Source organism: Pseudoxanthomonas yeongjuensis (genome assembly GCF_010093345.1).
GTDB classification, from domain to species: Bacteria; Pseudomonadota; Gammaproteobacteria; order Xanthomonadales; family Xanthomonadaceae; genus Pseudoxanthomonas_A; species Pseudoxanthomonas_A yeongjuensis.
Genome location: NZ_PDWT01000002.1, coordinates 228,992 through 286,662 on the forward strand (window position 1 = coordinate 228,992; position 57,671 = coordinate 286,662).

A 57,671-nucleotide genomic window follows, 5' to 3' on the forward strand; every position below is an offset into this window, starting at 1 on the left:
GTGTTGCATCGTCGAATATCTCTTCTATTGGATACGACGAAAGTTCACAGACACTCGAAGTAGAGTTTTACTCTGGGACGGTATATCAATACTTTAATGTGGGAGCGGACCTTTACATGCAGCTAATGCAGTCCTCATCAAAGGGGCAGTTCCTGAATATCTATATCAAGAATGCATATCCCTTCTCTCGGGTAGGGTAAACCCTGTTGCTACCCGCGCAGGATCCGTAGGATGAGCCGAGCCCAGCCTACAATGCATTCACGCATTTTTAGATAACGGGGAGTTGTATGAGACCTATAACGCAGAAAAGCGGTGTCTGGAAAAGCGGTGTCAGAGTCACTTACGCAGCAGGTCACCTTGACACTGTTTTTCGTTTGAGTCTTATGTGTGGATATGTATGCCGAAGAGCATGTCTCGCCTACTTTGATTCGTCCTCTTCATCTCCGTGATTAGTCTCCAAGAGTTTTTGACCATTATCTTCTTTGCTCGGCGTCGGGTTCTCTAAAGCCAGCTGGTTTAGTGGCCTTGCCTCTGACAATGTCTCGCCGTTAATTTTCAAATCCATCTCGCTGCCGTCGCCAAAAGATTCAGAGTAGCGTTGCGACGTTTTTCGAATAGCGTCCCTCACATTCGCTACAACAATTGGATCGTCTATACCAAGATCCCTCATCATGGTGTATGTCTCCATTGTTTGAATCAGGTTCCCTTGTTTTGACCAAAGGAGATAGGGCGTACGTACTAAATCTTTAAGCATTGCCAGCAAGAGACCAATGGTCTTAGCGCTTCCCCTGAAGACAATCTTTATTGGCGAACCTGATTCGATGCTAGAAATCCAAATGCCTGAATCCGATAGGGAAGAAACCTCAGTTCTCGCTGCAGTGATAGTCTCTGCTATATCGACTAGTTTAGAGAGCATCGTCATGAAGTCCGAGAAGGCACGAAGCTGACTGAGTCCATCAAGTTCTATTGATGCACTTGTCTCGGCGGCCGCTGCATATTCATCCGCATCGGGGTAGAGCTTCTTCAGCGCTCCGTAATGCGCGTAGGCAACCTCTAAAGCGATTGCGGGCCGGATTAAGGGCACGAGAGTTGGATTCTTCTTATTTTTCTGTAGGGCGACGTCATACGCACCCGTGAGCTCAGAAAGTGCCTCACGTCCAGGTCGAAGTAAACGCTGCAGTTCGGGGGATAAACCTTGGGCGGTGTCGAAACGTTTGGCCAAGTCCGACAGCTCATTAATTGCAGCATAAGGGCTTATACTTTCAACCCACACAAGTATGGGCTTCAACAATTCTTGGAATTGTGCATTCGCTTCTCTCATCTTCGCGTCATTATTTGATGCCAACGCGCTAAGAACTACCTCGATACCGACTAAAGGGGACGGAGGCAGTTAAACGGCCTTGACCCTAGGCCGACCACCTGGCCGGTAGAGAGCCGGTTGGTTCAATGTCTTCTCCACCATTTCCTGAAACCTGTCATCGCCCAGTGCCCGTTGCTGGGCAATGTAGCGCCTGATGGCGTCCAGTTCTTCCTCACTTACGCCGGCCTGCAGCCAGTGCCTGTATGCCAGTGCTCGGACCTCCCTGGTTGACCCTAGGGCGAGGTACAGGGGATGCGGCGTGATCAGGGGATCGCGTGCCGTGCCCAAGTGGGTATGCACGCTGGACCAACGGTAGTCCTCCGGCCTTTCGACCATCGCAGCGCGAACGGGATTGAGCTCGATGTATCGGCAGACCGTGAGCAGGTAGCGGTCCGAATCCACCAGGCAGGAGTTGAAGCGACCCTGCCACAAGGTGCCGGTGCGTCCGTGCCGCGCGTTGAACGCTTGCACGTAGCATTGTCCACTGACCCGCATCGCAAGGGCCAGGGAGTCGGTGGTCTCGGGTGTGAGCAGCAGGTGCACGTGATTGTCCATCAGCACGAAGGCGTGAACGGCCACTTGGTGCGCGCTGCACGCCAGCCGCAAAAGCCGCTGGTAGTTGTGCCGGTCTTCGTCGTCCAGGAAGATCGCAGCGCGGTTGACCCCGCGCTGGGTCACATGCAGAGGCTGGTTGGGAAGTACAAGGCGTGCGCGGCGAGGCATGGTGAGCTCCGGACGAGAGCACTGACTGTGCATGCACGGCCCAGCGGCGGCGATCAGTGATTGCTCAACCTTTTTGTAGGAATAGCCCGCTTAACTGCCTCCGTCCCCGATCTTCCCACGGCGACGGCGGGGACGTCACACCGGATTGGTTGCTGCGCTCGCTTTAGCCGACGACGCTCATAAGATCTGTTCTAGCGCTTTGGCTACTCGCGTCCCTAGCAGCACCAGTTTTTCAGCTTTGAGAGCACCATCCGCTACGAAGCTCACCTTCTTCCAAAGACTGCCGTATTTCTTTACTACCGGAGAATCTTTGTTCTCTTCGAGCGCGTCGCTTTCAACCACTATCTCGCCAAGAGCATTGCTTACGGCCTGTTTAAGTGCAGATGCGCCTAAAATCGTGTAATTAGCCATTGCCTCTCTAATGACCGCTATATGTCGCTCAATTAGTTTAGTCAACGACTTTGGAATTGTATCGGTTGCGAGCAACTGTTCCAGCTCATTGATTAATTCGGATATGCCAGCGAAGTCCCCTTCAGATATTTCTGTTTCTTCATTGGGCAAAATTTGGCTGCAATAGCCTAGAGAGGTAAAAACATCCTCAGTGAGGTATTGGCTAACATTCACCCACTTCGCATGGAGAATCTGAGGCGATATCGCGGATTCAAGTTTTCGGAATGTCGGCGTAAATATTTCTTCGTTGAAGTTTGATTCTTTTAGATGTTCGCGAATGCTCTGCAATTCTTCATAAACAAGACCAAGCTTGTTTGCGACAGATATATAGTTGTAATTCTGATCGGGTCCGTTGACAGAGAACAGTTTGCACCAAGACGAGAAAGCGCCCTTGTCAGCCTGATATCCGCGCGTGTTGTTAAGTAGTATCCAAACACGAGATGCAGCATTAATATTGTTGGGCACTTTTCACTCCGCCTTTGTCACTTTAGATCGAGCTGACGTCAATACTTTATTGGTAATCGGAAACATAGAATGGGTCGAGCATAGTGACTTTTCATTCTCGTACAGCGCTTCCACCACCACCCGGAGTACCTCTCTCCATTCTCTTGCGCCGCCATACTTGTCCAACACCCAGCATAAGCGCGAACGAGTAAGCAATCAGGTTGAAAAGCGTGAGCGGTATTGTGATCAGGTGAACTCGCGTGATTGGGCCGGCTCCATTTAGGAAAGCCCAAAGCACCATCGCGGAGAAGGCAATCACCAATAGGCCGAATAATCCCTGCCAGTATCTCTTGGCTACGCTTATAGCTTTATCGACAGGTGCGAACTTTCCGCCGTTTCGTGTAATCCGTACCGCGAGCATCGTAGCTATGACAGTACCGATCACCGTCCCCACGAGATTAATAGCAGCCGATCCAATCGTATCGGCAATGTTGGCTGCAAGCATCATTATTTCTCCCTTCCCAAGCCAAGCTTAAATCTTAATTGGGGTGAGTCGATAGGTCCGCACGAAATAGGGGTCAGAGTACCTTTTCGATTCCCTCTCATCTTCCTTTGTACGACTCGCAACCAACTCCATCATTATCCCGATCCAGATGTGGCCCATACCCCGGTTCGCCCCGACGCACTGGCGCAGGCCCTGCGGCCCGCGCTTCAGAATAGTTAACTAAAGGAGACGGAGGCAATTAAGCTGTTTATCTCCTCTGGGCTACCCCTGATCCCATTTTCCCCCCAACTGTAAATTTTTCACATTCGAGCCTTGCACGCCGATGATCCCCGCCGGGGTGTTCCGCAGATCTTTAGATCCCCTAACCTTGGAATCAGGGCATACTTCGCTGGGGATTGTCTTGTAGGGGTGTAAGACGAGTGAAAGCAAAAGACGTCTTAATTGGTGCTTTTTCAACACTGGTCGTCACAGTGATAGGAGGCGTTTGCGTCTACTACGCCACAAAAGAGCCAGAACTTAAATCGCGCGAGCTTTTGACCTACTCCACTCGGAGTAGCGGTGACTTTGCCGGTGATAAGGAACGCGTTGCTTTTACTTCCATATCGATATCAAATCGCGGCGGACGCGCAGCAAACAACGTTGCCGCGAGCATCGAGTTTAAGACCAACGTCATAAAGGACCTGTCCACGGACATAGCGTCCGGAACGGAAGAGTCCCGCAATGTAACTCCGGAGAAAGCAACATTGAAGTACCCCAAGTTGCTGCCGGGAGAAGTTATTACAGTAGATCTTTTACTTTCGGCACCATCGACGCCAAGTGTTTCTATCCGAAGTGATGAGAGCCTAGCTGTTAGCGAAATAGCTTTGGACGAAAGAGCAGAGAAGCGATCTGAAATCAACAAGGCGTCTTCATTCATTGTTCCCCTTTCCGCGTTCTTATTTTCCCTTTTAATTCCAATATTTTACTGGAGAGCCAAGAAGTCAGGAATGACGGAAGTTCTTGTATCTGACAAGAATAATGCAGCTTTCTTATTGCTGCACAACGGCCTGATAAATGAGGCGGACGAAATTCTCAGCGAGTCCGTAAAATCAGGACGATATGATGCTTATACATTGTCCAATTTGGCGTTATGTAAGGCCCTGAAGAAGGAACATGACAAAGCGCAAGCGTTTATGAAAGCTGCGAAGCACAAGAAGCGCTCCGGGCATGCCGCAGCTGTCATTGCTTTTAACGACTGCATTATGAGTTTTCTGGCCGATAAACGTCCTGATGCTATTAGCAGCATTAGAGCCGCGATGCGGCTTTCACCGAAAGAGATCAAGAAGTACTGCGAACTTTCCGTTCACCTGGACGGTTGCCGATCGGACGCGGATTTCGTAGCGATCTTGTCAGGCTCTTAACTAATGGGAAGGGTTTCACCTGAGCTAAAGGGGACGGAGGCAATTAAGCTGTTTATTTCCTCCGTCCCCTTTCTGGTCGTGGAGTAAGCAGCAGGTGCGCGTGGTTGGTCATCAGCACGTAGGCGTGCAGGGCACATCCGTGCTTCAGCGCGGCCTCGCCCAGCTCCTGACGGTAGTGCAGATTGTCCGCGTCGTCGGCAAAGCAAGCCTGGCGGTCGTTGCCACGTTGGATGATATGTTGGGCAATGCCGGGCAGATCGAGTCGAGGCAATCGGGCCATCCGTGGCCTCCATGGGGCTGAGGCCATAGCGTCCTGCTTGACCGGCGCAGCCACCATCGGCATAAGGCTCGCCGGTGGGTAGGAAATGGACCTGACCCCATTTCTGTTTATCACCGAGCTGATGGAGCCCGGGCACCAATAGGTTGCGTCAATTTTCAAATTGCTGTAAATGGTCGGCGAACCTTGGGGGTACACATGACTGCCGAAGTGGCAATTCTTAACTGCTCTGGTGTTGCACTTGCAGCGGACAGTGCCGTTACAGTCGGCTCACAGAAAATCTATAACTCTGCGATAAAGCTTTTTGCCCTATCTAAGGTCGCGCCCGTGGCGATCATGGTGTATGGAAATGCAACGCTCTCTCGAGTTCCCTGGGAAATCGTAATTAAGGAGTATCGGCGCAACATAAAGTCGAGAACCTTCTCGCGGCTCAACGACTATGCGGATGATTTCATTCGATACATCTCAAGCAATAAGCTGTTGTTTGACTCTGCGACAGAGCGTCTTTGGCTCGCAGAGAGAGTAAATGGATTCCTCATGGGAGCGTATAAGACAGCTACGGGAAAGTGTGAGCAAGAAATTGAATCGAGTAAGGGCGCCGGCCTAACAGCAGAAAGGGTCACGGAGATATTCATAGAAACTGCTGCTGATCAGTTGGTTGCTGCGAAGTCTTGGCCGAACCTGAAGCCACCTAAAGAAGTTCTGGCGAGAATGCGCGTCCTTTGTAAGGAGTTAACTAAGGAGTACGGACCAAAGCTATTTGGAGATATCTTTCCTAGGATTGAGAATGATCTAGCCAATGCTGCAATCGAAGCTTTCCGCCGCGCTTTTTTTCCGGGACCTTCATCCGGTATTGTTATTGCTGGATACGGGGAGAAGGAGATCTTCCCTTCTGTTAGAACGCTAGAGTTTGACGGCGCCGTATCTGGATTTGCGCGCTTCAAGATTGATGAGTCCAGGACTCAAGTTATTAACGCTGGCGAAAACTCTGCGTCGATTGTTGCGTACGCGCAGGAAGATATGGTGGCAACTTTCATGGAGGGTATAAATCCGGCTGTTAAGAGATTCATGGAAGCTGGATTGAAGTCTGTCTTTGATTCTTTCCCTGCTTCAATTCTGAATGCAATTGGCTCAAACGATGCCGCACTAGGTGAATCGCTCCATCGGGCATGTGAAAAGGTAAGGAGTGATTTCTCAGAAACAGCGTATAAGTACCGATTTCACGAGCACGTAATGCCCATACTTAATATGGTTACCGCGCTGCCCAAGGACGAGCTGGCGGCGATGGCTGAGGCTTTGGTCAATTTGACAGCTTTCAAGAGGCGTGTGACTGGAGCACTTGAAACGGTGGGCGGTCCAATTGACGTATGCGTTATTTCAAAAGGTGACGGCTTGGTTTGGGTAAAACGAAAGCATTACTTTCCGCAGGATATAAATCACCTGTTCTACAACAATTACCTTAGAGGTGTTTATGGTGAATAGGGCCCCTACAAAGAGTGCCAAAAAAAAACCAGTGAAAGGAGATAAGACGAGATACTTTTCACTCAGCGAGATAACGCGTGATTTCAACCTGGCAAAAACAGAGCTTGAAGTCGAACTGGTTTCGGCTGAGAGGCTAAGTGAAAGAGCTAAGGAAATTGTGGTTGATGCGTTTAGGTCGATTTGATGCTGTGTAGGCGAGGCGCGGAAAGTGGGTGTGGGTCCGCCTTCTCCATTTCGATTTAGCTGCCGCGTTTGCACAGTCAATCCAGCACCTTTGCCCTGATGCCAGGTGCCGCGGAATCGATGACACCAACTCTGCCTGCGGGATCGGATCAAGGGATGGGCAGACGTAAACCGAAAATCACGGATTCAATGTCCGTTGCCGACCGCACGAGTTTGGCCAACAGGTCAGTCATATCTACTGAAAGCGAGGCAGCGGAAAACGGGGTCAGAGTACGTTTTCTAAGTGGGAAAGATACTCTGACCCTGTTTCCATCGAACGGAGATCAGCGTCGTACTTCGCGTCTCCGAACTGAAAAAATATACGTCTTGACCTCGCCGCCGATCCATAGCAGACTCGGGCTCAAGGAGCCTAGAAACTCCTCAGAGAGCGGTACCCACCTCCGACAAAACGGTGGGTTTTTTGTGCCCAATCCTCGGGCGCAAGCCGACGCGATGCCTGCGTCGGGAGGGCGGCTAATACAACACCCGCAAGGGGAATACGCCCGCCGGCTCTCTGCGGTTTCTAGCCTCCCGACTTCCCGTCCGCCGTCTTCCGGTGGGGGGGTACTTCATGGAACGAGGAGGCCATCATGTCGAACTCTGCATTCAACGATCTGCATACCCGGGGCTATTTCCTGCCGGAGGACAGCCAGTCCCGGCTGAAGAAGCTGCGCGACCACATGCAGTTCCTGTCGGGGCTGGCGCAACCCCGCACGTGGAAGGAAGAGCAGGAACGCGCACCGGAGGTGCCCGCGGGCCACCTTGCGATCTGCCTGGAGTTGCTGGCGGAGCAAGCGGACCTCGTGCTGCAGGAAGTGTCGTGGCCGGCGCGGCGGGAAGCGGCAGACGCATCCGACCGTGACGTTACAACTGCGGCCTGGCCGGAGAATTCCGACACGGCCGTCGAACGCTTTGCTTTAAGCGTCACCGGGGAGCAGGTCGACCTGCTCGACCGGCTGGTCGCAATGATCTCGGCCCATGGCGATGTCACGGCCGCCGATCCTGCCGCCGAACTGGCCGACCACACCGTGCCCCCGCTTGCGCAGGCGATCCATGACGGTGCGAAGGCCGTGCGCGACATCCTCGACCAGGTAGAAGCGCAGCGGCCCGGGCGCATGCCGCGTCGGCCCACCGGCGTGGGCGAAGAGCGGGCCGTATACGGCACCGGACGCGCCTGTCCGTCCGCGCCAGCGTTGTCCACGTCCGATGCAAGTCCATCGCGCAATGTGCGTCTGCATTGATCGAAGGGCTGTAGGCTTGGATTGGCTTCACCAACCCAGCACTTTTGACCTGGTCCGTGATGCTGGGTTGATGGAGCCAACCCCGCCTGCACCGGACACTTTGATCCGATCTTCTACCCGGCAAGGATACTGGCATGCGTACTTATTCCCGATGCGCTGGCGCCTGATCAAATCCCGGTTTTTCCGCAGCTTGTCCTTGGGAGAGCGGGGATCTACGCGCTGGACTGGGCGACGCCGGTTGATATCGGACCCAATCAATCCGAATGAGACGCTGGGTTGGTGAAGCTAACCCAGCCTGCGCACTCTGGCCTCTTTGTTCGGGGCTGGAACCGCGCGATCGGCGATCCCGGCAGGTCGATTCGATCGGTCCGCGGTAACGGCGGCTCGCCTTTCTAGTCCGCCTGGCTGTCGCCGGGCGCGCAGACGATACGGTTCCTGCCGCTCTGCTTGGCCTGCAACAGGGCTTCGTCGGCCGATGCGCGGCAGAGGCCAGCGACTCAGTGGGCCGTACCGGTGCTAGACCGATGCTGATGGTCACCGGCACGGTGAAGCTGTGCGCCTGGGTCCTTGGCTCGACTCCGGTCTCGATTGAATGCCTCTGACACCATTTCAATAACCTGATTAACTGCCTCTGGAGTTACCAGGATTCAATGGACACCCGATCGACGCAGCGGGCGCTCACCGAACGTCCAACCGGTCCAATGGGCTGACCGTCTTGCGGATCGCCTGCTCGACGTGGGTGTAGATCATCGTGGTCTTCGAGTTTCGGTGGCCTAGTGGCAATTGGATCGTCCGGATACCCGTGCCCATCGCCAAGAAGAGGGGGCCTGAAGGTCGCCTCTAGCTAATCGGCCCCCGCGAACGGCTCGCGCATGTCAACTTCTCTGACCGAGGTAGGCTTTTCTACAGTAGCCACGTCTAGGTAAAAATGTGCTGGTTCCGGATTCGCATGCCTCGCCGGGCGGAGTTGAGGCCAAGCAGCGTCTTCCAGCTGGGGCCGCTTGCGGACGCTGAAAATTGGGTTGACTATTCGTGAGTAGACCTCAGGTGCAAAGCCCGATATGGCGAATGGCCACGACAACGTGCTCAGCGTGACGTTGCAGGACGATCAGCCGCACGTCGAAGCCGGAGGCTTCGACGGCTTCCTGCGCGACGAGTATCGCGGCCTGGTGCAATTCCTGCGCCGACGCACGGCTACAGAGCAGGATGCCGAAGATGCGGCGCAGGAAAGCCTGACCCGGCTGCTGCGCTACAAGGAGTCCGAGCCGGCCTCGGCATGGAAACCGCTGCTGTACCGCATCGCGACCAACGTCGCCCACGACCAGTCGCGCGTAGTGGTAACGCACCGGGCAGACAAGCACGTATCGCTGGAGAACCAAGAGGTCGCCGCCGAGGCACCCACGCCGGAGCAGCAGGCGGTGCGCGATCAAGAGATCGCCCAGCTCACCCGGGCCATCCTGCAACTACCGCCCAAGTGTCAGAGGGTCTACCTGCTCAAGCGGGTGCATGATCTCAGTCGGGCGCAGATCGCTGAGCGCTGTGGAATTTCTGTGAAGATGGTCGAAAAACACCTTGCCACGGCGCTCGTTCAATTGCGGCGTGGGGTAGGCGGTGAAGTCTCGGGCGCGTTCTAGATGAGCATGAACAGGAATGTGGGTACCGAGGCCGGCAATGGCTCTAATGGCGAGGCTGAAAGCTGGTTCGTACGGTTGCTGGAACCCGATTGCCCGGCCGAGGAGCGTGCCGCTTTCGAAAGCTGGCGCGCCGCGGATCCAGGGCATGCCGCTGCTTATGATCAAGTAGCGCGTCTCTGGAACCTAAGCGAACAAGCCGTCAAGGACCCCGCCGTCATGGCGGCGGCAATGCGGGCGCGGCGGCATGCCGAGTCGGAGCACGGCGCATTTCGACGCTGGTTTCTGCCGACGGCAGCCATGGCCGCAATGGCTGTGATCGCTGTTGTGATCGTGCCCCGCTGGATTCCGGACGCTGGCCCGCCGGTCGGCACCCGCTACGCCACGGTCGCTGGCGAACAGCGCAACCTCATGCTGGAAGATGGGTCATCTGTGGTGCTCGATACCGCCACCGTGCTGGTGGAGCGCTATAGCGACGGTGAGCGACGCGTAGATCTGCAGAAGGGGCAGGCGCAGTTCCAAGTACGGGGCAATCCCAACAGACCGTTTGTCGTGCATGTACAAGGCGGCACCGTTACCGCCATCGGCACCCGATTCCAGGTACGCGTCGACGCTGCCAGATCGGCCGTGACGCTGCTCGAAGGAAAGCTGAGGGTCGATGCCGAGCTGCAGCATGGCGGAGATTCCCGTACGGCTGCGCTTATCGCCGGACAGCGACTGACCATCAATCGCGCCGGCGTGATCGGTGTCGTGCAGGCGGCGGATTTGAAAGCCGCGCGAGGTTGGACTGAAGGCAAATTGTTCGTCGATAACTGGATGCTGGAAGATCTTCTTGTCGAGATGAACCGCTACACGGACACACAGCTTCGCATTGGGGATCCCTCGCTACGCACCATCCCCATTAGCGGCATTTTTCGTACGGACGATCCGGAGACCCTGACGCTGGTGCTGCAGCAAGGCTGGTCGATCCGGGCGAAGCGCACCTCTGCGAACGAAGTCGTTTTGACCCGAAAATAGCCACTTCCCGAACATTTACAACACCGCATCTTCCGCTGTGCCACCGGCCACAGCTAGAGCGCTAGTGCCCGCCAGACTACGTGTATCCCTTCAGCCGCCCATAAAAAGTGAGCGGACTCCGGCGAAAATCCAGCGCGAGGTAGGCTTTACCTCCAGGTTCCCGTTATAGGTAAATGACCCGGCGGCGAGAATCGCATTGATATCTCGTGATCGTCGATGCGTTTCATCCATTGGTTCTGGAGGAAGACACGTGAATGTAAGCGTTCTGCGCAAAAGGAAGCGTGCCAACCAAGCAGCGATCTGCAGGATCAGCGAATCGCGGCATAAAGCGATCGCGATAGCGTTGGTAATCGTACTGGTAGGAGTGGGCGCGATCGTAACAACGTCGCCCGCTCTGGCGCAGCAATCGGCTGCGCAGGGCAAGCGATATTCAATTCCCGCAAGTAGCCTGCGGGAAGCGCTCGACACCTTGGCCTCGCAAGGTGACTTGTCCATCGTCTACGCGCCGGAGCTGGTCGCGGGAAAAACCACGCTTGGATTGTCGGGGCATTTCGCATCCATTGAGGCGCTGCGAAGGTTGCTCGAAGGGTCTGGGCTGACGTGGGAATCGATCAACGCAACCACTGTTGTACTGAAAAGGGCTTCGGATCCATCGCCAAAGCGGGCTCCCGCGGCGAAGTCTGCCAACTCCAGCCAGAAACAGCAGAATCCAGACGAAGTGACGACCTTGCCAGAGGTGCTGGTCAGGGGCGAGCGCGGGTTTTCACTGAACGCAGATATCCCGCGAACGCGCGACGACGTGTTGCCTTATGTGGTGTTCGACAGGGAGCGTATCGAGCAGTCCGGGGCGGCTAATATCGACGATTTCCTCAAGCAACGGCTGACGATGAACACACAGCAGGGCTCGTTCAGCCAAGGCGTAGATTTCGGCAATCGAAGCCGCGTCAACCTGCGGGGATTGGGCGCCAACCAGACGCTGATACTGATCGATGGTCGCCGGACATCGAACTCGGATCTTGGGGGGACGCTGCTGCAGCAGGATCTGAATGGCATACCCTTGGATGCGGTGGAGAGAATCGAGATTCTGCCGGCGACGGCTGGCGGCATCTATGGCGGTGACGCGACAGGAGGCGTGGTAAACGTCATTCTGCGACGCGATTACCAAGGCTTTGAACTGCGGGTGGGCTACGACAGCTCGTTCAGCGCGAGCGATGCAAAGCGGAAGCTAGATCTCCGCGCGGGATTCAATCTGGATGGCGGCAAGACCAAGGTCTTGATCGCCGGCACGTTGTCGGACGCCGAGCCGCTCCTTTTGGAGGACAGGCGTTTCGTCCGGCGATACCGCGATGAAGCGTTCGCCAACAGGCCGGATCTGTGGCTGCCGCCGACGGCGCCTCCTCTGGGCGCTACGACCAACATCTGCAGCGCCACCGTGTATTTTCCGGGCTATGCAGAATGCAACGCAACGCCTCTCGTCCTTGACGACGGAACGTCGCTGAATTCGCCTATTACCCATGTTCCCAATGGATACCCGGGAATGGGAGCGGGCACCGGCGCTTTGGTGGCTAATGCGGGCAGCTACAACTTCGACTTGGCCAACTCCTCGCAAACCGGAGGCGGGAGAACGGCCTTGCTCAATAATCCAACTCTTGAATCGCTCAACCTCACCGTCCATCGGGAGTTCGGTCCGAGGGTACGAGCCTTTTTGGAGGGCATGGCCTCCAACAACATAGGGCACTTTACTTCGAGCTTCGTCAGCAGCGCCTACTCGCTGGCGGCCGATGCTCCCAATAACCCGTTTCAACAGCCGATCCAGATCAGCGTGCCCTTGCCCATGCAGGATTCCCAGTGGCGCGTGGAAACCACCGATCGCCGGCTGGTTGCCGGCTTGATCGCGGAGCTGCCGAAGGATTGGCGCGCCGAAATGGATTACATCTTCAGTCGGACGCGCAACACGCAGACGATAAATGGCGCTATTCGCTCTTCCGCACAGGACCTTATTTTTCCTGCGCTGGAGAACGACCCTGCCTTCAATCCCATTCGGGATACCAATCTCTATCCGATCGACCTGTCGCCGTATATGACGACCATGTATGAAGGGCCGTTTGAAACCACCACCAAGGACGTTACGCTTCTGCTAGGCGGCCCCATAGGGTCCCTGCCGGCGGGCAGACCCACCCTCAGTGTCAGACTGGAGCACAGGGACGAGTCGTTCGACGGCGGCACCAGCAAGGACTTGGCCGACGACTTCGGAATTGAGTATCCAGGCAAGTCCCAGTCGGTGATCAGCATGTACGGCGAGGTGAGGGTGCCGTTGGTTTCGGCAAAGAACCGTCTCAAGTTCACCGAAGAACTGGAGCTCCAGTTGTCGATTCGGCGTGACGACTACACCGTCCATGGGGCGCCCAACTACCGCATAAACTTCCCGGGCATAGAACAACCAGCGTCGGTCGATAGCAAGCTGCATTCGATCAATCCGACGGTGGGTTTTCGCTGGCAGCCGATCGAAGACGTAGCATTTCGCGCAAGCTACGGCACAGGCTTTCTCCCGCCCAATGTGACTCAGCTGGTGCCGGAAGCGTTTCGCGGGACCATCCCATCCACTTTGCTTGACCCGCGTCGCGGCAATCTGCCGATCAACGTGGATATTCCGAATGCCGTCCTGTACGGCGGCAATCCGCATTTGCAGCCCGAAGAGTCGAAGACTCGATCGATGGGCCTCATCCTAACTCCGCGCTTTCTGCCTGCTTTGCGCCTTTCACTGGACTACATCCGCATCCAGAAAGAGGGAAACATCGCGAATCATCCCCAGGACATCCAAGGCCTTGTCAACGACGAGCAGTTCTTTCCGGGGCGGATCGTGCGCGGTCCGAAACTGCCGGGCGATCCTGAAGGATGGGCAGGGCCGATCGCGTTCATCGATCAGACGTTGCTCAACATCGCGCTGGCAGAAGTCGGGGCATATGACATGCAGCTCGACTATCGTTTTGAGACGGACCGAGCGGGGACGTTCGATTTCGCCGCGCTGGTCACTTGGCAGCCGCACTTGCAAACTCAAACGAAAGCGGGACAGCCCATCGTTGACAACGTGGGATTCCGCGGCGGAGTGCTTGAATATAAGGCCAATGCCGGCCTGGTATGGAATCGCCGCGGATGGACAGTGGGGTGGAACAGCCGATATTTCGATTCGTACAAGATCTACGGGCCGACCTCCTCGGCAACCACGATCGCCAACAATATCGTCACGCAAGGCACCTGGCATGTACCCAGCCAGGTATACCACGACGCGTTCGCCACTTACCGGTTCGGAGGCGCCGGTTCCGCCTCGTTGGGAGAAAAATTGTTCAAGGGCAGCGAGATCACCTTCGGCATTCGGAATGTCTTCAACAAGCAGCCGCCCAGAGATCTGCAGTCCTACAGCACTTATGGCGACCCGAGATTGGCGAGCTACTACTTGAGCTTCAAGAAAAGCTTCTAGCGCGCCGATCATCAAACAACCATCGCCATGCTCGACCGGCCAGCTTCGGGTCACGAATTGACCCCGCCGTAGCGGGCCAAATTTTCTTGAGGAAGACCGATGAGTTTCCGCTCGATGGCCGTGCGCTGGTGCATTGCGGCTCTTACAATTCTTCATGCCGGTGAAACTTCAAGTTCGCCTGGCGCAGATAAGGTGATTGATGCTCAGGCGTACGACAAGATCGTTGCGGAGGCCCAGTCTGATGATGGGGTTTTCACCGTACATCGGGTAGCGGACCAGATCTTCTACGAGATTCCAGAGCGGGAGCTGGGTCGTGATTTCCTATGGGTTAGCAGAATCGCGAAGGTCCCCCTGGGTGTCGATGATGGCTATGGCGGCCGCCTATCAGGCACGAGGGTCGTCCGCTGGGAGCGCCACGGGAACCGCCTGCTGTTGCGCGAGACAATCCATGGCATAACCGCTGACCCAACGCTGCCCGTCGCCGATGCCGTCGAGACGGCCAATTTCTCGCCGATCATCATGTCCTTCAGTATCGAAGCGATCGGAAAAAAGAATGCGCCTGTCGCGAACGTGACAAGACTATTTGTTACCGAGGTGCCAGAGTTCAGCGTGCGCTCGAAGGTGGGGCGGGCCCAAGACATGGACCCGGAGCGTTCGTTCGTGGAAAGCGTCAAGTCTTTCCCGGAAAATGTCGAGGTTGAGGCGGTCAACACCTATTCGGTCCCGCCGGACCCGTCTGTAGCGGCGTCGGCTGCGCCTCCGCGGATGCCGCCGATCAGCGGAAGCGTGCTGATGCATCACAGCATGGTGAAACTGCCGGAAACGCCCATGAAGCCGCGCTTGTTCGACGATCGGGTGGGCTTCGATTCCGTCGGCACGATCGATTACGGCAGCGAAGATTACCGGATTACCAGACGTAAATTCATAACGCGCTTTCGTCTGGATAAGAAGAATCCCGGTAGCGCGTTGTCCGATCCGGTGAAGCCGATCGTGTACTGGATCGATCGAGCGACGCCCAGAAAATGGGTACCATACGTGAAGCAGGGCGTGGAAGAATGGCGGCAGGCCTTGGAGGCCGCCGGCTTTACCAACGCCATTTTTGCAGAGGAGGCGCCTACCGCTGAGGAGAACCCCGATTGGAGTGCGAACGACGCACGATACTCAATGATCCGTTGGGCACCGACCTTGGGCGGAGACATACTCGGCTTGCACGTCAACGACCCGCGCACGGGCGAAACCATCTCAGCCGATATCCAGATACACCAGCACGTCCTGGGTTGGCTACAGAACATGTACTTCGTGCAGGCGGCTCCTCTTGATCCGAGTGCGCGCAAGTTGCCGTTGTCGGATGAGGTGGTAGGCAGCCTGCTCCGTTACATCGTGGCGCACGAGGTCGGCCACTCGTTGGGCCTGGAGCACAACATGAAAGCGAGCGCGTTATATCCGGCCGCCAAGGTGCGAGACCCAAAGTGGGTGGCCGCCATGGGCCACGTCGCTAGCGTGATGGACTATTCGCGGATGAACTATGTCGCCCAACCTGAGGATGGCATCGCGGTGGAGGATCTGATTCCCAGAGTAGGTCCGTACGACAGATGGGCAGTGAGGTGGGGCTATGCTGAGATTCCCGATTTTCTGACACCGGATGACGAGAGAGCGACCCTCGATACCTGGGCGCGCGAACAGGACCAGGTGCCGTGGTACAGATTCTCTAACGTCAGCTCCTTTGGAGAGGTGGAGGAGCAAAGCGAAGCGGTCGGCGACGCCGACGCCGTCGAAAGTACCAGGCTGGGCTTGAAGAACCTTGAGCGCGTGGCCGGATACTTGCTCCCAGCGGTGGAAGGACGCGTAGGAGAATCCTACGACGAACTAAAAGGGTTGTACGACGCGATGATGGGGCAGTGGAAGGTCGAAATGGGACATGTGGTGAATATCGTCGGCGGGTTCCATTCTCAGCAGAAGCATATCGGGCAGGAGGGCGTTCGATTCACACCGGTGGCGCGCGAGCGGCAGGCCGAAGCGGTGGCGTTTCTGAACGAACATGCGTTCATGGTTCCCGGATTCGCGATTCGTCCTCAGATCCTTCGTCGAATCGGGCCGGACGACGCTCTAGCGCGCATCCGCTCCCATCAACGCGATGTGCTGCGAATGCTCCTTGACGCATCGAGGTTGAATCGAATGATGGAACAGGAGGCGATGGACGGCGGCCAAGCCTATCAACTCACTGATTTCCTCAACGATGTTCGTCGAGGTGTCTGGAAAGAGCTGGCGGAGCCACGAGTGCATATCGATCCTTATCGCCGCAACCTGCAGCGCACCTATCTGGAGCTCTTGTGCGAGCGGATGAGCTCGTCGGAAGTGGTGGACGACTCGCGCGCACTCCTGCGCGGTGAACTGGTAACGTTAGATGTGCAAATCGTGAAAGCCCTCCCCAAAGCCGCCGACACGAGGACACACCTTCACCTGCTCGATATGCGGGTGCAGATATCTCAGGCCACACACCAACACCACGAACGAACACGTCCACCCATTTCGAATTAGCTTGAGCATCGTAGTTGGTGATTTCCAGTGTGTCGGCAACAAAGCCAACAAAAGGGATCCAACAAAGGGGCCATTGTCCCCTTTATCAGGTGTCCGAATTAGCCGGACCACTCCAGGTTCATTTGTCGTTGACTCGTGGACGACCCCTTTTTCCAGCCCCTTTTCCAGCCCCCAACGAATTCACTCGCCTGGCGAGGCTGAATTGATGAAGCTGACCCGGTTACGCTCCCCCTTCGACTTTCCGAGGCTGTCCCCATGATCCGTTCCCTGTTTGCCCTGTGCCTGGTGCTCAACGCCACGATCGCGCACGCCGTCGAACCGGCACGTGTCGTGCTCGTCGCCACCTACCATTTCAGCAACCCGGGCCAGGACCAGGCCAATGTCGACTCCGTGGATGTCAGCGTGCCGGCGCGGCAGGCCGAACTGCAGGCCGTTGCCGACGCACTCGCCAAATTCGAGCCGACCCTGGTCGGGGTCGAATGGCCGGCCGACACCGCACGCGCGGAGTACGCGCAGTATCTCGACGGCAGCCTGCCGCCTTCGACCAACGAAGTCGTGCAACTCGGCTTCCGCCTGGCCAAGCAACGCGGACTGGCGCAGGTCCACGGCCTCGATGTCCCCGGCGATTTTCCGTTCGAAGCGGTTCAAGCCTGGGCCCAGGCCAACGGCAAGACCGACGCGCTGGGCGCACTCATGACGCAGGCGCAAGCCATCACAGGCCGCATCACCGCACTGCAGGCAACACACACCATTGGTGGCGTGCTGCGCGAGATGAACACCCCACAGGCGATCGACGAGAGCGCGAGCTTCTATGCCGAGTTCCTGCGCTACGGCAGCGGCGAGGTGCAGCCGGGAGTCGCGCTCAATGCCGCCTGGGCGCAACGCAACTTCGGCATCTGTGCGCGCCTGCTGCAGGTCCTGAAACCCGGCGACCGCGCCGTGGTGTTCTACGGCCAGGGCCATGTCCACCTCCTGCGCCAGTGCCTCGGCGTGGCGCCGGGTGTCAAGCTGGTGGAGGCGAACGAATTCCTTCCGGCACGGTAGCCCGAAGAAAAAGGGGCAGTCCAACCTGACCCCAATTGCTTTTGCGTGATGCTGTGTTGATAGCCAACCCCGAAAACAAAGGGGTCAGAGGGAATATCGGCTTAAAACCGATATTCCCTCTGGCCCCTTTGTTTCCCCGCCTGCGCGCGACATCATATGGATTGCGCGACATTGCGCGTAACGCCTGACGCGGCATACGCGTGACTTCCGGCGGCTCTGACAAGACAAAAGCGGTCATCGCCAGACGCCTGCGCGACATGCTTGCGGAAGCACGCGGACATCGCTGCAGGACAGCGGTTTTCGTAGCGTGACGATCGCCGCATTATCGGAAATGGAGCGCTTGACGCGAGGGTCGTCGCGCACCACAGTCGGCAGCGCCCGGTAGCGCCGCACATGCATGCAGCGCACTTCACGGCTTCGCAACACCGCAGCAACCTTGTCGTTCTTGCCTGAGGGAAAAAACGCGCCGCCGCAGCTTCGCCGCGCGTCACGTGAACGGCCCGCGCCTCCGCGCCTGCCTCCGTCCCTACCCACCAGGAATTTGGAGAACACACCATGAGCATCAGATTGACAAGGATCCTGCTGTGCGGCTTTTTGCTGACGGCATGGATAGCGCCCGCGCACGCGCAAAGCGTCAGTTGCACTGGCGTCGCCGAATGGAACGCATCCACCATCTATAACCCGGGCAACAAGCTCGTCTATCAGGGACGGCTGTACCAGGCGAGCATCACGATCTGGAATGCGCCGCCCACCCATTGCCCCAGCTGCGGCTGGTACCAGGACCTGGGCGTCTGCAGCACCGGCGGCAACACGCCGCCCACCGTCGCCTTGACCGCGCCGGCGAACGGCGCGACCTTCACTGCAGGCGCCAGCATCACCGTATCGGCGAACGCAGCCGATGCCGACGGCACGGTCGCCCAGGTACAGTTCTTCCGTGGCACCACCTCACTGGGCACCGATACCACGTCCCCCTACAGCGTGACCTGGACCAATGCGGCCGCGGGCAACCATGCGATCAAGGCGGTCGCCACCGACAACGCCGGCGCCACCACCACGTCGGCCACGGCCAACATCACCGTCAACACGGTGACCACGCCCGACACCACCGCACCCAGTGTTCCCACAGGGCTGGCCGCGACGTCGGTGACGTCGTCCAGCGTCAACCTCGGCTGGAACGCCTCCACCGACAACGTCGGCGGCAGCGGCGTCGCGGGCTATGACGTCTACCGCAATGGCACCCTGGTCGGCTCGCCTGCCGGCACCTCCTTCAGCAGCACCGGCCTGGCCGCGTCCACGGCCTACACCTTCCGCGTGCGCGCCCGCGACAACGCCGGCAACGCCTCGGCGCAAGGCGCGCAGATCACCGCGACCACCAGCGGCGGCGGCGGTTCCAACGACCTGCCGCGCCACGCCCTGGTGGGGTACTGGCACAACTTCACCAATCCGTCCGGCCCCACGTTCCCAATCAGCCAGGTCTCCAACGACTTCGACGTCATCGTGGTCGCGTTCGGCGACGACGCGGGCAACGGCAATGTCAGCTTCACCGTCGATCCGGGCGCCGGCAGCGAAGCGCAGTTCCGCGCCGACGTGGCAGCGGCGCGTGCGCGGGGCAAGAAAGTGGTGCTGTCGCTGGGCGGCCAGAACGGCACGGTGTCGCTGAACAATCCGACCCAGGTCGCCAACTTCGTCGACAGCATGGAGGACCTGATCCGCTACTACGGTTTCGACGGCGTGGACATCGACCTGGAAAGCGGCGCGGGCGTGATGCACGGCGCGGCCGTGCAGACCAACCTGGTCACCGCCATCAAGCAGCTCAACACACGCATCGGTCCGTCGTTCTACCTGTCGATGGCGCCCGAGCACCCTTATGTCCAGGGCGGCTTTTCCGCCTACAGCGGCATCTGGGGCGCTTACCTGCCGATCATCGATGGACTGCGCCAGGAACTGGACCTCATCCACGTGCAGTACTACAACAACGGCGCGCTGTATTCGCCGTACAGCCAGGGCGGCCTGGCCGAGGGTTCGGTCGACATGCTGGTCGGTGCCAGCCTGATGCTGATCGAGGGATTCAGGACCAACAACAATACCGGCGTCGTCTTCAATGGCCTGCGGCCGGACCAGGTGGCGTTCGGATTGCCTTCGGGACCCTCGTCGGCCAATAGCGGGCAGGCGTCGTCGGTCACGATCGCCAATGCCTTGAACTGCCTGACGCGGCTGCAGAGTTGCGGAACCATCAGGCCCCAGCAGGCCTATCCCACTTTCCGCGGCGTCATGACCTGGTCGGTCAATTGGGACCGACGTGACGGGTACAACTTCTCCCCACCGGTGAGGGCGACGTTGAACACCTTGCCCTGACGGGCAGCGAAAAAGTTCGGGGCGGGCAACGCTTCGCCCGTCCCCAGGCCACACCATGTCGGCGTCCCTTGTGGGCGCCGACTTTTTTTGGAGAAGGCCCCGTAGGATGGGTCGAGCGTAGCGACATCCATCGCTGTTCCTGCCCGAAGCGACAGAGCCTCAAGCAAGAAAAGGGGGTCAGGTTGGATTACCCCCCCGACCGATTGCGATGGTGGGCCGAGGCCACCCCGCGTGTGGCCTGCCTGTTGCCGCTATTGCTGTACGCAGCAAGGAGCCGCTGCCCGTACCAGCGCCACGGCCTGTTCCAGCACGGTGTCGGTCGATCCCGCAGCCAATGGCGTCGCTATGGCGATATCAGGCACCACGCCGCGCGCTTGTGGGTCGCCATTGGGCCTCATGATCCGCGCTTTGGGAAAGCTGACTTCGATACCCGTAAGCGGCAGGGTGAATTTCTCCAGCGCGCCGTAGGTGCTCGCCAGGTCCGCGGTTTCCTCGCCAAGAATCTTGCCGAAGTGATAATCCTGGGTGATCGCCGCCACGAGTACCGTGTTGGAGTACGAATGCCGGTTGACCAACAGATACACCCGCCCCTTGAAACCTCCCTCCTTGCGCGGCGACACCAGCGGGATCGGGAACATCACCCGGCTGCCTGCCACCTTGCCTGCATAAGCGGCAGCCAATTGCCTGGACGTGGAGTCCTGGTCGCCGCCGATGCTGTCCAGTCGCTTTCGATTGGATTCGACCGTCGCTTCGCTGATCTTGATGTCGAAGCCCGGACTGAACCGGAACGGCCGGTCGGCGAACCACGCCACCATCGGGTCGCTGAAGGAATTGTCGCCGCCCGGGTTGTCGCGCAGATCGATCAGCACGCTGCTGGCGCCACCGGCGATGAACTCGCCGAACGCGGCGTCGATGAAGGCGCGGAAGGCGGTCGGGTCCCACGGCGTGGCCGCCTCCGGGCGATTGTCGTAGAACGGGCCTGGCCGCAGGTACCCCACGCCTCCCTTTAACAGGCGGGCTTCGCGCGCGTTCCCATCCAGTTCGAAGCGAGGGGGCCTGTTCGCCTCCGCGGCCTCGAACTCGGCGCGGGTCCGTGCGTTCAGCTTCACTTTCTTTCGAGCGCCCGAGGGCTTGGCCAGCACCACGTCGAAAGCAGGGGCCTCACCCAGCGCCATCCACGCCAGCAGCGGCAATTGGGTTTCCACCTGGGCCCACGCCATGTAGTCGTTGTCCGCGGAGACGTACTCGCGCATGCGCTCCAGCCAGCGCATCGCGGGCTGGCCATCCACGGACAGCACCCGGTCGCCCTGGGCGATGTCGTCGCGGCCACTGTAGTCATCGACGACATAAGCCTTGCCATCCACCACGCGCAGGTAAAGCGGGAACGCCTTCCCGCCCTGCTCGCGGAATTCGTCCCAGGCCGCGCCTGGCGGGTCGATGCGTGCATGGGCGATGTTGCCGAAGGCGACGAAGCGTTGGAACCGCGCGCGAACCTGGAGCGGAGTCAGGGGCTGGTCGATCTGCCGGCGCATCTGCCGGAAGCGCGCGTCATAGTCGGCGCGGCTGCGGCGAGCGAACAGGTCGTAGTGCGAGGCCTTCAGCTGCGCATACAACTGGTCGAAGTCGGCGCGGACCTGTTCGGCGGAATAAGGTGCCGGGGCCGGCGCCGCCGGTGCGGCACAGGCGGTGTTCGACAATGCCCAGGCGAGCACGATCATGAAAAAGGCGGTCTTGCAGTGCGGCAACATGGTGGTTCCTTTGCATGCGGTGGGCCATCCGGCGGGTGCTTGCCGGTCCGGTGCATTGCATGGGCGACAATGCTAGCGGGCCATGGGGAAATCCTCCTGGTTTCCTGATTTATTCCACGCGGATGGCGTAATCCAGTGAATACAGACAGTTACCCCGATTCATTGTGGTTCGGCGATTGGCGTGCCGACCGCCCGGCAGGCGAGTTGACCGGGCCTTCGGGAGTCGTGCGCGTGGAGCCCAAGGTCATGGACCTGTTGTTCGTGCTGGCTGCGCATGCGGGCCAGGTGGTGACCCGCGAACAGCTGATGACCCGTTTGTGGCCCGGCCTGGTCGTGGGTGAAGACAGCCTGGCGCGCACGGTTTCCAAACTGCGGCAGTCGCTGGGCGACGATGCCAAGGCGCCGCGGTACATCGAAACCATCGCCAAGCGCGGCTACCGGCTGCGCGTGCAGGTTGAAGCAGCGACGCAGCCGCCAACCGGCGTGACGGCGGACCAGCCGCTTCCCCACGCCACGCGCCGCGACCGGTGGTGGTCGTGCTGGGCATGGTGGCGGTGCTGGTGCTGGCCTGGGCGGGTGTCCGCTACTGGCCAGTCCCCGCGCCCGCGCCCGCAGGCGATGCGGGCGACCAGCTGGTCTCGCGTGCCGACGACTACTATTTCCAGTTCTCGCGTGCGGACAACGAGTCGGCCATCGAGTTGTACCAGCGCGTACTCGGCATGCATCCGGACGATGCGCCTGCGCTGGCCGGGCTTGCCAATGCGTTGGCTCAGCGGTCCATCCGCTGGCCGCAGCCGGTGCAAGGGGAAGGCAAGGAATTCACCCGGCTTGGAGACGCGCTCGCTTCCGGGCATCTGCAACGCGAACCCGCCCGTCAGCAATTGCAGCGTGCCCGGCAACTGGCCGAGCGCGCCGTGGCGCTGGCACCCGATTCCGCAGCGGCGCACAAGGCGCTGGGTTTCGTACTGAGTGCGCAGCATCAATTCGCGCCGGCGCTGGCGTCCTACCACCGTGCCGTGGCGTTGGATCCGGATGCCTGGGGTTCGATGATCAACATAGGCGATGTGATGGAGATCATCGGGCGCGATGCGGAAGCGTTGCTGTGGTTCGAGCGGGCCTATGCCGCCATGGGGCGCGTCTATGACCGCAATCCGGTGCAGGTGCGTCCCTGGTACTCGGACCTGGGTGTGCTGATCGCGGATCGCTATCGTGCGCACGGCGACTCATCGGCGGCCGAGGCCTGGTACCGGCGCGTACTGGTGGAATCGCCACTGCACCCGGCCGCGACCGTGGGTCTGGCGCGCCTGTTGCGGAAGGGTGGCGACCCGGCAGCGGCGGACCGCCTTTGTGTCGAACTGAGACAGCGATCGGGCAAGAGCGTCAGTTGCGATTGAACGCGGCTGGCACTCCACGGGACCAGGGTGCCTTTTCCAAACAACGGTGCCCAAACAAAGGGGCCAGAGGGAATATTGGCTTTAAGTCGATATTCCCTCTGGCCCCTTTGTTTAATACCCTTTTCAACCGAATAACCACCTCAAGTGCAGGGATTCGCGGACATGACGACCTTCGTATTGATCCACGGCGGCGGGGACGTCGGCTGGTACTGGCATCTGCTGGAGGCGGAGTTGCGTTCGCGCGGGCACGACGTGGTCGCGCCTGACCTGCCGTGCGATGACGACTCCGCAGGCCTGGGTGAGTACGCCGATGCCGTGATCGAGGCGGTCGGCGGCCGCAGCAACCTGGTGGCCGTGGGCCAATCGTATGGCGGCTTCACCGCACCGCTGGTGGCCGACCGGCTGCCGGTCGACCTGCTGGTGCTGCTGGCTGCGATGATTCCGTCCCCGGGCGAGACCCCGGAGGACTGGTGGACCAACACCGGCTACAACCAGGCGGCGCGGCAACAGGGCGAACGCGATGGCGGCAAGACCGGCAGCGAAGACCCGCTCGTCGGCTATTACAACGGTGTTCCGCGCGCACTCGCCGAAGAGGCGTTGCGCAGGGCACGCGAGGAGTCATCGACCGCCTGGCGTACACCCTGGCCGCTCGACGCGTGGCCGGACGTGCCGACGAAATTTATCCTGTGCAAGGACGACCATCTTTTCCCGCCCGACTTCCTGCGCCGGCTTGCGAAAGAGCGCCTGGGCATCACTCCCGACGAGATGCCCGGCTGCCACTGCGTTGCGCTCAGCCATCCGAAAGAGCTGGCCGACCTCTTGCTGGGTTACACCTCCGGCTGATGCCGTGCGAAAAAAGTCAGCGGGATAGGTTGGGGTGAACGGAGTGAACCCCAACGCTTTGGAGTTCGACGTAGTCGCATGTTGGGGTCCGCAGGCTCACCCCAACCTATATTCAAGACCGCCGCTCTCCGGTCCTTCGCCCATGCAATCGGATGCATGGCGCAGTGGAAACCGTGCCAGAGTCACTTCCCGGACATGATCTGAGAGGTTCTCTAATGCACAGCTGCGGCATTGGGTGATTCCAGCCGAATGGCCGAAGGTGTGTGCCATGGCCCACGGCTCGACTCCCTCGCCCTGATTAAGTGTCTCTGACGCCGTTTCCTAGCGGGTGGTCGAAGACCGGGTGAAGGTGCCCTTTGAATCCAGACAAAAGGGGGTGACCAATGGTCACCTCCTTTTCTTTACGCGATGAAAACGTGAAGCTTGGGCCGGAAAGCCAAGGATGCTCGATCATGGGACCAGGAAAGTCACTGGCGGTAGCCAGGTCAATCGCGATGCTCGTCGGAACATGCGTTTCCTGCGCGAGCAGTGCCGGGGAAGAAGGAACCATCGCGCATTACCCGACGCCACTACATGGGTTCTGGCATCAGCGATGCAGGAGAATGTCCGCGCGGTGGCGAGGCTTCCGACAGCGACATGCAGATGCGCATTTCCGCTGACCTCCTTCACGGTTATGAGGACGTCAGCAAACCCACCCGGGTCACGCTTCTTTCCAGCGATCCGATGACATGGAGGGTTGAGTCCGTCATGGACGTAGGGCCTTCGGGATTCTATGAAGCCGGCTCCGTGGAAATATTCGTCTTGAGCAAGGATGTCCTGATGGTGGTTGCAGAAGGCCGAGGGAATACCTATAAGCGATGCCGTCGGGAAAACAAGCTGCGGTCTCCTCCGATAGGAGCGAGTTGATGTCGTTTCCCGGCTTGCGTCCCAATCAACCAAGGATAGGCAATCATGCTTAAAGAACACATCAAGGTGCGCCTTGCGCTTGTCGCGCTGGCAATGCTTGTCGTAACGGGTTGTCAGCAGCAACCTCAACAACCGCAGCAAGCAAGCGACCCCGCCGCAAAGGAGCAGAGTGAAATGAGAACCGCAGTCCCTTTGGTGCGGCGTCTGGATCCGAATGAAACCGGGCCCATCGAGCTGGAGTTCGATGTTCCTGCACAGCCGGACGATGACGCGCCGCCAGTTTTCATAGGCGTACGGGTGACGGGCGATGATTCCACTGCGGTTTTCGATGCGGCTGATCGGTTGAGGCGCGCCGACATCTCGGCAGAAGTGCGTCTTTACCGCGTCCAGGAATCGGGTCCGGTTGAGGTAGGGCTGCAACGCAGCCAGCGCGTCGGACGAGGCGAAGAAGAACCGGTGGCGCTCTCCGCCGATGGCCTGGCCCCCCGATTATTCGCCTTCAATGCCGACTTCAGCACGATGCAAGCGGCGGGTTTGCTTTCCGAGGGTGCCGCATACCGGGAGCTGGCATTTGCCTATACGCCCAGTATCCCGGCGGGCCGCTATCGGGTTGCGATTCGTTTTGGCCAGAACCGCGAGGCATTGCGTGCCGAAGAAGCGGAGCTTCTGGTCGCCTACACCGCGAAAGGAAAATAGGAGCGCGACAACATGGACCCGCAAGACAAGCATTACACCGTCACGATTTATGTGGCCGCACCCGGAACCCCATTGACGATATCCAAGGGCACCTCCGACGCTGGCCACGTCTACTACTCGGTCGATGATGGACAGATGGTGGATAGCTACGGTTTCGCTCCCGCCAAGCATGGCGAATCGAGCGGCCCAGGCAAGGTGTACGAGCATGACGTCACGGACTACAAGGATCCGTATTATTCCCGGACCCTGGAGATCACCAAGGCGCAGTACGACAAGCTGCGGGAATTCGGTGGGAAACCAGATGAGCATGGGTTCGACATGGAGTATCGCGGCGCCGTCAACAGCTGCATCGATTACACCTGGGGTGCGTTGAACCATGCCGGCTTGCATCGGCATACTTTGCTTGGCAAGGACAAGGATTACGACGGCGCGCTGAAGCCGCTGGACAACGTCCGGGACATCAAGAGCATCGAGGCGCCCTTCCCCAAGAGCGAGCTCAACCAGGAACGGCAGAACAAGATGCCGGAGCGCACGCCGCTGCAATGGCTGATCTCGGAACAGGAGCAGGCCGCGCCGGAGGGTCCGGCCCGCGGCCACGCGAGCACCGGCCCTCGGGATCCGCTGATCCCACAGGCCGAGGCGGCCGTACGCCGCCTGGACGCACACCAATACGACGACCAAAGCGCTTGCATGGCCGCCAGTGCCGCCTGCCTTGCCAAGGCGAACGGCCTCTCGCGGATCGACCATATCTTCCTAAGCGAGGCTCGCGGTTCGACCCAGAAAGGAGAGAACCTGTTTGTCGTGCAAGGTGCTCCGGGCGATCCGGCGCATCTCAGGGCGCAGATGAAAACGCAGGACGCGATCGACATGCCTGTCGAAAAATCGCTGGGGCAGCTGCAGGCGCTGAACGAAATGCCGCAACCGCAACAATCCCTGCAAATGGACGAAGCCATACGGCAAACGGGCCCACAGGTGCGAATGAGTTGACCAGGGCGGCAGGCGCCTGAGCCGCCCCGTTGCAATACGAAATCCATTGCAAGGAATGCAAACCAAAGGGGCCAGAGGGAATATCCGCTTAGAGCCGATATTTCCTCTGGCCCCTTTGGTTTCGCTGACACCGCTTCCAAGGCAACTCGGTTGTCTTGAGCCGAAATGTTGCGGGTCCTGGACATTCGTATAACCTTTCAACTTCCCGCTATCCACATTGCGACCGAGGAAATTGTTGATGAGCCTACCGAGGATTGCGGCGTGCCTGCTCGCGTTGCTGACGACCGGCGCGGCTGGCGCGGCGCCGACCGAGTACGTCAGCTATGCCGCAGACTTCGATCAGTTCGAGGCACGGACCAGGGACATGCCGGCGGAGGCACGGGTCGCGGCATTCCGTCGGGAGTTCGATCGGATCCGCCCCGGCCTCTACGCCGACAGCAATCCACAGCGTCTCGATCGACGGATCCTGCGGTCCCTCGAGGAATTCCCGGCGCTTCGGCCTGCGTTCCGCTCCGTGGAGCAACGCTTCGGCGAGGCCCTTTCCGAGGCCGAAGCGCATTTCCGGACCCTCTTTCCGGATTTCTCCTCGCCGCTGCCGATCATCCTGGCCCATGAGCTTGGCGTGCGGGATGGCGGATCCGATTTCGTGGCGGGACGCAAGGTCATGCTGTTCGGCGCCGACATGATCGCCAAATTGCACAATGACGATTCCCTACGGCCCTTTCTCGAACACGAGCTGTTCCATCTCGAGCATGCGAGGCACTTCGCCGACTGCGAGCAATTCTGGTGCTTGCTGTGGCAAGAAGGTCTTGCCACTTACGCAGCCTCGACGATGACCGCCGGGGCGAGCGATCACCAGCTCTTGCTCGATCAGCCACGCCCCGTCCGTGGACCGACCGACCAGCACTGGAAGGAGGCGCTGTGCACGGTTGCGACGCAATTCGACGGCACCGACGAAGCGGCGGCCGGCGCCGCGTTCACCGGTGCGCAGAATGCCTCCGACCTGCCTCCTCGTTTCGGTTATTACGTGGGACTCCGTGTCGCGGCCGAGGCCGCCCGGCAGCGGAGCCTGCCTGCATTGGCCCGGCTCGACAACGAACATGCGCATGCCGTCGTCGCCGATGCGCTTTCGGCGCTGCTCGCAGAGGCAGGCGCTTCGTGCCCTGGCCCGGCGGCGATTGTTCCCGTGACCCGAAGCGCTTCCCGACCGATGTGAGCCGGACATGACGACCTTCGTGTTGATCCACGGCGGCGGAGACGTCGGCTGGTACTGGCATCTGCTGGAGGCGGAGTTGCGTTCGCGCGGGCACGATGTGGTCGCGCCCGACCTGCCGTGCGATGACGACTCCGCGGGCTTGAATGAGTACGCGGACGCCGTGGTCGCGGCGGTCGGTGACCGCCGCGACCTGGTGGTGGTGGGCCAATCGTATGGCGGCTTCACCGCACCGCTGGTGGCCGCTCGGCTCCCGGTCGACCTGCTGGTGCTGCTGGCCGCGATGATTCCATCCCCGGGGGAGACCCCGGAGGACTGGTGGACCAACACCGGCTACAACCAGGCGGCGCGGGAACAGGGCGAACGCGATGGCGGCTTGACCGGCAGCGAAGACCCGCTCGTCGGTTATTACAACGGTGTTCCGCGCGCACTCGCCGAAGAGGCGTTGCGCAGGGCACGCGACGAATCCTCGACCGCCTGGCGTACGCCGTGGCCGCTCGACGCGTGGCCGGACGTGCCGACCAAGTTCGTGCTGTGCCAGGACGACCATCTTTTCCCGCCCGACTTCCTGCGTCGGCTTGCGGCAGAGCGCCTGGGCATCACCCCCGACGAGATGCCCGGCTGCCACTGCGTCGCGCTCAGCCACCCGAAAGAGTTGGCCGACCTCCTGGTCGGTTACACCACTGGCTGATGCCGCGCGGCAACAAAGGATCGGGTTCCGTAGGTTCCGCAGGATGGGTTGAGGATCGTAGGCTGGGTTAGCTTCACCAACCCAGCGCCCTTGACTTGTTCCGCGATGCTGGGTTGATGGAGCCAACCCAGCCTACGCCGTACACTTCGGTCTGATCTTCCCTCTGGCAAGGATGCTGGTATGCGTACTTATGTACGGGCTCGGGTGACAGGCGGCACCTATTTCTTCACGGTCAACCTGGCCGAGCGCCACGGCAACACCTTGCTGGTCGATCGCATCGACGTTCTCAAGCGAGCCTTACAGCAAACCCGGCAAGACCATCCGTTCGCCATGCCGGGTTTCGTAGTCCTGCCCGAGCACCTGCATTGCCTCTGGAGGATGCCGACCGGCGATGACGATTTCCCCATGCGCTGGCGCCTGATCAAATCCCGGTTCTCTCGCAGCCTGTCCGCGGGAGAGCGACGCACTCATAGCCGTGCGAACAAGAACGAGCGCGGCATCTGGCAACGCCGCTACTGGGAACACCTGGTTCGCGATGACGCGGACTTCCAGCGCTGCCTCGATTACATCCACTACAACCCTGTCAAACATGGCCGTGCCGTCCATGCCATGGATTGGCCGCATTCCAGCTTTCTGCATTGGGTGGAACGAGGTGTCTATCCGCCGGACTGGGCGACGCCGGTTGATATCGGCCCCGATCAATCCGAATGAGGCGCTGGGTTGGTGAAGCTAACCCAGCCTACGCGCTTGGGCGTCCCCCCCGACGAGATGCCCGGCTGCCATTGCGTCGCGCTCAGCCACCCGAAGGAGTTGGCCGACCTCCTGGTGGGTTACGCCGCCGGCTGATGCGGGTTGCCCCTTTGTTTCGTTCTTCAGCATCCCGCTAGGGCAAAGCATCGCGCCTGGCCAGGATGTTTGCCATTTCCGGCATGTTCTCGGTTCCCCAGGTGCACAGCGGGACGAGCGCGTCGGCCAGGCTGCGCCCGAGCGGGGTCAGCGCGTAGTCCACGCGCGGCGGCACCTGTTGGTAGTCGGTGCGCACCAGCACGCCGTCGGCTTCCAGATCCTTCAATTGCTGGATCAGCACCTTGTCGCTGACGCCGCCGATCGAGCGCTTGAGCTCGCCGTAGCGCTTGGTGCCGTCGCGCAGGAAGAACAGGGCCAGCGGTTTCCACTTGCCCGAGATGATGCGGAGCGTGGCGTCGAGCCCGCAGGAAAAGCCGGTGCCGCAGATTTGGGGGTGTGTCGTCATGATTTGATACTTACCAAAAGGTGCATACTTGTCCTAAGGTAATCAAGAGCAGATAGTCTTGCAACCCCCACCAAGGATGCATGACATGAACAGATTGAATGGAAAGACCGCCGTGATCACCGGCGGCGCGACCGGCATCGGCCGCGCCGCGGCGAAGCGCTTCATCGAGGAGGGCGCCTTCGTCTTCCTCTTCGGCCGCCGGCAAGAAGCGCTGGACGCCGCCGTGGCCGACCTCGGGCCCCATGCCCGCGCGGTGCAGGGCTCGGTCTCCGATCCGGCCGACCTCGACCGGCTCTACGCGGCGGTGAAGGCCGAGCGCGGCACCCTCGACATCGTCTTCGCCAATGCCGGGACGGGAAGCCTGCTTGCGCTCGGCGAGATCACCGCCGGACACATCGACGAAACTTTCGACACCAACGTGAAGGGCACGATTTTCACGGTGCAGAAGGCGCTGCCGCTGATGGGCACGGGCGGTTCGATCATCCTGACCGGATCGAGCGCCGGCACCACCGGTGCCCCGGCATTCGGCGTCTACAGCGCGAGCAAGGCAGCCGTGCGCAACCTCGCCAAGACCTGGGCGCAGGACCTGAAAGGCACCGGCATCCGCGTCAACGTGCTGTCGCCCGGGCCGACGGCGACCGAACTGGCGAAGGCAGCGGTAGGCGAGGAAGGCATGAAGGTCTTCGCCTCGATGAATCCGCTGCAGCGCATGGCCGAGCCGGCGGAGATCGGGGCGGCGGCGGCCTTTCTGGCGTCGTCGGACAGCAGCTTCATGACCGCCAGCGAGCTCGCCGTCGACGGCGGCCTGGCACAAATCTGACACCCTCCCAAGGAGAACATCCATGAGCTACGCAATTATCGGTTTCGGCCAGTTCGGTCGCGCCCTTGCCAAGACGTTTGCCCGCAAGGGCATCGAAGTATCTGTTGCCACCACGCGCGATCCGCAAAGCTTTGCGGCCGATGCGGCCGCGATCGGACCCGGGATCATTCCCAAAACACTGGCGGAAGCCGTCAAGGCCGACGTCGTCTTCCTGGCGGTCCGTTTCGAATCGCACCCGGAGGTCGCGAAGGCGCTGCCGACCTGGAAGGGAAAGACCATCGTCGATGTGACCAATACCTACGGCGTGTCCCCGGAGGAGCTGGGGGGGCAGTCCTCTTCCCAGGTCGTCGCGCAGGCCTTCACGGGTGCAAGACTGGTCAGGGGCTTCAACCATCTGGTCGCTGCCGTCCTCGAACAGGATCCGGCGGTACACGGTGGCAGGAGAGTCGTGTTCCTGGCGAGCGACGATGAAGGCGCCGCCGCGGAGATCGGCGGGCTTGCGGAAAATCTCGGTTTCGCGCCGATCCAGCTTGGCGGGCTTTTGGAAGGCGGACTGCTTGTGCAGACGCGTGGAAAGAGCTGGGGTCGACTGATCTTCAAGGATCTGGTCAAGTTCGACTGATGCGATAAAGGGCCCAGTGGGAATATCGGCTTAAAGCCGATATTCCCACTGGGCCCTTTGTTGGGTCCGAGCGTGGCAGATAGTTCGCCGCGACCGCATTGCCAGTCAGCGCTTGCGCTTGCTCTGGCCCTTGAAGTTCGCGATCAGCCGTGCGAGTTCGTCGTCCTCGGCATAGAAGTAGGCCAGCGGCAGGCCGAGGACCTTCGCCAGCCGTTGCAGGGTCTGCAGGTCGGGCTGGTGGACACCGGTCTCGTAGCGGTTGACGCGGGTACTGGCGACGAATTCGTCCAAGCCCGCCTCGATGCCCAGGTTGCGTTGCGAGATGCCGTGGGCTTCGCGCGCTTCACGCAGCCGACGGCTGTAGACAGGAAGCGATCCCTTGTCAGCCACGTTTGCATGTGTCCAGAACTTCCATGCGGGGAAGCTTCCAGTTACATGCGCGATTGCGATACTACGTTAAACGTAGTTATAGAGTGCGATCGAAGCGGGACCCCGCTATTTTGCTGGTCTCGGTTCGAATTCGAAGGCGTTGCCGGCTGCGGGTGGTTGGAAAGGAGTGTCGGACATCCTGCCGATCCGGTTTGTGCCGCCGCCGCGCACGTGCCGGGCGAGCGCATTGCCACTTGTCGTTCCCGGAAGCGCTACTTCCGCTTCATCCTGCCCTTGATCTCAACGAGTCTCCGCGCCGGCTTGTCGCTACGCGCAGCGTTCGCGATCAGTCGCGCCGCCTCGTCGTCCTCGGTATAGAAATAGGTCAGCGGCAGTTCCAGGGCCCGTGCGAACAGTTCCTGCCTGCCCAGCTTCGGTTGGTGAATGCCGTTCTCGTAACGACTGATAAGGGAGCCCGCACCGGACTCATCAAGCCCTACCGCTATTCCCAGGCCGGTTTGGGAAAAGCCGCGGCTCTCCCGCGCCTCGCGTAGGCGGCGTCCGTAGATGGTGCCTGGTCGCTTCTTGGCCATGCATGCACATCTGGTTCCGATATGCAGAAGCTGCCGTATAGGCACTTGACATTGATACTACGTAAAACGTAGTGTTAACATTGCTACGTTTATCGTAGTCATGGGGTCTTTTTCCCGACAGTTCGGCGCAGGGGGCAATCACGCCGGAGTCAGTCAGGAATGAAGGCGAAACCACGGCGGCAAAGCCGACGGCAAGGTTTGGGTTGCCAGGGAGTGCAATCCAAACCGGTGGCCAAGCAGCGACCGGCAAGGCGCCAATCAGGGAAAGAACTAAGGACGCAGCATGAAGACAAGCACTTTACGCAACGCCATTTCCATTGTTCTGTTCGCCACGACGACCGGTACGACCGGACTGTCCTTGGCCCAGGAAGCCGCCGGGGCGGAGGCCGAACAACAGAGTTCTGAACAATCTACCGAAGAGCCTGATGCCGATGAGAACGTAACCCAGCTCGAAGCGGTCACGGTCACCGGCACGCGCATCCGCGGCGGCACGTCGCCTTCGCCGGTGATCACGATAGGCAGCGAGCGCATCAAGGAGGAAGGTTTCACCGATCTTGGCGAGGTGATCCGCAGCGTGCCGCAAAACTTTGGTGGTGGACAGAATCCGGGCGTGATCGGCACTTCTGGTAATTCCAGCAACGGGGATTTTACCGGCGGCTCTGCGTTGAACCTGCGCGGCCTGGGTCCCGATGCTTCGCTGACGTTGCTAAACGGGCGGCGACTCGCCTACGACGGGTCCTCCCAAGCAGTCGACATCAGCGCCATCCCTGTGGAGGCGGTCGAGCGCCTTGAGATCGTTCCCGATGGCGCGTCGGCGATCTACGGTTCGGATGCTGTCGGCGGTGTAGCCAATGTGGTCCTGAAGCGTGATTTCGATGGCGTGATATTGGGCACCCGATACGGTGGAGCGACCGATGGCGGATCGGTAACACACGAGTACACCGCAACGGCCGGCACTACCTGGTCCAGCGGCGGACTGATCGTCACTCTGAAGGATACTTCCGCAGATCCAATCAATGCCCATCAACGTAGTTACACCGATCACTTGGCCGAGCCCTACACGATCTACAACACATGGGACACGCGCAGCGGCCTTGTCAGCTTCCATCAGTTGGTCGGCGATGTGGCCGAACTTCGCCTTGATGCGCTCAGGACCGACCGCGAAACGACCAAGTACGTTACCCAATCGGGTGCCTACCAACAATATGCCCCGGAGGCGTCCATCGCCTTGGTCTCGCCGAATATCGAATTCTTCCTTCCGCACGACTGGTCCATCACGGTTGGTGGAAGCCGTGGCAAGAATGAAGCCGTCGACGAGCGCCATCTCGTGTCTGCGACGGGATCCAGTCTTGTGGCCGACACTAGTTTCTACAATAAGAATATTTCCTACGAGATTGGTGCCGAAGGCCCGCTATTCTCGGTCGGCGGAGGCGGCGACGACGCGCGTCTGGCGATCGGTATCGGTTCGCGGACTGAGGATTTCCTGAACCTGTCCCACATTAGCGGCGCACGCTATGGCGGCGACGAGCGTGCGCGATACGCGTACACCGAGTTCAATCTGCCGATCATTTCGCCTTCCGCCGGTATCGCGGGCATTCGCCGCTTGGAATTCAATGCGGCGCTTCGCGCCGAGGATTACGACAGCTTCGGTCGGGTCACTACGCCAAAGCTTGGCGCGATCTACAGCCCTAGCGCCGACCTTACGCTGAAGGCTTCTTGGGGGAAATCGTTCAAGGCACCCATGGCGGTGCAGCGCTACCAGGACAAGATGGCCTTTTTGTGGAGTGCTGCTGCGACGGGCGGCAGCGGCTATCCGCCCGATGCCACGGTACTGATGTCCTGGGGCGGAAATTCGGAATTGAATGCGGAGCGGGCAAGAACCTGGGCGGCCTCGCTGGCGGTGCATCCCGAAGCGTTGCCGGGATTCGAGGCCGAGCTGACGGCATTCGGCGTCGACTACACCGATCGGGTGGTGGTGCCTGTCAACTATCAGCAGGCGCTGAGCAACCCGGCATATGCCGAATTCGTCGACTACGCGCCGACGCCTGAGCAACAGGAGGACCTGCTTGCCGTATACAGCAGCGCGTTCTACAACCTGTCGGGGGTCGCCTATGATCCAAGCAACGTGGTGGCGATCGCCTATGGTCAGTTCTTGAATGCAGCAAGCCAGCGAATCAAGGGCATCGATCTGTCAGGATCATATCGATTCGGCTTCGGTGATGGCCAATTGACGGTCCGCGGGGCGACCAGTTGGCTCAAAAGCACGCAAAAGACAAGCTCCAGCCAGCCCGAATTCGCACTCGCAGGTACTGCCTTCAATCCAGCGAAGATGAACGGCCGGGTCGGCGCGGTATGGGCATCGGGCGGGTTCAGTGCATCAGGCTTCGCCAACTACACCAGTGGTGTGACAAACCAGCTGGCGACGACCACGGAGAAAACCGCTTCGTTCACCACGATAGATACCGCACTGGGCTATGACGCAGGCGAGCGCGCTAACGCGCTTTCCGGATTGACGTTCGGCCTTTCTATTCAGAACCTGCTTAACCGTGAGCCGCCGCTCTACACCGTCAGGAACGCTAATTTCGTGCCGTACGACGCCACCAACTACTCGGCGATTGGGCGCTTCGTAAGCGTATCGATCTCCAAGCGCTGGTAAGGGCGGCTCATGCGATTCCGTTCTTTGCCGGCTCTTCGGGTCGCTGCGATGGCGCATGTCCGTACGTATCCCACGCCATGCAGGATCTTATTACGATGGATGTCGACGATCGTCTTGGCAGTAGGCGTAGCCACCACGAACCTTGCACATGCCGAGGCGATCTCCCCGAGACGTCTTCTGGAGGTGGCCGATCTGGGCAATCCGGTGATTTCGCCCGATGGAAGGCAGGTGGCATTCCGCGTCGAGCAGGCATCGATCGAGCGTAATACCTACGATTCCATCTGGTACGTACAGGATTTGGAAGGAGCATCGCCCCCGCGGCGTGTGGCGGATGGAGGCGTTCCCCTGCGCCAGTACTCCAATGGACTGGCGCTGCCGTCTCCCGCGGTCTGGTCGCCTGACGGACGGTGGATTTACTACCGTGCGCGTCTGGATGGGCGCGTGTCCGTCTGGCGAGCAGCCGCGGACGGTTCCCAGGCCTACCCGGTCACGTTCGACCCGGCGGACGTGCGGGATTTCTCCCTGAGCCACGACGGCCGAATGCTGAAGTACAGTGTCGGCGCCACCCGGGATGAGGTCATTGCCGCCGAAGAGCTTGAGTACGATCGTGGGGTGCGCATCGATGATACGGTCGTCATTGCCGCTGGCCTGTTTCGGTCGAGCAAGATCGAAGATCGGCCCGCCACGCAGCGCTTCATGGGAGACTGGTTCTCGACCGGACCGTTGCTGGCGAAAACGCCGGATCGATGGAGGGCCGTCGATCTGGCGACCCTGTCGGTACGGGACCTGACGGCGTCGGAGGCGCCGGTGCGCGCGCCAACGGTAGCCGACCTCCCGCTGGGGCTTCCAAAACCATTGAAGCTTGCACCGCATCCGGACGACGGACGCATTGCCTTGTTGACGCCTGCCACCAGTAATGACCCAGGCCTGTTGCCGGGTACGGACGTCGAGCTGGCCATGCTGACGAACAGACGCTCCAGCCGGCCCGTCCATTGCACTGCCGAGCTATGCAGCCATCAGACGATTACCGACATCCAGTGGCGGCCAGGCACCGACGAGGTGCTGTTCACGGCAACCGATCGCAGACGTCGGGGCCGAACGCAGTCGATCTACGGCTGGGATGTATCGACGGGTAGAGTGCGGCCGATCGTGCTTTCCGAGGGGCTGGTCAGTGGCGGCCAACGTTACTGGGATGTACCTTGCGGCCTGTCGTCCGACACACTAGTGTGCATTGCCGCCGAGGCGGATCGGCCACCGCGTCTGGAAGCGATCGACGTGTCCACTGGTGATCGGCGGATCCTGTTCGAGCCGAACAAGGGTCTGGAGACGGATATCGCAGTCACGGCACCCGCAAGGCTGATCCATTGGACGGATGAGCGGGGGCGGGAGTTTACCGGTCAACTGTTCGAACCGCGCAACACGAGCGGTCCGCCACCGCTATTCGTTACCTTCTACAATTGCTATGGCTTTCTGCGTGGCGGGGTAGGGGACGAGTGGCCACTTGCCTCCCTTGCCGAGAATGGTATCGCGGCGTTGTGCATCAATGCCATTCCAGAATACCGGCTGGACTTCGTTGAGCGTCATGACCAAGGACGTTCGGCCGTTGAAAGCGTCGTGAGGCATCTGTCCGCTGCGGGGCAGATTGATCCGACCCGAGTCGGTATGGGTGGACTTAGCTACGGCAGCGAAGTGACGCTATGGACAGCCGCGAACTCGGACGTTCTCGCTGCCGCTTCGGTCAGTGGAGTTTCGTCGACGCCGACCTACTACCTGTTCAATAGCCTGCGTGACGCTTTTCGTTCCACGTTAAGGCAATCATTGCAGCTTGGCGCGCTGGAGGAGACGCCCGGGCGATGGCGGGAGATTTCGCCCGTGTTTCACCTGGATCGGATCCGGATACCCATCCTGTTCCAGATGCCGGAACAGGAATACCGCATGACCCTGGACTACGCATTGCCACTGATGCAGAGAAATCAGGGCGACATCTACGCGTTCCCGGACGAGGCCCATATCAAGTTCCAGCCTCGGCACAAGTTGGCCGTTTATGAACGCAATCTCGATTGGTTCCGCTTCTGGCTCCAGGACTACGAAGATCCGGGTCCGCTCAAGGCCGAGCAATATCGAATCTGGCGTCGGATGAAAGATGAGATGGCAGCGCACTCCGCCGGGACCGCACGTCACGGCGGTGTTTGAGCCTGCCCGCGCAACCAGTTCTCGGCTGTGCACAGATCGAACGTACGTAGGAACGATTGGTCGCGCGGAGCAAGCTCTGATGAAAAGAATTTCGCCAGCGCGGCACGATCAAGAAGATCGTGCGCGCATAGTTGGCCGTCCTCCAGGAACTCGCGTATCTTCGCTTTGTTGCGCGCATAAACAGCTGCCAGGTAACCCGTGTAGGAACCTTTGCTTCTTCGATCGCGGATACCATCGGGAAGTATTCCGGAAAAGGCGGCTCGGGCGATGGCCCGATTCTGCCCGTCGGATATCCACATCCAAGTCGGTACCTTCAGGCATGCCTCCATTACGGGCTGAGATAGCAACGGGTAGCGCACGGATCGGGATGCGCCACGAGGCCTTGCATGTCTATATAGCTGCGTCCCGATGAGGTCGTAGATTTTCTCTCGATCGCCGGGCAACGCATCCGGCGGCGCGTCCATCCAGGGGTGGATTTCATGTGTCATTGCGAGTCGGCTTGGGTTGAGTAATGTGCTATCGGCCTTCCACATCGTTTGTGGTTGGTGCCAAAGTTTCTTCAGCCCCAGTCGCCCCGCCTTCCAGACCGTGCATTGATGAAGGGCCGAGATGTCTCGGATGGCGGCGATACCTGCACGAGGGCCGCGTTCCCTAAATGCATCGGTGGCCGGTGCCGCGGTCCGCAGGTAGCAGAAGACCGTATCGCCACCACTGCCCGAGAAGAAGCTGTCCGCGCCGTACTTGGAGCCTGCCGCCTCCCACACTTGATTGGTGGCATGGTGAAGGACGCCGATCGCCGGGACGACGGACGATGGTGGTGTGGGAAAGTCAAAGCGGACATTCTCGAACCCGACCTGCACGGAAACAAGCTCGCGGCTCAGGGAGTCCGTCACCAGCTTGGCATACGGTCGCTCGTCAGTGCCCGCAACCGGCATGACCAACGAGCAAAAGATTGCCCGATCCGAGGCTTCCCGCAAACATGCTGCAACGATAGATGAGTCCAGTCCACCTGATAACTGCACCAGGAAACGGTCGTCTACAGCGGCCAAGGTTTTAACGACCGTGGAAACGGCGGTCCGGACATCGGCGGCGGCGGCACGAGGATCGCTGTGACGAGTGTTCTGTCCAACAAATTTCCAGGGCGACCATGCGGTCTTCACGGATATGTTTGCTCCCCGGCAGTGCAACACGCAACCTGGCAACAGTTCGCTGACACCCAACAATGCCGTGCGTTCTGTCCGAAGATAGGGGAAGTTGAGGCCGTGCGTGATGGCGCGCCAGTCCACTTGGCGGCGATAGAGTCCGAGCTCAATCGCAAGGGAGATATCCGAGGTGATGAACCCGGTGCCGTTCTCGATCGAGTACACGCATGGAACGCCTCCGGAGGGGTCGCGCAGGAGAGTCGGCCCCCGTCCACCTTCACCGACTTGGAACGCGAGATACTCACCCCAATGATTCTGCAGCAGGTGACCGGCTATCTCACCGGTTTCGTGCTCGAAGGGTTGTGCGTTCGCAATGGGTCGACCGTCCTTGGTGAAGACTTGTCCGATGATCAGGCCTTGGCCAGGGATGGACTGTGTGGGGGTATCGGAAGACGTGAAAATCCTTATCGACGTCGACGAGAATCGACATTGCATGCCGGCGGAGCACAGAGCCGCGTCCGGCACTGCGAGTGCGTGGGCGTGGTTTTCCAGAGACTCATCGCCCACCAGAATGATGTAGTGATAGTCCATCAGATCACTCTGATGAGTGTATGCGCGTTGGCATCCGACAGCGTTTCATTCAGAACGAGTTCGCCCACCTGCACCCAACAATGCGCGGCAAAAGGATTCAATGTGACGCCGATTACGATATTTGCCGACAACCGGCGCCGCGAGAGAAACCGGACTAGGGATAAGGAGTCCAGTAGGCAGGACGGCTCGATGGGTACATAGCGCCGCGCACGACTGAACTCAGTAGCCGCGCCTACCAAATTGTCCTCTGATGGCGCGGATCCGCCCGCGTCCGCGCCTTGTACATCTGTTCTGCAGCATCGCTGGGATGCGGTATGCTCGATGATGGTTTTGAATGCTCGGGAGCTCAGCTGCCGCTGGGTCGACCAGACGATAGCCAGTACTTCCAGGAAAATCATGACGCCGAGGCGACGGTTGGCAGTCGCAGCAGACTGTTCGAGGGCGCTGCGCGCTGGAGGCTGGATGAACGGTATGGGCGCATCACCACGCTCTCCGCTTGTGGCCTCGACCAGGATGCCGTCATCCACAAGTTTCCTGAACTGTTCCGCAGAGACGTCCTCATGGGCGAGAAAGCTCCGGAAGATGGGCTCCGCGGTATTTGACAACCTGAAGTATCGATCCTGCGCAACGTCAAGAAAGATCACGTGGCCGTCGACTTCGCAGCATGACAGGCCTTTTCTGAGCTGGTACGACATCTTTGCCTCCGAAGATGGGGCGCGCCCCGAAGTGCGCGCCCCGGAGTTGCTATTCCTCGGAGATACCTGGAAGGATCGGCAAGCCGTCCCCGCCGCCTTCGTTTGGGCCAACCGGGCCTTTCGTCTCGATGCTGGCGACGCCGAGGATGATGATGTCATCCAGTGCGTTGGTACGGATTTTCTCGTTCGTGTTCATCTCTGTCTCCTTCGATTTGCGTCATGGATATCCATGACGCATGAAGCGTAGGAGGCGGGATTTTTGATTTTCAAATGATTATTGCGCTGTAGTCCGATGATTATTGCGGGAGTGTGATGGTCGTCGTGCATGGTCATCTTCGGATTATTGATAGAGCCCGTAGACAATGCGTGCTGTGGGATTGGTCCATGGCTGGACGACCTGTTCGTGCCGTAGTGGACATAAGTCGAGCCTATGGCGCGCGAAGAACCCGCGGGACTCAGTGGAGGTAGTCATTGGCGTCACTCAGAAAAGCCACGATGCGCGGGACACACTGCTTGCGACGTTCGTGATACTCGTGCAACGCGGATTTGAGGGCCGGCATGTCCCGGTTCCGCCAATGCCGGTTCAGTCCCGATAGTTCTTCGAAGAGGTCCTCGGCCATTCCTTGTGCGGCCCGTCGTATCGGCGCAAGGCGGTCGTTGGCCTGCTTCACGGCACGGTGCAGGGATCGCTGGTCCGCAGCACGGGCGATCGCGTCGAACAGCTGCCAGGTCAGCTTCGCCAGGTCATCGTCAGGGGACGAAACCTCGATCCTGCCGTTCTTCCGCGTTACCGGCGCGATGTCGAAGTCGCACGCCGCCAGCAGCAGGCGCTCCATCCAGTCGTAGAGATCGCGCAGCGCGACTTCATTGGGTAGCGGCACGTGAAACCCGCTGCGGGCGTGATCTTCAAGCAAGCCTTCGCCGACCAGGCGATACAAGGCGAATCGGACCGGCGTGGCGCTGGTGTGGAACTCCATGGCGAGCGTGGCCGGATCGACGCGCTGACCGGGCAGATAGCGTCCCGATTGCAGGGATCGCCTGATCTCTTCGTACAGGAACGCACTCTTGGAATAGGTCGAACTCTTGGAATTGGTCGCACTCATGGCAGGACTCCCTGTCCGCGGATCGCCGAGCTCCTGGATGGGAAGCTGCGAGGATCCAGCATGCAGTCGGGACGAACCGTTCATCCCGGCTTGTGGCGTCCAACAACCTTGATTCCTGCGAGCCGGTCGGCTGCGGTCGGGCGCCGTCGTAGATTAAGTGTGGAGAGACGTTGGCCGACGTGTTCCCCTCGGCGGTTTCCGAAGTTACCAAGGAAATCCAGCGCGTGTCTTCTCCGCAGACCAATATCCGACAAACGGAAAGGTAGACACGCTGTGTGAGGCAGGAGGTTCTGCACGCGTGTGAATTATTTCCATATCCGAGCGCAGCACATAAAGAGTTATTTCGATCTAACTTGATCAGTTGGACCGGTAGGATGGGTCGAGCGTAGCGACACCCATCGCTCTTCCTGTCCGAAGCGACAGAACCTCAAGCCGATACGCCTGTTTCGCAAAGTCCATGGCGACGTTGGGTGTCACGCGTGATGGGTGTCGCTGCGCTCGACCCATCCTACGGATCTTGGCTGACTTGTGGATTGTCGCGTTCGCCGAAGCTTCCGCTGTAATCGGCGGCGACGCCCCAATCTGCGGGCAACCAACCCTTTGCGACGAAGCGATGGAAGGTCGAATGCGGCCAATCCGCCGTGCGTGCGGCGTGGCCGTGCTTCACCGGATTGAAATGGACGTAATCCACGCATCGTTCCAGACCCCGCTCATCGCGGACCATGTGCTCCCAATAGCGCCGCTGCCAGATGCCGCGCTCGCCCTTGTCTATCCGACTGGCACGCCGACATTCGCCAGCAGGGATGTGGCGCGAGAACCACGACTTCATCAAACGCAAGCGCATCGCGTAATCGGCATCGCCGGGCGGCAACGTCCAGACAGCATGCAGATGGTCCGGCAATACCGCCATGGCTTCGATGCGAAACGGGTGGCGCGCATGCACATAGCGCAACGCCTCGCGCAACGTATCGATGCGCTCCACCAGCAGGCGGGAACGCCGCTCGGCAAGGTTGACGGTGAAGAACCAGGTGACGCCTGGAACATGCATGCGATGGTAATTGGTCATCCTTGACCTCGTGGATATTGGCGAGTTGGCGACTACGCAGGTTGATTCATGATTCTGCACGACCGCTCCGGAATGTATAGTACGGGCGGTATGGCGGGTACGGTGCCCAGCCACGAATCACGGAGAGATGTCATGGGTCTTGTGCAGGCAGTGTCGGGTGCGGTCGGTGGCATGCTCGGCGACCAGTGGAAGGACTTCTATACGGTTCCGGACGGCCTGCCGTCGACGGCGGCGCTGTTCGCCGCCGTGCCGCGCGGCACCAATGCCGGACGCGGTTCGAACACGCACGGCTCCTCCAACATCATCAGCAACGGCTCGAAGATCGTCGTGCCCGAAGGCTACGGGCTGCTGCTGTTCCAGGACGGCAAGATCACCGGCTTCGCCGCCGAGGCGGGCGGCTACGAATGGCGATCGGACGACGTCAACTCGCAGTCGATCTTCGCCGGCGACGGCATCGTCAGCCCGCTGATCAAGCAGAGCTGGGAGCGCTTCAAGTTCGGCGGCCAGCCCGGGTCGCAGCAGGCGGCCTTCTTCGTCTCGCTGAAGGAACTGCCCGAGAACCGCTTCGGCACCCAATCGGAAATCTACTGGGACGACGGCTTCCTCAACACCCAGGTCGGCGCGGTCACGCGCGGCTCCTACACCCTGAAGATCGTCGACCCGATCCTGTTCGTGAAGAACTTCGTGCCGGCCAGCTACCTGCAACCCGGCCAGGTCTTCGACTTCACCGACCTGGACAATGCCGCCGCCAGCCAACTCTTCAACGAAGTCGTCGGTTCGCTGGCGCCGGCCTTCAGCCTGTATTCCAACGACCCGGCCAAGGGCAATCGCATCACCAAGCTGCAGCAGGATTCGCTCGGTTTCGCCAAGAGCCTGTCCGATGCGGTGGAGAACGGCTACCAGTGGAAATCCGACCGCGGCCTGGCCATCGTCAAGACCGCCATCGTCTCGATCGAATACGACGCCAACACCCGCGAGCTGCTCAAGACCGTGCAGCGCGCCGACGCGCTGGCCGGTTCGCGCGGCAACTCCAACCTGCAGGCCAGCGTCGCCCAGGGCATCCAGTCGGCGGGCGAGAACGGTGGCGCCGCAGGCCTGGTCGGTGTGGGCATGGCCTCGGGCATGCTCGGCGGCATCGGCAACCTGCAGCAGCCGGTGGCGCCCGCCGCACCGGCCGCCGATGATCCGGTGGCCAGGTTGAAGAAGGCCAAGGAGATGCTCGATCTCGGTCTGATCACCCAGGGCGATTACGACGCGCTCAAGGCCAAGGCGCTGGGTCTGTAAACCAGGAACCGCGCAACTTCCATGTCGAATACAAACAGTTCGCCGCCGCCGTTGCCGCCCCCGCCTCTGTCAGGGCCTATCGGCCCGGGATCGCCGCAGGACGTGCCGCCGTTGCCGGGCAGCCTGCCGATCGATCCGTCCGCTTTGCCCGAGGCGATCCGTGACGAATTGCAGGCGCCCGACCCGGTCGCCATCGACACGGCCGCCGCCGAACTCAAGGACGGCCTCAACCGCTGTCCGAAATGCGGCGCGACCGATATCCGGCACAAGCCCGGCAGCGACCTGCTGGTCTGCCTGTATTGCCGCAACGAATGGGACGGCGCGCGGGTCGAGGAGGAATTCGGGTTCGGCGTGGGTATCGGCCAGCTCAAGGGCACGGTCATCGCCTCCGGCGCGCGCGACATCGCCGCCGATGCGGCCAGCCTGATGAGCTTCAAGTGCACCGGCTGCGGCGCCGAGGTGACGGTCAATACCGACAACGCGATGACCGCGCGCTGCCACTGGTGCCGGCATGTGCTGGGCGTCAACGAACAGGTGGCGAACGGCGCGGTGCCCGACGCGGTGCTGCCCTTCCACATCAAAAAGGACGACGCGGTCGCGCGCATCCGCCAGTTCGTGGACAAGCGTCGCATGTTCGCGCTGAAGGAATTCAAGGAACAGTTCACGCCCGAGAACGTCGTCGGCGTCTACCTGCCGTACATGATCGTCGATGGCAACGTGAGCGTGGAAGTCGCCGGCCAGGGCGAGATACAGACACGCAGGTACACGCGCGGCGAAGGCGACAAGAAGAAGACCTACTACGATGCCGATGTGTACCAGGTGCAGCGGCAAGTGGACTTCACCGTGGACGACCTGCCACTGGAATCCTCCAGCGAACGCGGCAACCTGGATACGAAGGCCAACACCAACAACATCATCAACACCATCCTTCCCTTCGACACCAAGAACGCGGTGAAGTGGAACGCGTCCTACCTGTCGGGCTTCACCTCGGAGAAGCGCAATACCGACGTGGAGCACCTGCGCCCGCGCCTCGAGGACCAGCTGCTGTCGGTCGGGCGGGCGCAAGTCGAAAGGTCGGTGAACCGCTACGATCGCGGCGTGCGCTGGGAGCAGGAACGCCTCAGCGTGCACGGCACGCGCTGGGTCTCGATGTACCTGCCGGTCTGGCTGTATTCGTACCACCAGCCGGGCAGCAACGGCGGCATGCTGCATTACATCGCGGTCAACGGCCGCACCGGCGAGACCATGGGCAGCGTGCCGGTGCAGCAGTGGAAACTGCTCACGGCCGCGATCACCGTCGGCACCTTCCTCGAAGGCATCGCACTCCTGATAGTGGGGAACTCGTCATGAGCGACGACGGCGGACTCTGGCTGCTGGCACTCGGCCCGGCCGGTGCAGCCGGGCTGTACTGGGCCCTGTACCGGTATTACCGCAACACCGACAAATCGCACGCCTTCGAACGTGAAACCGCGGTCGAGGCCCAGCCGGTGACCGGCACCGACGAGAAGATCGGCGAGAACAACGGCACGCAGAAGACCAGCATCGACGGCGATAACGTAGCTGCGTATCGCCAGCGCGTGGAGCGTGTCCGGGACGACGGCGGGTAGCACCAGAGGGCGGGTCGGGCTCGCGACCCGTTCCTTCAAGAAGGGCGTAGTCCAACCCGGCCCCGTTTTTCACCCCCTTTTTCTCGCTTTTAGGAACCACGCCAATGCACGCTTCCTCCCTTGAGAACATGTACAGGTGCTATGCGCGCTATTTGCATGCCGATTTCCTGCAGGAGCGCGATGAGGTAGTGGTGCTGGACGTCGGCGGCGCCGACGTCAACGGCGGCTATCGCCAGGTCTTTGCGGATCCGCGCTTCCGTTACCTGACCGTCGACTTGGCCGAAGGCGCCGGTGTCGACATCGTGCTGGATGACCCGTACCGGCTGCCGCTCGAAGACGGCTCGGTGGACATCGTCCTGTCCGGCCAGATGCTCGAGCATTGCGAGTTGTTCTGGCTCACTTTCGCCGAAATGATGCGGGTGCTGAAGCCCGACGGCTATCTGTTCCTGATCGCGCCGTCGGCAGGGCCTATCCATCGTTACCCGGTCGATTGCTACCGTTTCTATCCCGACGCCTATCGCGCGCTGGCGAAGCACAACAATTGCCATTTGCTGGAAGTGTGGCTGGACGAGCGTGGACCATGGCGCGATCTGGTGGGCGTGTTCGCCAAGCAATCGTCGCCGCGCAACCCGCCGGCTATTACACCGCCAGTGCGTGCCACCGCCACCGTCAGCCTACCGCCTGGCAGCGCCGAAGAAGAGGCGACCCGTGGCAGCGTCCATTACCTGGAGATCATGGGCAAACTGCACGAAACACTACAGCCTGCGCTGTACCTGGAAATCGGAGTGCGACGCGGGCGCAGTCTCGCGCTCGCCCAGGGCCCCGCTATTGGTGTCGACCCCGAGCCAGACCTCGCCGATGTGCAGTTACCGCCGGCTACCCGCCTGTTCACGATGGCCAGCGACGATTTCTTCCGCGACATCGCCGCGCAGGAAATGACCGCGCGGCCGGATCTCGCTTTCATCGATGGTATGCACCTGTTCGAATATGCGCTGCGCGATTTCATGCATATCGAGCGGTTGGCGACCCCCGGAACGCTGGTGGTGATCGACGACATCTATCCCTCGCATCCCGCGCAGGCTGAACGCAATCGCCGCACCCGGGTGTGGACCGGTGATATCTGGAAACTGCAAAAGTGCCTGACTGACTCACGGCCTGACCTGGTCCTGCTGTCGTTGGACACCGCACCGACCGGCCTGCTCTTGGTGGCGGGACTCGATCCCGGTAACCGCGTGCTGTGGGACCGGTACAATCCCATCGTGCGGAAATACAGCGAGGAAATGGAAGTGCCGGCGGCGGCGTTGCGACGCGACGGCGTCCTGATGCCTGACGATCCGCGCTTGGCCAACTTATTATCCGTGCTCAGGCGATGCCGGGATAGCGGCGCCAAGCGAAATGCGGTCGTGGACGCGTTGCGTGCCGTGCTTGCCGGAAACGATGCACGATGAAGCCGCTTAGGCTCTCCGTTGTGGTGATCGCCTACAACATGGCACGCGAACTTCCGCGCACCCTGCAGACCCTGTCGCCTTCGTACCAGCACGACATCGACGCGGACGACTACGAGGTGATCGTCGTCGACAACGGATCGAGCGTTCCCTTCGACTACGCGCACTGCCAGCAGCTATGTCCAAATCTCCGTATCCACGTGATGACCGACGCGCCACCATCGCCAGTCGCTGCGATTAACCAGGGATTGGCAATGGCGCGTGGCGAGCTGGTCGGCGTCTGCATAGATGGCGCACGGATGGCATCGCCGCGGTTGCTGGCAACCGCGCTCGAAGCCGCACGACTGCATTCGCGGCCGGTCATCGGCACGTTGGCGTTTCACCTGGGACCGGATGTGCAGATGCGCAGCGTCGCCAATGGATACAACCAGCAGGTTGAGGATGACTTGCTGGCCTCCGTCGACTGGGTCGGCGATGGCTACCGGCTGTTCTCGATCGCAGTCTTCGCCGGATCGTCGGCGAATGGCTGGCTCACCATCCCATCGGAAACTAACGCTTTGTTCCTCACGCGTGAACATTGGCGAACGCTGAGTGGTTACGACCCCGCCTTCGTCGCTCCTGGTGGCGGCTTGGTCAACCTAGATACTTGGGCGCGCGCCTGCGCCGACCCGACTGGACGCGTCATCCTGCTGCTAGGCGAGACCACTTTCCATCAAGTCCACGGTGGTATTGCGACTAATGCGCTGGAGTCAAAATGGCCGTTGTTCCATGACGAATATGTCCGCATACGCGGCACCGATTACGTCCGTCCAACTGGCGATCCATTGCTGTTTGGACGCATCCACCGGGCCATCCTGCCCAGCATGCAGATATCCGTGGAGCGCGGGTTGCAACTTGGGGCCGCAAAAAAGGCCCCGTAGGATGGGTCGAACGCAGCGACACCCATCGCGTGTGACGCCGACGTCGCCATAGGAATGGAGAAACAGATGCATCGGCTTGAGGCTCTATCGCCTCGGACAGGAAGAGCGATGGGTGCCGCTGCGCTCGACCCATCCTACGAGCTCTTAAGCCCAGCGCTCCTGCGCGCAGTCACGATCCAGGCGCGGGAATCGAAGAACACGCCGTCCGCGGTCAGGTGCGCCTGCAGCAGGTCGCGCAAGCGACGAAGCGTCTCATCGTCCGTCGTGTTCGCACCGGCTGGCCCGCCATTCGCAAGGAACAACGCCACGATGGCGTCGAGCGCGGCATCGACGTCGGGGCCGTAGAACGCGGGTTCGTGCACTTCCGCAAAGTCGATCGAAGCGAAGCCGGCCGCGGTCAACAGGCGCGTGGTGGCCGCGCGATCGCCGAGCGAGAACGCAGGCGCACTTGCGGAAGGGGTCGCCTCCGGCGCCAACGCACTCTGGATGGCAGTAGACCATTCGTTTCGTTCCTGACCCTGCCACACCATCAGCACCAGGCGCGCGTCGGCGCGCATTGCCCGGGCGATGTTGGTGAAGGCGGCGATCGGATCGGCAAAGAACATCACCCCGAAGCGGCTGATGCAGAGGTCGAAATACGCGGCCGGAAACGCGTGGTCCTGCGCATCGGCCAACTCGAAGGCGACATTCCGCAACCCCTCTTCCGCACTGCGCCGGCGGGCGACCTGAAGCATCTCTTCGGAGAGGTCCACGCCGACCACGCTTCCCTCCCTCGCCGCGCGGGCGGCTTCCCGCGTGGATTGCCCCGCACCGCAGCCGATATCCAGCACGCGATCCTGGGGGTCGACCTTGAGCGCGGCACGGAAGCGTTCGTCGTGCCGCCTCAGTTCGGCGTCGTAAAATTCGGCGCGATCGAAGCCCATCGTTGCTCCTGTCGGTTTTCAGCGGGACAGGTTGGGGTGAACGAAATGAACCCCAACGCCGTGGAACCTGACGTGGAAGGAAGTCGGGGTTCGCAAGCTCACCCCAACCTATTTACCCTGATCCCGTTTTTGCTAGGCGCCAGGCGCGCGGACCGGGTCGTCGCGCAGTTCGCCCAGTGGCGGGATGACGAGCGTGGTGTATTCCTGGTAATGCGCCGCGGGCAGGTCGCGCAGGGCAAGGCGGTCGATGCGCGGGGTCTCGATCGGCAGTCGCGCCGCTTCGTAGAGGATCACCTCGTGCCCGGGCGGGTACCAGCGCAGCAGCTTGTCGACCAGCGCCTGCACGCCTTCGCGTTCCGCGTGCAGGCGGGTACAGGACAGGTCGCCCGACAGCGCCCCCTGCCACAACAGCACAAGACCGGCGGTGTCGGGCTGGCGGTCGTAGACGAGGAAATGGGTCGCCTCCATCGACTGCACGCCGCGATGGCCCGGATCCATGCCCAGGTCGGCGTACAGGCAGGCTTCGGCCGAAATCCCCGGTTCCATGCGCGCCGGGATGCCTTCGGCGCGGGCCTGGCGTACCACCTGGTGCGGCACGTCGGCGAACACACCGGGGTGGCCGTAGAACACCGCGCAGACCTGCTTGCCGGCGCGGACCTCGGCCATGATCGCCGCGTCGATCTCGCGATAGGTCCGGCGCCGATCCTTGCCGGGGGCGTAATGGGCGCCGAGATTGATCACATCGGGGCGCAGGCCATGGATCATCGCCAGCGCGAACGGGTCGGCCAGGCAGAACACGACCTGGGCCTCGCGGATTTCCGACAGGCAGCGTTCGCTGGCGTGGCGGCCGAACTGGATGCCGCTGCCCACCACCACCAGGCCCGCCGACGGCGTCGATGCGACGGCGACATCGCTCGCGCGGACCACGCGGTTCCGACCTTCGTCCTTGGCCCGGTACAGGGCCTGGTCCGCCTCGTGGATCAATTGTTCCAGCGTGGCGGCCTGCCCCTCGGCCTGGCAGACCCCGGAGCTGATGTTGAAGCCGAACGTGTGCCCGAACACGGTGATCGGTTCGATCCGCTCGCGCAGGCGTTGCAGCATCGCCCCGGCTTCCGCCGCGTCGGCCTCGAGCAGGATCGTGAACTCGTCGCCGCCGCTGCGCCCGGCGATACCGCGCCCGCCGACCACTTCGCTGATCCACGCGCCGAGGGAGCGCAGCGCCTCATCGCCGGCGGCGTGGCCGTGGCGGTCGTTGACCTGCTTGAACAGGTCGATGTCGGTGACGACCGCGGTGAACGGCCGCCCGTTGGCGCGGGTGCGTGCGAACGCCGCCGCGCCGAGCTTGCGCACCTGCTGGTAGTTGAGCAGGCGGGTCAGGCTGTCGTGCTCGGACAGCCAGCGGTAGCGGCGGCGATCGCGGAACGTACGGCGCAGCAGGACCGACAGCAGGATGGCGGTGACCAGCAATCCGGCCATGCCGATGGCCAGCATCAGTTGCCGGCGCTTGTTCGCGGTGACCTGCACCGCGGCCAGTGCCTTCTCGGTTTCGAGCAGGGCGATCTGCTGCTCCTTCAACCGGGTGTCGAACTGGACCTGCTGGTAGGCCAGCCGACGCTCGCGGGAGACGACCTCGAGCGCTTCCGACGCCGCCATCGCCTGCCGGGTGTGCGACAGCGCCGCGTCGATGTCGCCGCGTTTCTCGGCCAGTTTGGCGAGCAGGCGTTCGGTCTCGGCGATGGCCAGGTCCGATTTCTGTTCCCGGTAGTACCGGAGGGTGTCGACCAGCATCGCCTGGGCCTGATCGAGCTGCCGGTGGGAGGCGACCAGGCTTTCGGCGATGACCAGCCGGGCGCTGTACGCGCCGACCGCGAAGCCCACGGCCTTGAATTCGGTGAGCGCCTCGCTCGCCCACTTCAAGGCCTCGGCATGCCGTCCTTGCGCGGCCGCCATCTTGCCGACGCCGTACTTGCCGTTGGCGATGAAGATCGGATCGTGGGCACGGGCACAGGCATCGATCTGGCGATGGCGCCATTTCTCCGCCTCGCTGAAATGGCCCGCATGGTCCTCGGCCAGCGCCACGTCGCTCAGGGCCAGGCACAGCGCGCGCGGGTCGTCCTGCTTTTCGACGATCTGCAGGGCCTGCAGCGCCAGTTCCCGCGCCCGCCCGGTCTCGCCGACCAGCGTATGCAGATAGCTGGCGGCACCGAGCAGCCTGGCCGCTTCCGCGGGGGACTCGTGCAGGTACTTCAGGCCCTCGTTGAGCCAGGCGAACGCCAGCGCCCAGTTCTCGAGGTTGGCGGCCACGCCGGTGGCCGTGGTGTAGACGCGCACCCGCAACGGCGCCGGCAGGTCCTGCTTCAGCAGCTCGGTAAAGCCCTTCAGCGCCGCGGGCTGGTCACCGGCCAGGGCGCGGTTGCGCAGGCGGACGTAATCGAGGCGGTGCCGCTGCAGCGGCGTGAGTGCATCGAGCCGCGGCCCCAGGGCGCTGATCTTTGCGTCCGATTGGCTCCAGTGCGCGGTGACCGCGAGCCGCTCGATCTCCTGGACCTGCGCCTCCAGCGCCGTGGCGTCCGCAGGCGACTGGGCCGCTGCAGCCGGCGCGCAGGCGAACGCAAGCGACAGCAATGCGATCGCGACCAGCCGGAACATAGGCAAGCGTCTGGCGATGAACGTCGTCGACGGTTACTTGTCGTAGGCCTTGATGGTGTGGTTGGTGGCGTACTGCCCGTCCGCCAGCCCGGTCAGTTTCCCGACGGCCGCGTAATCGCTCTCCAGCATCGCCCTGCGCTCCTCGTCGGTCACCCCGGCGCGATGCAGCACCGCTTCCGGATCCTTCCCGTATTCCGCGGCCAGCGCCGCGTCGCTTCCGAGCTTCTTCATCAGATCGAGCAGTTTCGACATGTCATCTCCCTTGGGAACCCATCCGGCATCGGTCGCCGCACGCCCGCGATCCGCAGGCGATGCAGTATTCAAATGATAATCGCCCCGGCGCGTGTGCGAGCACTCCACCGCCCTTCGGGGCTGCCGGACATTAACATGGAATGCCCGGTTCCCCGGGCGCCGGCGAGGCTGCACAGGATGCGGTAAGCCGCAGGCGCACCGCATCGTCCGCGTAGTGGCCGCCGCGATGGATGCAGTTCGCTGCGCTCACCGCATCCGAGAGGCTTGCTGCGGTTGCCGAAGCGCGCAAGCCGCTTCGGCATGATGTCTCCCCGGGGAGGCGGGCGGTACCGGCTTCAGCAACCTTGGGTCTTTTATTCCGACCTCCCGTGGGAAAGTGAACCGATCCCGTTCCCCTTGCGGCCGGCAAAGCGGGAGATTGCCTTCAGGCCATCTCGCAGATCAGTTCGCCGAAGGCGGTGGACGCGGGAGTCTTGCCGCCGCTGCTCCAGACCAGGGCGAAATCGATGTCGGGCAACGGTGGCAGGCCGTATTCCCCATCGATGATCTTCATCCCGGCCTTGAGGTCGTCGAAGGCGATCGCGCTGATCGCCAATCCCGCCAGCACGGCCGCGTGGATGCCCTCCTGGCTGTGCGAGGTGAAGACGATATGGCTATCGATGCCGGCTTCGTCGAGCGCGCGGACGCCCACCTGCCGATGCACGCAGGGCGGCGGGTAGAACGCGAACGGCAAGGGCGCGTCGCGCGGTGGCTCGAAGGTCTCGGCGACCACCCAGACGAGTCGCGCCCGCCGTAGCAGTCGTCCCCCCGTGGCCGGGTTGTCCGCAGCAGACAGCGAGATCACCACGGCCACATCCAGATCGCCGGTCCCGATCAGCGCCGGCAGGTCGAGATTGGCGCTGATGCTGGCGTCCAATCGCACCGCCGGGAAATCGCGCGCGAAACGCAACAGCAGCCGCGGAAGACGATCGCCCATGAAATTCTCCGGTGCGCCGAAGCGCACCGTACCCGACAGCGGAGAAGGGCGGAAACGCCGGGCCAGCGTATCGAACGAGAGCAGGATCCGCTGCGCGTGGCGAAGCAGTTCCTCGCCGTCTTCGGTGACCGTCAGGCTGCGCGTCGTGCGGCTGAGCAGGCGGCGGCCGACCTGTTCTTCCAGGCGCCGGATCTGGTGGCTGACATCGGATTGGGTCAGGTGTTGACGCTGTGCCGCGCGGGTGAAGCTGCCGGTATCGGCAACCGCGACGAAGGTGCGCAGCAGGGTCGGGTCGAAGTCCATGGTGACGCCGGATAAATGACGAAAATTAATGATAGTCGTAAAACTTAATCATTTCCCTCATCAGATCGCCTTGCCGATAATCCCGCCTTCGCTGCGGAGTATCGCGCCCGGCCCTCCGGGATCGCACCGTCCGCAGGGCTTGCCCGGGCACGCGCCAGCGGCTGCAAACGGCAGCGATCCGGAACCGCAACGTCCCGTACTTTCTTCGCTCCGGAGCCAAGATGACCCGCATCAGCCACAACACGGCCGCCTTGATGGCCGTTTCCCTGTCTTCCCTGATGTTCGGTCTGGAGATATCCAGCGTGCCGGTGATCCTGCCGACGTTGGAGCGCGAGTTGCATGCGGATTTCCCGCAGATGCAGTGGATCATGAACGCCTACACGCTCGCCTGCACCTCGGTGCTGATGGCGATCGGCACGTTGGGCGACCGCTATGGACGCAAGCGCATCTTCATCATCGGCCTGGTCCTGTTCGGGCTCACTTCGTTGATCTGCGGCCTGGCCGGCAGCGCCTGGACGCTGGTCGCCGCACGATTCCTGCAGGGCGCCAGCGGCGGAGCGATATTGATCTGCGGTACGGCGATCCTTTCGCATCAGTTTCCAGCCGGTCGCGAACGTGCCTTCGCGTTTTCGGTGTGGGGCGTGGTGTTCGGCGTCGGGCTCGGCTTCGGGCCGATCATCGGCGGCGCGATCGTCGCCGTGTCCAATTGGCGCTGGGTGTTTCTGGTGCACGTGCCCTTGATGGCGGCGACCTTGCTTCCATTGCTGTTCGGTGTGCGCGAATCGCGCGATCCGCAGGCGAAGCGGCTCGACGGCCTCGGTATCGCCACGCTGTCGCTGGCGGTGTTCGGACTGGTCTTCTACATCACGCAGTCGCCCGGTCTGGGATGGGCCAGTCCCGCGGCGATCGGAATCGCGGCGACGACCGTGGCGGCGTTCGCCGCCTTCGCATGGGCCGAGAAGACCCATCCGCATCCCATGTTCGATTTTTCCGTGTTCAAGCTGCGCGATTTCTCCGGCGCCATGCTCGGGGCGATGGCGATGAATTTCAGCTTCTGGCCGTTCATCGTCTATCTGCCGATCTACCTGGAGGGCGTGCTGGGCTACGGCGTGTTCGTCGCCGGCGCGTGCCTGCTTGCGTACACGCTGCCGGCGTTGGTGATGCCGCCGCTGGCCGAGCGGTTGAGCCTGCGCTATCGGGCGGGAGGGGTGATCCCCGCGGGGTTGTTCGTGATCGGCGCAGGCTTCCTGTTGATGTGGGTCGGCGGCAACGCCGTAGTGGCCACTTGGGCAACGCTGCTGCCCGGCTTGATAACGGCCGGCATCGGACTGGGCCTGACCAACACGCCGGTGACGAACACGACGACCGGCTCGGTCCCGGGCGATCGGGCGGGCATGGCTTCGGGGATGGACATGAGCGCGCGCTTCATCAGCTTGTCGATCAATATCGCGATGATGGGATTCATCCTGCTGTCCGGCATCCATTCGAGTCTGCGGGACAGTTCAGGCGGCCGGATTGGCGCCGAACGCCTGCGCGCCGCGGCCGGTAAGATTGCCGCCGGCGATCTGTCCGCACTGGACGGCCTGCAAGCGTTGCCGCATGGCTCGGCTGCTTCCGACGCGGCGCACGTCGCGCTCGCGCACGGCTTCGATCTGCTGATGCTGTATGCGGCCCTGTGCGTCTGGCTGTTCGCGGCGTTGAGCCTGGTGCTCTTCAATGCAGGCAGGCTTCGAACGCCTGGAAGTAGATTCACCGGTGTGCGCCAGATCCCGTAGGAGGGGTCGAGCGGAATAGGTCGGGGTGAACGAAGTGAACCCCAACGTTTCGGTTCCCCGACTCAAGGGTCGAAATGCTTTCAAGCAAGCGCTGCGAGTTCTTGGGGCTGCGCAGCAGGCAGAAGGTTTCCTCCAGCGCCATCATCATCGAGCGCCATCATCACAATGGCCCGCTGGCCATTGTGATGATGATAGGCTCGTGGTCGTCGCAAGCACGGTCCATGGTGTCGGGCAATCTGGCCCGTGCAGAGCTGCAGATAATAGCGTCCATGGGCGTCTCCAGTTGTACGTATGTTTGCACAATGGGTGCAGGGCAACGTCAAGGGTCGGCACCAGGCAATTCTTCAAGCCGGAACCGCTTCGCGGAACGGCTCAATTCAGACGTTGGACCTTGGAGCAAGCATCATGAGAATCCGAAAGGAAGGCCCCTCGGATACCGCAGCCATTGAGGCCGCGACTATCGCGGCATTCCAGAACGCCGCTCACACCAACCATGCCGAGCAATTTATCGTCAGGGCGCTGCGCGACTCCGGCCAGCTCACCGTCTCTCTCGTTGCAGAGGACAATGACTCGATTATCGGGCATGTCGCCGTATCGCCCGTAGTTATTTCGAGCGATGCTCGAGGGTGGTATGGGCTTGGGCCAATCTCCGTAAGGCCAGAGCACCAAGGCCAGGGAGTTGGCGCTCAGCTCATGGAGCACGCGCTGGCGGAGTTGCGCACGTTGGGCGCTTCCGGATGCGTTGTGCTTGGAGAGCCTGGCTATTACTCGCGATTTGGCTTCAATGCGGAGCCTTCACTGGTGTTGCCTGGCGTCCCGGCGGAGTATTTCCAAGCCATTTTGTTCGACGGTTCGCTGCCCCTTGGAACGGTCTCGTACCATGACTCGTTCGCAGCCAAGGCCTAACGGTTCATTCAAGCCGGAACCGCTTCGCGGTTCTCGATCCGGCGATAGATGCGGTTCGCTCCGCTCACCACATCCTGCGAATCATCAATGGCTTGCGAATCGTCGCGTTCGCCGAAACCGCCGGTGGCTTCCACGGCCATGCCGCCCTTCGCGGACGGCCATCCTTGGCGGCGCAGTCCATCCTCACGCCGGCAGTACGGACGCCGCCTACAATCGCGCCGTCCACACACAGGAAGCACGCATATGTCGTCGTTGGCGATCTATCTCATCGGCATGGTGGTGTTGATCGGCGGTCTGGCCTATGGCGCGCACCTGGCCGGCCTGGCCACGCAATGGATCGCGGTGGGGGCGGTCGTGCTGCTGGGCATCGGCATCGTGACCGCGGTGTCACGCACCCGCAGCAAGGATCCGCCCGTCGATCCGGCCCCTTGAGCCAGGCTCCCGCCGCCAGCCCTAGTCGGGACTGGCCAGCTTCTCCTCGACCCGGCTGAAAGCCGAGCGCTCGCCCATTTCCGGCGCATCGTTGCCAGTGGCGAAATAGACCACCCCGGTGCCGCGCTTGCGATCCACCCACAGGCCGGCCAGCAGGCCGTAGGCGTTGCCGCTGTGGCCGATGCGCTGCACGCCGTCGCCGAAGGGGTCGTTGTTGCAGTCGGGGTGTCTGGTGGCGAGGGTGGTGACGGCCAACCCGTACTCGCAGGTGAAGCCGCCGCGCGCGCGGATCGGATCGTCGTCCTCGCCGGTGACGCCATTGCCCGGCGCATAGGTCCACAGCGGCTTCGCCATCATCCGCACCGATCCGGGTTTCAGGATCCGCACGCCGTCCACCTTGCCTTCGCCGAGCAGCAGCCGGCCGATCTTCGCCAGGCCGTTCGCGGAAATGCGCAGGCCGCCCTGCGGGCCGAACACATTGGGGCTCGCGCCGGCACGCCACTTCGACAGATCGCAACTGCCGTCGCTGGCCGGGGTGATGCCGCAGGCCGGTTTGCGGCCGTGGTTGTCGTCGACCACCGGCTTGCCGTCGGCGTACAGCACCACCGCGCGCGCGGCCGCGGCTTCGTCGCAGGTGGGCCAGCCGTAGCAGGCGGCGATGTCCAGCGGCTTCAGCACCAGCCGTTGCATCAGCAGGTCGAAGCGCTCGCCGGTGGCGCGTTCCATGACCGCCGCCACCAGCGGGAAGCCGACGTTCGCATAGCGCCAGTAGCTGCCCGGCGCGTGCTCCATGTCCCATGCGCGGGGATCGTCGAGCAGCGCCTTGAAATCGCCATCCAGCGGCACCTGCCAGTAGCCGGCCGCATCGGTCAGGCCGGCGCGATGCGACAGCAGCAGGCGCAGCGTGATCGGCGTGTCGGGCCACTTCGGGTGGCGCAGCTTCCAGCCCAGCGTTGCCGACACGTCGGCGTCGAGGTCGAGCTTGCCTTGCTCGACCAGGCGCATCGCGCCGAGAGCGGCCACCAGTTTCGAAATCGATGCGATCCGCACCGGATCGTCGGCGGTGACCGCGCGGCCGGCAGCGGCATCGGCCAGGCCGGCGACGCGCGTGTCGGTGATGCCGTGGCGGTCGAAGGCCACGCGCACGGTGGCGACGGGCTCGCCGCCGAACGCGGGCGCGGTGGCGAGCAACAGCGGCAGGATCAGGCGGTGCAGGATTTTTTTCATGCCTGCGAGTCTAACGTCTCATGCAGCCGAACCGAAACGGCAGGAAGCCCCGCAGGACGGATCGAGTTGCGCATCCGGGAGGGCCTACACCGCGACCGCCTTCCACTTGCCGCGCGAGAACAGCCACAGCGTGAACAGGCCGACCGAGGTCTCGGACACGAACACGGCCCAGAACACGCCGGTGTGTTGCCAGCCCAGATGGATCGCCAGCCAGTACGACAGCGGGATCTGGATCAGCCAGAAGAACACCACGTTGATCCAGGTCGGCGTGGCCGTATCGCCGGCGCCGTTGAACGCCTGCACCGAGACCATCCACCAGCCATAGACGAAGAACGAGTACGACAGGATCCGCAGCCATTCCGCACCGATCGCGACGACCCGCGGGTCGCTGCTGAACAGCGCGACCAGTTCGCGCGGCAACAGGAAGAACAACGCCGACACCGCGACCAGGTAGGCCATGTTGTACCAGCCGATCCGCCACACCGAGGCTTCGGCGCGCTCCGGCTGCCGCGCGCCCAGGTTCTGCCCGACCAGAGTCGCCGCGGCATTCGACATGCCCCACGCCGGCATCGTCGTGAACATCATGATGCGGATCGCGATCGTCGCGCCGGCGACCGCCTCGCTGCCGATGCTGGCCAGGATCCGCATCAGGAAGATCCACGAGGTCATCGCCACGATCATCTGGCCGACCCCGCCCAGCGAGGTGCGCACGATGCTCCACGCGATCGCGCCGTGCCAGGCCAGTTGCGCGGCCGCCACGCGGATGTGCTTGCCGCCGCGGAACAGGGTCCACAGCTGGTACAGCACGCCGCTGCCGCGACCGATGACGGTGGCGACCGCCGCGCCTTCGATGCCCATCTCCGGAAACGGACCGATGCCGAAGATCAGCAACGGGCACAGCACGATGTTCAGGCCGTTGGCGAGCCACAGCACGCGCATGGCGATGGCGGCATCGCCGGCGCCGCGGAAGATCGCGTTGATCACGAACAGCAGCAGGATCACCGCGTTGCTGCCCAGCATCCATTGCGTGTAGCGGTAGCCGTGTTCCAGGGTCCAGGCGTCGGCGCCCATCAGCCGCAGCAGGTCCTGCGCATAGACGATGCCGACCACCGCGACCGGCAGCGACACCAGCAACGCGATGAAGATGGCCTGCACCGCGGTGATCGCGGCCTCGTCGCGCTTGCCCTCGCCGATACGCCGGGCGACGACCGCGGTCACCGCCATG

Annotated in this window: 51 protein-coding genes and 1 pseudogene (2 of these 52 running past the window's edge); 30 read left to right on the forward strand and 22 right to left on the reverse strand. The window is 61.4% G+C overall.

The features are described 5' to 3' along the window. Positions 1-200, forward strand: partial view of a KTSC domain-containing protein gene (locus tag CSC74_RS08110; protein ID WP_162313943.1) — the 3' portion only. Its footprint begins 13 nt before the window's first position; the window shows 200 of its 213 coding nt (coding positions 14-213); the start codon falls outside the window, past its left edge; it ends in the stop codon at positions 198-200. Positions 201-418: 218 nt separating this feature from the next. On the opposite strand, the gene CSC74_RS08115 is transcribed toward CSC74_RS08110, so the two are convergent. The 5 genes from CSC74_RS08115 to CSC74_RS17700 form a co-directional block, all read right to left on the reverse strand. Further along, complete coding sequence (locus CSC74_RS08115) at positions 419-1,321, reverse strand: hypothetical protein (RefSeq protein WP_162313944.1); 903 nt, start codon at positions 1,319-1,321, stop codon at positions 419-421. 69 nt (positions 1,322-1,390) lie between these two features. Continuing rightward, a complete protein-coding gene (locus CSC74_RS08120) occupies positions 1,391-2,083 on the reverse strand; it encodes a transposase (protein WP_162313945.1) in 693 nt (230 codons plus the stop codon). A 177-nt stretch (positions 2,084-2,260) separates the two neighbouring features. After that, positions 2,261-2,998: a hypothetical protein gene (locus CSC74_RS08125; protein WP_162313946.1), complete on the reverse strand. Its 738-nt coding sequence runs from the start codon at positions 2,996-2,998 to the stop codon at positions 2,261-2,263. A 91-nt stretch (positions 2,999-3,089) separates the two neighbouring features. After that, positions 3,090-3,485, reverse strand: coding sequence for a hypothetical protein (locus CSC74_RS08130; RefSeq protein ID WP_162313947.1), 396 nt, complete (start codon positions 3,483-3,485; stop codon positions 3,090-3,092). A 94-nt stretch (positions 3,486-3,579) separates the two neighbouring features. Next, positions 3,580-3,720, reverse strand: a complete 141-nt coding sequence (locus CSC74_RS17700; protein ID WP_211369587.1) for an excalibur calcium-binding domain-containing protein — start codon at positions 3,718-3,720, stop codon at positions 3,580-3,582. 181 nt (positions 3,721-3,901) lie between these two features. Between CSC74_RS17700 and CSC74_RS08140 the strand changes: the two genes are divergently transcribed. Next, positions 3,902-4,882, forward strand: coding sequence for a tetratricopeptide repeat protein (locus tag CSC74_RS08140; RefSeq protein ID WP_162313948.1), 981 nt, complete (start codon positions 3,902-3,904; stop codon positions 4,880-4,882). A 52-nt stretch (positions 4,883-4,934) separates the two neighbouring features. Here CSC74_RS08140 and CSC74_RS08145 read toward each other — a convergent pair whose 3' ends face one another. Further along, on the reverse strand, positions 4,935-5,162 hold the full coding sequence (locus tag CSC74_RS08145; protein ID WP_211369588.1) for a transposase: 228 nt from the start codon (positions 5,160-5,162) through the stop codon (positions 4,935-4,937). Between the two features lie 195 nt (positions 5,163-5,357). Here CSC74_RS08145 and CSC74_RS08150 point away from each other — a divergent pair, with 195 nt between their 5' ends. The 8 genes from CSC74_RS08150 to CSC74_RS08185 all read left to right on the forward strand — a co-directional run bounded on the left by CSC74_RS08150 (position 5,358) and on the right by CSC74_RS08185 (position 20,167). After that, the gene (locus tag CSC74_RS08150) at positions 5,358-6,641 is read left to right on the forward strand and encodes a hypothetical protein (protein ID WP_162313949.1); all 1,284 of its coding nucleotides are present in this window, start codon (positions 5,358-5,360) and stop codon (positions 6,639-6,641) included. A gap of 812 nt (positions 6,642-7,453) precedes the next feature. Next, positions 7,454-8,104, forward strand: a complete 651-nt coding sequence (locus CSC74_RS08155) for an XAC0095 family protein (RefSeq protein ID WP_162313950.1) — start codon at positions 7,454-7,456, stop codon at positions 8,102-8,104. A gap of 1,061 nt (positions 8,105-9,165) precedes the next feature. Then, positions 9,166-9,738, forward strand: coding sequence for an RNA polymerase sigma factor (locus CSC74_RS08160; RefSeq protein ID WP_162313951.1), 573 nt, complete (start codon positions 9,166-9,168; stop codon positions 9,736-9,738). After that, positions 9,739-10,752 (forward strand): FecR family protein, encoded by a 1,014-nt coding sequence (locus CSC74_RS08165; RefSeq protein ID WP_162313952.1) that lies wholly within the window; start codon positions 9,739-9,741, stop codon positions 10,750-10,752. It abuts the gene before it with no gap. A 250-nt stretch (positions 10,753-11,002) separates the two neighbouring features. Further along, complete coding sequence (locus CSC74_RS08170) at positions 11,003-14,230, forward strand: TonB-dependent receptor (RefSeq protein ID WP_162313953.1); 3,228 nt, start codon at positions 11,003-11,005, stop codon at positions 14,228-14,230. Positions 14,231-14,329: 99 nt separating this feature from the next. Next, positions 14,330-16,768, forward strand: coding sequence for a zinc-dependent metalloprotease (locus tag CSC74_RS08175; protein ID WP_162313954.1), 2,439 nt, complete (start codon positions 14,330-14,332; stop codon positions 16,766-16,768). A gap of 255 nt (positions 16,769-17,023) precedes the next feature. Further along, positions 17,024-17,812 (forward strand): DUF5694 domain-containing protein, encoded by a 789-nt coding sequence (locus tag CSC74_RS08180; RefSeq protein WP_162313955.1) that lies wholly within the window; start codon positions 17,024-17,026, stop codon positions 17,810-17,812. Between the two features lie 555 nt (positions 17,813-18,367). Then, positions 18,368-20,167 (forward strand): Ig-like domain-containing protein, encoded by a 1,800-nt coding sequence (locus tag CSC74_RS08185; RefSeq protein WP_162313956.1) that lies wholly within the window; start codon positions 18,368-18,370, stop codon positions 20,165-20,167. Between the two features lie 251 nt (positions 20,168-20,418). Here the strand turns inward: CSC74_RS08185 and CSC74_RS08190 are convergent, their stop codons facing one another. Continuing rightward, the gene (locus CSC74_RS08190) at positions 20,419-21,915 is read right to left on the reverse strand and encodes a S41 family peptidase (RefSeq protein ID WP_162313957.1); all 1,497 of its coding nucleotides are present in this window, start codon (positions 21,913-21,915) and stop codon (positions 20,419-20,421) included. Between the two features lie 246 nt (positions 21,916-22,161). On the opposite strand from CSC74_RS08190, the pseudogene CSC74_RS17725 reads away from it, so the two are divergent. The 8 genes and pseudogenes from CSC74_RS17725 to CSC74_RS08230 form a co-directional block, all read left to right on the forward strand. Continuing rightward, positions 22,162-22,299, forward strand: a pseudogene (locus CSC74_RS17725) (winged helix-turn-helix domain-containing protein); the annotation flags it as partial. Positions 22,300-22,442: 143 nt separating this feature from the next. After that, positions 22,443-23,309, forward strand: coding sequence for a tetratricopeptide repeat protein (locus CSC74_RS08200; protein WP_246193059.1), 867 nt, complete (start codon positions 22,443-22,445; stop codon positions 23,307-23,309). Positions 23,310-23,471: 162 nt separating this feature from the next. Beyond that, the gene (locus CSC74_RS08205) at positions 23,472-24,152 is read left to right on the forward strand and encodes an alpha/beta fold hydrolase (RefSeq protein ID WP_162313960.1); all 681 of its coding nucleotides are present in this window, start codon (positions 23,472-23,474) and stop codon (positions 24,150-24,152) included. A 951-nt stretch (positions 24,153-25,103) separates the two neighbouring features. Further along, on the forward strand, positions 25,104-25,754 hold the full coding sequence (locus CSC74_RS08210; protein WP_246193061.1) for a hypothetical protein: 651 nt from the start codon (positions 25,104-25,106) through the stop codon (positions 25,752-25,754). A gap of 12 nt (positions 25,755-25,766) precedes the next feature. Beyond that, the gene (locus CSC74_RS08215) at positions 25,767-26,741 is read left to right on the forward strand and encodes an XVIPCD domain-containing protein (protein WP_246193063.1); all 975 of its coding nucleotides are present in this window, start codon (positions 25,767-25,769) and stop codon (positions 26,739-26,741) included. Between the two features lie 238 nt (positions 26,742-26,979). Next, positions 26,980-27,957, forward strand: coding sequence for a hypothetical protein (locus CSC74_RS08220; RefSeq protein ID WP_162313961.1), 978 nt, complete (start codon positions 26,980-26,982; stop codon positions 27,955-27,957). 7 nt (positions 27,958-27,964) lie between these two features. Beyond that, the gene (locus CSC74_RS08225; protein WP_162313962.1) at positions 27,965-28,645 is read left to right on the forward strand and encodes an alpha/beta fold hydrolase; all 681 of its coding nucleotides are present in this window, start codon (positions 27,965-27,967) and stop codon (positions 28,643-28,645) included. 180 nt (positions 28,646-28,825) lie between these two features. Next, positions 28,826-29,356, forward strand: a complete 531-nt coding sequence (locus CSC74_RS08230) for an REP-associated tyrosine transposase (RefSeq protein WP_162313963.1) — start codon at positions 28,826-28,828, stop codon at positions 29,354-29,356. A 172-nt stretch (positions 29,357-29,528) separates the two neighbouring features. On the opposite strand, the gene CSC74_RS08235 is transcribed toward CSC74_RS08230, so the two are convergent. Continuing rightward, on the reverse strand, positions 29,529-29,897 hold the full coding sequence (locus CSC74_RS08235; RefSeq protein ID WP_162313964.1) for a winged helix-turn-helix transcriptional regulator: 369 nt from the start codon (positions 29,895-29,897) through the stop codon (positions 29,529-29,531). An 85-nt stretch (positions 29,898-29,982) separates the two neighbouring features. Here CSC74_RS08235 and CSC74_RS08240 point away from each other — a divergent pair, with 85 nt between their 5' ends. Together CSC74_RS08240 and CSC74_RS08245 are read left to right on the forward strand one after the other, a co-directional pair. Further along, positions 29,983-30,717: an SDR family NAD(P)-dependent oxidoreductase gene (locus CSC74_RS08240; RefSeq protein ID WP_162313965.1), complete on the forward strand. Its 735-nt coding sequence runs from the start codon at positions 29,983-29,985 to the stop codon at positions 30,715-30,717. Positions 30,718-30,739: 22 nt separating this feature from the next. After that, on the forward strand, positions 30,740-31,339 hold the full coding sequence (locus CSC74_RS08245) for an NADPH-dependent F420 reductase (RefSeq protein WP_162313966.1): 600 nt from the start codon (positions 30,740-30,742) through the stop codon (positions 31,337-31,339). 105 nt (positions 31,340-31,444) lie between these two features. On the opposite strand, the gene CSC74_RS08250 is transcribed toward CSC74_RS08245, so the two are convergent. Both CSC74_RS08250 and CSC74_RS08255 read right to left on the reverse strand, forming a co-directional pair. Then, entirely contained in the window at positions 31,445-31,729 is a 285-nt protein-coding gene (locus CSC74_RS08250) for a helix-turn-helix domain-containing protein (protein WP_162313967.1), read from the reverse strand. 251 nt (positions 31,730-31,980) lie between these two features. Further along, the gene (locus CSC74_RS08255) at positions 31,981-32,301 is read right to left on the reverse strand and encodes a helix-turn-helix domain-containing protein (RefSeq protein ID WP_162313968.1); all 321 of its coding nucleotides are present in this window, start codon (positions 32,299-32,301) and stop codon (positions 31,981-31,983) included. Between the two features lie 283 nt (positions 32,302-32,584). Here CSC74_RS08255 and CSC74_RS08260 point away from each other — a divergent pair, with 283 nt between their 5' ends. Then, positions 32,585-34,957 carry a TonB-dependent receptor plug domain-containing protein gene (locus CSC74_RS08260; protein WP_162313969.1) on the forward strand — a complete coding sequence of 791 codons (2,373 nt, stop codon included), beginning with the start codon at positions 32,585-32,587 and terminating at the stop codon, positions 34,955-34,957. Positions 34,958-35,056: 99 nt separating this feature from the next. Further along, the gene (locus CSC74_RS08265) at positions 35,057-37,150 is read left to right on the forward strand and encodes an Atxe2 family lasso peptide isopeptidase (RefSeq protein ID WP_246193065.1); all 2,094 of its coding nucleotides are present in this window, start codon (positions 35,057-35,059) and stop codon (positions 37,148-37,150) included. On the opposite strand, the gene CSC74_RS08270 is transcribed toward CSC74_RS08265, so the two are convergent. The 5 genes from CSC74_RS08270 to CSC74_RS08290 form a co-directional block, all read right to left on the reverse strand. Continuing rightward, positions 37,135-38,883 (reverse strand): asparagine synthase-related protein, encoded by a 1,749-nt coding sequence (locus CSC74_RS08270; protein ID WP_162313971.1) that lies wholly within the window; start codon positions 38,881-38,883, stop codon positions 37,135-37,137. The genes CSC74_RS08265 and CSC74_RS08270 overlap by 16 nt on opposite strands. Beyond that, a complete protein-coding gene (locus tag CSC74_RS08275; RefSeq protein WP_162313972.1) occupies positions 38,883-39,578 on the reverse strand; it encodes a lasso peptide biosynthesis B2 protein in 696 nt (231 codons plus the stop codon). Before CSC74_RS08275 ends, CSC74_RS08270 begins: the two co-directional genes overlap by 1 nt. A 49-nt stretch (positions 39,579-39,627) precedes the next feature. Next, a complete protein-coding gene (locus tag CSC74_RS08280; protein WP_162313973.1) occupies positions 39,628-39,774 on the reverse strand; it encodes a benenodin family lasso peptide in 147 nt (48 codons plus the stop codon). A gap of 259 nt (positions 39,775-40,033) precedes the next feature. After that, positions 40,034-40,681 carry a GntR family transcriptional regulator gene (locus CSC74_RS08285; protein ID WP_162313974.1) on the reverse strand — a complete coding sequence of 216 codons (648 nt, stop codon included), beginning with the start codon at positions 40,679-40,681 and terminating at the stop codon, positions 40,034-40,036. A 508-nt stretch (positions 40,682-41,189) separates the two neighbouring features. After that, positions 41,190-41,807 (reverse strand): REP-associated tyrosine transposase, encoded by a 618-nt coding sequence (locus CSC74_RS08290; RefSeq protein ID WP_246193067.1) that lies wholly within the window; start codon positions 41,805-41,807, stop codon positions 41,190-41,192. 72 nt (positions 41,808-41,879) lie between these two features. Here CSC74_RS08290 and CSC74_RS08295 point away from each other — a divergent pair, with 72 nt between their 5' ends. The 5 genes from CSC74_RS08295 (at position 41,880) to CSC74_RS08315 (ending at position 47,003) form a co-directional block, all read left to right on the forward strand. Then, complete coding sequence (locus CSC74_RS08295; RefSeq protein WP_162313975.1) at positions 41,880-43,031, forward strand: SPFH domain-containing protein; 1,152 nt, start codon at positions 41,880-41,882, stop codon at positions 43,029-43,031. A 21-nt stretch (positions 43,032-43,052) separates the two neighbouring features. After that, positions 43,053-44,381, forward strand: a complete 1,329-nt coding sequence (locus tag CSC74_RS08300; RefSeq protein WP_162313976.1) for a TFIIB-type zinc ribbon-containing protein — start codon at positions 43,053-43,055, stop codon at positions 44,379-44,381. Then, positions 44,378-44,638: a hypothetical protein gene (locus CSC74_RS08305; RefSeq protein WP_162313977.1), complete on the forward strand. Its 261-nt coding sequence runs from the start codon at positions 44,378-44,380 to the stop codon at positions 44,636-44,638. The genes CSC74_RS08300 and CSC74_RS08305 overlap by 4 nt, the downstream gene beginning before the upstream one ends. Before the next feature lie 188 nt (positions 44,639-44,826). After that, the gene (locus CSC74_RS08310; protein ID WP_211369589.1) at positions 44,827-46,086 is read left to right on the forward strand and encodes a methyltransferase domain-containing protein; all 1,260 of its coding nucleotides are present in this window, start codon (positions 44,827-44,829) and stop codon (positions 46,084-46,086) included. Beyond that, positions 46,083-47,003, forward strand: coding sequence for a glycosyltransferase family 2 protein (locus tag CSC74_RS08315; RefSeq protein WP_162313978.1), 921 nt, complete (start codon positions 46,083-46,085; stop codon positions 47,001-47,003). Before CSC74_RS08310 ends, CSC74_RS08315 begins: the two co-directional genes overlap by 4 nt. 134 nt (positions 47,004-47,137) lie before the next feature. Here CSC74_RS08315 and CSC74_RS08320 read toward each other — a convergent pair whose 3' ends face one another. The 4 genes from CSC74_RS08320 to CSC74_RS08335 form a co-directional block, all read right to left on the reverse strand. Continuing rightward, entirely contained in the window at positions 47,138-47,926 is a 789-nt protein-coding gene (locus tag CSC74_RS08320; RefSeq protein WP_162313979.1) for a class I SAM-dependent methyltransferase, read from the reverse strand. A 132-nt stretch (positions 47,927-48,058) separates the two neighbouring features. Continuing rightward, positions 48,059-50,575 carry a diguanylate cyclase gene (locus CSC74_RS08325; protein ID WP_162313980.1) on the reverse strand — a complete coding sequence of 839 codons (2,517 nt, stop codon included), beginning with the start codon at positions 50,573-50,575 and terminating at the stop codon, positions 48,059-48,061. Between the two features lie 33 nt (positions 50,576-50,608). After that, positions 50,609-50,827, reverse strand: coding sequence for a hypothetical protein (locus CSC74_RS08330; RefSeq protein ID WP_162313981.1), 219 nt, complete (start codon positions 50,825-50,827; stop codon positions 50,609-50,611). A 424-nt stretch (positions 50,828-51,251) separates the two neighbouring features. After that, complete coding sequence (locus tag CSC74_RS08335) at positions 51,252-52,106, reverse strand: LysR family transcriptional regulator (protein WP_162313982.1); 855 nt, start codon at positions 52,104-52,106, stop codon at positions 51,252-51,254. A gap of 221 nt (positions 52,107-52,327) precedes the next feature. On the opposite strand from CSC74_RS08335, the gene CSC74_RS08340 reads away from it, so the two are divergent. Further along, complete coding sequence (locus tag CSC74_RS08340; RefSeq protein ID WP_162313983.1) at positions 52,328-53,881, forward strand: MFS transporter; 1,554 nt, start codon at positions 52,328-52,330, stop codon at positions 53,879-53,881. A 405-nt stretch (positions 53,882-54,286) separates the two neighbouring features. Beyond that, positions 54,287-54,787, forward strand: coding sequence for a GNAT family N-acetyltransferase (locus CSC74_RS08345; RefSeq protein WP_162313984.1), 501 nt, complete (start codon positions 54,287-54,289; stop codon positions 54,785-54,787). Between the two features lie 8 nt (positions 54,788-54,795). Here the strand turns inward: CSC74_RS08345 and CSC74_RS17650 are convergent, their stop codons facing one another. After that, positions 54,796-54,927, reverse strand: a complete 132-nt coding sequence (locus CSC74_RS17650; RefSeq protein ID WP_281349731.1) for a hypothetical protein — start codon at positions 54,925-54,927, stop codon at positions 54,796-54,798. Positions 54,928-55,030: 103 nt separating this feature from the next. Here CSC74_RS17650 and CSC74_RS08350 point away from each other — a divergent pair, with 103 nt between their 5' ends. Next, positions 55,031-55,219 carry a hypothetical protein gene (locus tag CSC74_RS08350; RefSeq protein WP_162313985.1) on the forward strand — a complete coding sequence of 63 codons (189 nt, stop codon included), beginning with the start codon at positions 55,031-55,033 and terminating at the stop codon, positions 55,217-55,219. Between the two features lie 21 nt (positions 55,220-55,240). Here CSC74_RS08350 and CSC74_RS08355 read toward each other — a convergent pair whose 3' ends face one another. Then, complete coding sequence (locus tag CSC74_RS08355; protein WP_162313986.1) at positions 55,241-56,446, reverse strand: serine hydrolase domain-containing protein; 1,206 nt, start codon at positions 56,444-56,446, stop codon at positions 55,241-55,243. An 84-nt stretch (positions 56,447-56,530) separates the two neighbouring features. Beyond that, positions 56,531-57,671: the 3' portion of an MATE family efflux transporter gene (locus CSC74_RS08360; RefSeq protein ID WP_162313987.1), read on the reverse strand. The gene runs 302 nt beyond the window's last position; only the last 1,141 of its 1,443 coding nucleotides appear in the window; the start codon falls outside the window, past its right edge — the gene reads right to left on this strand; the stop codon is at positions 56,531-56,533.

What these genes read in the sequence shown, in the direction of transcription:
- CSC74_RS08115 (WP_162313944.1), bottom strand. Translation starts at nt 1,321, where the DNA reads ATGAGAGAAGCGAATGCACAATTCCAAGAATTGTTGAAGCCCATACTT.
- CSC74_RS08120 (WP_162313945.1), bottom strand. Translation starts at nt 2,083, where the DNA reads ATGCCTCGCCGCGCACGCCTTGTACTTCCCAACCAGCCTCTGCATGTG.
- CSC74_RS08130 (WP_162313947.1), bottom strand. Translation starts at nt 3,485, where the DNA reads ATGATGCTTGCAGCCAACATTGCCGATACGATTGGATCGGCTGCTATT.
- CSC74_RS08145 (WP_211369588.1), bottom strand. Translation starts at nt 5,162, where the DNA reads ATGGCCCGATTGCCTCGACTCGATCTGCCCGGCATTGCCCAACATATC.
- CSC74_RS08150 (WP_162313949.1), top strand. Translation starts at nt 5,358, where the DNA reads ATGACTGCCGAAGTGGCAATTCTTAACTGCTCTGGTGTTGCACTTGCA.
- CSC74_RS08155 (WP_162313950.1), top strand. Translation starts at nt 7,454, where the DNA reads ATGTCGAACTCTGCATTCAACGATCTGCATACCCGGGGCTATTTCCTG.
- CSC74_RS08160 (WP_162313951.1), top strand. Translation starts at nt 9,166, where the DNA reads ATGGCGAATGGCCACGACAACGTGCTCAGCGTGACGTTGCAGGACGAT.
- CSC74_RS08165 (WP_162313952.1), top strand. Translation starts at nt 9,739, where the DNA reads ATGAGCATGAACAGGAATGTGGGTACCGAGGCCGGCAATGGCTCTAAT.
- CSC74_RS08175 (WP_162313954.1), top strand. Translation starts at nt 14,330, where the DNA reads ATGAGTTTCCGCTCGATGGCCGTGCGCTGGTGCATTGCGGCTCTTACA.
- CSC74_RS08180 (WP_162313955.1), top strand. Translation starts at nt 17,024, where the DNA reads ATGATCCGTTCCCTGTTTGCCCTGTGCCTGGTGCTCAACGCCACGATC.
- CSC74_RS08185 (WP_162313956.1), top strand. Translation starts at nt 18,368, where the DNA reads ATGAGCATCAGATTGACAAGGATCCTGCTGTGCGGCTTTTTGCTGACG.
- CSC74_RS08190 (WP_162313957.1), bottom strand. Translation starts at nt 21,915, where the DNA reads ATGTTGCCGCACTGCAAGACCGCCTTTTTCATGATCGTGCTCGCCTGG.
- CSC74_RS08205 (WP_162313960.1), top strand. Translation starts at nt 23,472, where the DNA reads ATGACGACCTTCGTATTGATCCACGGCGGCGGGGACGTCGGCTGGTAC.
- CSC74_RS08210 (WP_246193061.1), top strand. Translation starts at nt 25,104, where the DNA reads ATGCTTAAAGAACACATCAAGGTGCGCCTTGCGCTTGTCGCGCTGGCA.
- CSC74_RS08215 (WP_246193063.1), top strand. Translation starts at nt 25,767, where the DNA reads ATGGACCCGCAAGACAAGCATTACACCGTCACGATTTATGTGGCCGCA.
- CSC74_RS08220 (WP_162313961.1), top strand. Translation starts at nt 26,980, where the DNA reads ATGAGCCTACCGAGGATTGCGGCGTGCCTGCTCGCGTTGCTGACGACC.
- CSC74_RS08225 (WP_162313962.1), top strand. Translation starts at nt 27,965, where the DNA reads ATGACGACCTTCGTGTTGATCCACGGCGGCGGAGACGTCGGCTGGTAC.
- CSC74_RS08230 (WP_162313963.1), top strand. Translation starts at nt 28,826, where the DNA reads ATGCGTACTTATGTACGGGCTCGGGTGACAGGCGGCACCTATTTCTTC.
- CSC74_RS08235 (WP_162313964.1), bottom strand. Translation starts at nt 29,897, where the DNA reads ATGACGACACACCCCCAAATCTGCGGCACCGGCTTTTCCTGCGGGCTC.
- CSC74_RS08240 (WP_162313965.1), top strand. Translation starts at nt 29,983, where the DNA reads ATGAACAGATTGAATGGAAAGACCGCCGTGATCACCGGCGGCGCGACC.
- CSC74_RS08245 (WP_162313966.1), top strand. Translation starts at nt 30,740, where the DNA reads ATGAGCTACGCAATTATCGGTTTCGGCCAGTTCGGTCGCGCCCTTGCC.
- CSC74_RS08255 (WP_162313968.1), bottom strand. Translation starts at nt 32,301, where the DNA reads ATGGCCAAGAAGCGACCAGGCACCATCTACGGACGCCGCCTACGCGAG.
- CSC74_RS08260 (WP_162313969.1), top strand. Translation starts at nt 32,585, where the DNA reads ATGAAGACAAGCACTTTACGCAACGCCATTTCCATTGTTCTGTTCGCC.
- CSC74_RS08265 (WP_246193065.1), top strand. Translation starts at nt 35,057, where the DNA reads ATGTCGACGATCGTCTTGGCAGTAGGCGTAGCCACCACGAACCTTGCA.
- CSC74_RS08270 (WP_162313971.1), bottom strand. Translation starts at nt 38,883, where the DNA reads ATGGACTATCACTACATCATTCTGGTGGGCGATGAGTCTCTGGAAAAC.
- CSC74_RS08275 (WP_162313972.1), bottom strand. Translation starts at nt 39,578, where the DNA reads ATGTCGTACCAGCTCAGAAAAGGCCTGTCATGCTGCGAAGTCGACGGC.
- CSC74_RS08280 (WP_162313973.1), bottom strand. Translation starts at nt 39,774, where the DNA reads ATGAACACGAACGAGAAAATCCGTACCAACGCACTGGATGACATCATC.
- CSC74_RS08285 (WP_162313974.1), bottom strand. Translation starts at nt 40,681, where the DNA reads ATGAGTGCGACCAATTCCAAGAGTTCGACCTATTCCAAGAGTGCGTTC.
- CSC74_RS08295 (WP_162313975.1), top strand. Translation starts at nt 41,880, where the DNA reads ATGGGTCTTGTGCAGGCAGTGTCGGGTGCGGTCGGTGGCATGCTCGGC.
- CSC74_RS08300 (WP_162313976.1), top strand. Translation starts at nt 43,053, where the DNA reads ATGTCGAATACAAACAGTTCGCCGCCGCCGTTGCCGCCCCCGCCTCTG.
- CSC74_RS08305 (WP_162313977.1), top strand. Translation starts at nt 44,378, where the DNA reads ATGAGCGACGACGGCGGACTCTGGCTGCTGGCACTCGGCCCGGCCGGT.
- CSC74_RS08315 (WP_162313978.1), top strand. Translation starts at nt 46,083, where the DNA reads ATGAAGCCGCTTAGGCTCTCCGTTGTGGTGATCGCCTACAACATGGCA.
- CSC74_RS08320 (WP_162313979.1), bottom strand. Translation starts at nt 47,926, where the DNA reads ATGGGCTTCGATCGCGCCGAATTTTACGACGCCGAACTGAGGCGGCAC.
- CSC74_RS08325 (WP_162313980.1), bottom strand. Translation starts at nt 50,575, where the DNA reads ATGTTCCGGCTGGTCGCGATCGCATTGCTGTCGCTTGCGTTCGCCTGC.
- CSC74_RS08330 (WP_162313981.1), bottom strand. Translation starts at nt 50,827, where the DNA reads ATGTCGAAACTGCTCGATCTGATGAAGAAGCTCGGAAGCGACGCGGCG.
- CSC74_RS08335 (WP_162313982.1), bottom strand. Translation starts at nt 52,106, where the DNA reads ATGGACTTCGACCCGACCCTGCTGCGCACCTTCGTCGCGGTTGCCGAT.
- CSC74_RS08340 (WP_162313983.1), top strand. Translation starts at nt 52,328, where the DNA reads ATGACCCGCATCAGCCACAACACGGCCGCCTTGATGGCCGTTTCCCTG.
- CSC74_RS08345 (WP_162313984.1), top strand. Translation starts at nt 54,287, where the DNA reads ATGAGAATCCGAAAGGAAGGCCCCTCGGATACCGCAGCCATTGAGGCC.
- CSC74_RS17650 (WP_281349731.1), bottom strand. Translation starts at nt 54,927, where the DNA reads ATGGCCGTGGAAGCCACCGGCGGTTTCGGCGAACGCGACGATTCGCAA.
- CSC74_RS08350 (WP_162313985.1), top strand. Translation starts at nt 55,031, where the DNA reads ATGTCGTCGTTGGCGATCTATCTCATCGGCATGGTGGTGTTGATCGGC.
- CSC74_RS08355 (WP_162313986.1), bottom strand. Translation starts at nt 56,446, where the DNA reads ATGAAAAAAATCCTGCACCGCCTGATCCTGCCGCTGTTGCTCGCCACC.